This is a genomic window from Nonomuraea sp. NPDC050536, assembly GCF_044457685.1.
GTDB lineage: Bacteria > Actinomycetota > Actinomycetes > Streptosporangiales > Streptosporangiaceae > Nonomuraea.
In genome coordinates, this window is sequence record NZ_JBITHD010000022.1 from 54,102 (window position 1) to 107,735 (window position 53,634).

The window sequence follows — 53,634 nt, forward strand, 5'->3', positions numbered from 1 at the left end:
TCGTGGCGGCGGTCTCGCTGATCGGGTGCCTGACGCCGTCCGAGGCGGCACGCGCCCTGCGGACCAGGGCGGCCACGATCCAGGGCACGCTGGCGGGCATCGACGCGCACATCCGCGCCGTGGCCGACAGCGGGCTTCCCGAGATCCTCATGCTCGAGACCGAGTACGAGCGCCGGCTGCACCAGGCCGACCTGGACTGGGCACGCGAGGTGATCGTGCGGATCGAGAAGGGTGAGCTCGACTGGTCCGGCACCGTCAAGGCCGACCTGCTCAGCTGAGAAAGGCCGCCGAGGTGCGCCAACACCCCGGCGGCCGGAAATCCGAACAAGGCGCCTGCCCTGTACAGGACTCGCAGTCTCAGGATAGGCGCCGCGACAACAGGAGCTGTGCCATGTCCGAAGAGATCGTCAAACTGCTCGTACGGCTGGGCGAGACATGAAGAAGCTGCTGGCCGAGGTGTCAGGCGTGATCGAGGCGTCCGTCGACAAGGTGTGGCCCGAGGTGCTGGCCGACGTGGGCAGCGCCTGGGCGGCACACCCGTCGCCCAAGCGGGAGGACGGCCACCACTCGGTCGCCTTCCAGGGCGGCTGGTGGTACCGCGGCGAGTGGTCGGCGACCGCCCACCCGCGCGGCACGCTGGTCGTCCACCGGGTCTACAACGTCGCCGAGCAACTGCGCTGGGGAGTCCCGCTGGCCAACCGCTTCTTCGTGGGCCTGGAGGCCAAGACACGGGACGGGTTCAAGGCGGGGATCACCCGCATTGGGGCGAAATTGGGGTGTTCCGCGAGGCTCGCCTAGGCTTGCGAGCCGTGAGCCTGCAGTGGGGAACGCTGACCAAGGACGATGCCGTACCGCTGGCCGAGCTCTGGGCCGCCATGGAGGCCGAAGACGGCTCCGGCGAGCGGTACGGAGTCGAGGACGTCGCGCAGCAGCTGGCCAACCCGCTGCTCGACCTGCCTGGCGGAACCCTTGCGGCCAGGCAGGGCGGGAGCCTGGTGGCCTTCGCCATGCTGCCGAGCAGGCGCGAGTACATCCAGCTCTGGGGCGGCGTCCACCCCGCACACCGCGGCCAGGGGTACGGCAGGCGGCTGCTGGACTGGGGCTACCGGACGGCCCGCGCGATGGGCGTGGCCGAGGAGCTGCACCTGTCGATCGGCGAGGCGAACCAGGCGGCCAGGAAGACTGGCCGACGGCCGTCCCGTCGGGGTCGTGATGACCCACGAGCGCGAGGGCCAGGCCTGGATCCAGATCGTCGGCACGCTCGCCGACTGGCGCGGCAAGGGCGTGGCGGGCGGCCTGCTCGCACACGCCATGTCCGCCTTCAAGGCCCAGGGGTACGGCACGGCGGGGCTGGGCGTGGACACGCACAACCCCACCGGAGCCCTGAGCGTCTATCGCCGAGCCGGCTTCGAGGTCGTCAGACGGCGCGCGACATACGCGCGGGAGCTCACGCCAGCCTGATGTTCCCCTTGGAGATCTTGATCCGCCGGACGGCGAGCGCCCGCTGGGCCGGGCCGCGGACCACGTGACCCGTCACGGCGCTGTACTGGCTACCGTGGCACGGGCAGGTGATCGTGTTGTGGCTGATGGTCGCGACCGTGCATCCCTGATGGGTGCACTTGGAGCTGAAACACTTGAAGACACCCTTCTTCGGGTGTGTGATCACGACGCTGCCGACGACCTTCCCGCCGCCGACGCGGATGTCCTTGGTCCTGGCGAGCACCGGCTTGGCGGATTCCGCTTCCGCCTCGGCCGGCTTGGGCCACAGGAAAACGGCTCCTGCGCCCAGTAATCCGCCTCGGCTGATCAGTGCACGGCGTGTGAGCATGATTGCCTCCTTCAACCATCGAGACGGATCGCACCCGCCACTTGGTTCACGGGAAATCGCGCGATCAACCCGCCGTCCTGGGCCACCAGCGTGCCGCCGTGGAGCACCGCGATGTCCCGCGCGATGGCCAACCCGAGTCCCACGCCGCCGCCGTCCCTGGCCCGCGCCTCGTCCAGCCTGGTGAACCGGTCGAAGACCGCCTCTCTGTGCTCCGGCGGGATCCCCGGACCGTCGTCCAGCACCTCCAGCACCGCCTGGTCGCCCTTGCGCGCGACGCGGACCACGACGGTCCCGGCGGCATGCCGTACGGCGTTGTCCACGAGGTTGGTCACCAGCCTGGCCAGGTGGCCGCGCGAGCCCTGGATGACCACGTCGGGCTGGACGTCGAGCTCGAGCCGCACCTTGGAGGTGGTGTGGCGCAGCGACTCCTCGGCGGCCACCTGGCCCACGTCCAGCTCGTCGGTCAGCATCGGCTCCCCGGCGTCCAGGCGGGCGAGCATCAGCAGGTCGGCGGCCAGTGTCTGCAGGCGCTCGATGTCGCGCAGCGCCTCGCGGGTCAGCTCGCTTGGGTCGGCCAGCTCCAGCCTGGCCCGCAGCGTGGCGATCGGGCTGCGCAGCTCGTGGGCGGCGTCGGCGACGAAGCGCTTGTGCGTCTCGACGGCCGTCTCCAACCGGTCCAGGGTGCCGTTGACGGTCCCTGCCAGCGCCGCGACCTCGTCCTTGGACTCGGGGACCGGCACGCGCTGGTGCAGGTCCCTGGCGGTGATGTGGGCGAGCTTGGTCCTGATCGAGGCCACCGGCGCCAGCGTGCGGCCCACCGAGAACCACGTCATCCCCGCCACCACCAGCAGCAGGGCGGGGATGCCCGGCAGCAGCGCGCGGTTGAGCGTGTCCAGCGCCTCCTGGGCGGGCGCCAGCGAGGCCCGGGCGTAGACCGTGGCAGGACCGGCCTCGGTGCTGATGGTCATGCTGGCCACCGCGAAGTCGCCCGGCTGTGCCCAGGTCGTCACGGAGGCGTCGTCCGCCGGCAGCGCGGTGGTGACCGAGCCGTTCTTGCCCACGATCACATCGGGATCCGGCGCCTTCTCCAGTCCCACCGCCGGCTTGCTCTTGGCCCTGTACCCCTGGAGCACCAGCGGCGCCGCCAAAACCGCGCGCCTGGCCGCCTCGGCGTCGGCGCTGTCCTTCAGGCTGGCGCGCAGCGCCGTGACCAGCACCGCCGCGGCGATGCCCAGCGCCACGGCGACGACCAGGGTGGCCGCCAGCGTCGCGCGGACCCGCACCGATCTCATTGCGCCTCCAGCCGGTACCCGGCTCCGCGCACGGTCACCAGGCTCGACCTGCCGAACGGCTGGTCGATCTTGCGGCGCAGCGCGCTGATGTAGACCTCGACGATGTTCGGGTCGCCGTCGTAGGAGAAGTCCCAGGCCTGGGCGAGCAGCTCGCTCTTGGAGACCACCTGGCCGGCGCGCCTCGCCAGCCCGTGCAGCACGGCGAACTCCTTCGGCGTCAGCGCGATCTCCGTCTCGCCCCTGCGGCACCGCAGCCCGGCCGGGTCGATCACCAGATCGCCGACCGTGATGGAGACCGGCCGCTCCCGGCCGCCCCGCCGTACCAGGGCCCTGAGTCTGGCCAGCAGCACCACGTAGGAGAAGGGCTTGGCCAGGTAGTCGTCGGCGCCGGTGTCGAGGGCCTCGGCCTCGTCGTGGACCCCGTCCTTGGCGGTGAGCATCATGATCGGCGTCCAGTTGCCCTGCTCGCGCAGCCGCGAGCAGATCGCGTACCCGTTCAGCCTGGGCAGCATCACGTCCAGGACGATCACGTCGTAGGGGTTCTCGCTCGCCATCCACAGGCCGTCGCGCCCGTCGTGGGCCACGTCGACGGCGAATCCCTCGCCCGTCAGTCCGCCCTTGACCAGATCGGCCAGCCGCTGCTCGTCCTCCACCAATAGCACTCGCACGCCACCCAGGGTCCTACACGGCACCTAAAGCCAACCTGAAGATCATTTAGGCCGTCTTCAGGATCACTTCAGGTACGGCGGGCCACTCTGTGGGCGTTCACCGAGAGAAACAGGAGATTCCATGTTCAAGCGACGCATCGTGATCCTCGGGGCGGCCGGCTTCCTGGCCCTGGCCGGTCTGGGCGGATCGGCGCTGGCCGCCGCCAACGACGACGACCCCGGCAAGACCGACGGCGCGGTGACCTGCACGACCAGCGACGGTCAGACGCTCCACCTGCAGGCAACCGCCCCCGTCATGATCGACAAGGACGGCAAGATCAAGCAGGGCGACCCGTCGGACCTGCCGCCCGGCGCCGTCAAGGCCTCCCCGGCCACCCCGCTTCCCTCGCTTCCCTCCGGCGCGCCCGCGCCCAACACCGGTGCGGACGACCAGACGTTCACCGAGGCCGCGCCGGTCACGCCGGCCACGCCGGCGAAGCCGGGCGAGAAGGTCGAGGGCGGCTTCATGATGAAGCAGGAGGGCGGCAAGGCGACGACGCAGAGCCTCGACTCCGCCGGTATCCCGCCGAAGGACGGTAAGGCCATGGCCTTCACCGTGAAGTGCGTCAAGGACCAGTAGCCCCGTCGAAGGAGGGGTGCGGTCCGAGCGCCCAGTACTCGAACAGCCCGTGTCCCACCCGACCGTCGTACTCGAAGCGGCCGACGGCGTCGACCATGCCCCACATCCGGGCGGCGTCGTCGGGCAGCCTGTAGGTGACGCCCTGCACCACCGGTCCCACGCCCTGGTACATCCCGTGCTTCCAGTCGGGCTCCAGGCCGTATCCCGTGCCCACCATCAGGTGCACGGGCAGCAGCGGCGTGCAGGTCACTTCCAGCTTGCCGAAGGTGATGGTCGCTTCGACGACGTCGCGGGTGCCGGGGGCGTACACGGGATGGTATTCGGGGCGGCCCAGGTACTCCTCGCGCCCGTCGGCCCAGACCCTGGTGGCCTCTTCCAGGACCCTGCGGCCCTGCTCGTCCTCCTGGACGATGCAGAGGATCGCGTGGTCGTCGAACTGCATGGGGGCGTACAGCCAGTAGAACGTGCCGGGGTTCTTGACCTGGATGCCGGGCGGTTCAGGCTCGCCGACCGGCCTGATCCCCCAGGACCGGTCGCGGGTCCCCTGCCAGCGGTCCGGAGTGACCTGGATGTCCTCCGTACCGATCCTGATATTTCCGGACCAGCGGCCTGTCTGGGCCAGCCGTACCGAGTCGAACACGACCCTTTCCTGCCAGCGGATGAAGTGCCGTGGCTCCAGTGTCGCCGGGATCGTCCCCTCCCAGGTGAGGTCGAAGGACAGGCCATGCTCGCTGGGCTCCAGGATCACCCGGAGCCTCTTGAGTCCTTCGATGACCTCCACCCGGAAGGGGCCGATCCCGGTGTCCATCCGGTCGGCGCCCAGCTCGCGGGAGGCGCGCACGACTCGGTGCAGGTCGGGCGTGCGGATGCAGGCGAACGCGTCGGTGACGCCGAGGTTGGGGTACTGGCCGACCCCCACGATCAGCATGAGCCGACCATCGGCGTGCTTATGGTCGCGCCCGCTTCGCTGCTCGTTGGCATCGCGAGCTCGCTCTCTCCCAGCGAGCTCCTGCGCTCCGTTATGGCAGTTGAAGTAGTACCGGTCGTAGAAGTTGCGGTCGGAGGTGGCCACGTGCCGCATGACCTGGGGTGCCTGGTGGATGGGGTAGTCGTCGAGCGGTGACAGTGTCATGACGCTCGTTGTAGCAAGCGCTTGGTTTCAGGTCAACGAAAAAGTGCGCCCCTTCCTCCGAGGGAAAGGGCGCACTTTCTCGCGATAAATCGCTACATCTGGTCGTCGATCTTGCCCGCGACCTTGTCCGCCGACTGGGCGGTCTTGTCCGCCTTGTCGCTGACCCACTGAGAGGCATCCGAGGCGGAGTCCTTCATGTGCTCGGTCCACTGCTGGGCGTTGCGGCGGTAGAACAGGTATCCCATTCCGCCGACCGCCGCGCCGGTCATCAGCATGATCATCGGCCAGCGCCGCGATTTGGGCGGCGACGGGTCGATCTTCTTGGCGGCCTTGGTCATCATGTGGCTGACCTTCGGCGCGATCTCGTCCTCGACCCGGTGGGCGGCCTCTTCCAGCCGTGGTGCGGCCCAGTAGCGGGCGTCCTCGATACGCTGGGCGGTGGCCACCTTGGCCTGGCCCGCCATCGGACCGATTCGTTGGCCGGCTCTTGCGGCCTGGGCCTTCATTCGGCCCATCCACGTGGTTGGAGTTACCTTGACCACGCGGCGTCTTCTTAGTGTCAGGGACACGACAACCTCCCCTGTCGTTGGGGCCCCGGAGCGTGACCTTCCCGGTACAAGGCGGCTCAATCATGGCGGCCCGTGGGAGGATGGCCCGAAGGGCCCAACGGCCGTAGTCATCAAGACACCACAGAACCAACCCTGTGCATAGAGGGGGGCAGCTGTCTCGTGGCTGAGAAGCTGATCGCTAATCTGAAGACCAACCACGGCAATATCAAGGTAGAGCTCTTCCCGAACCGGGCTCCGAAGACGGTTCGCAACTTCGTCGAGCTCGCCGAGGGCACCCGCGACTGGACCCACCCGGGCACCGGCGAGAAGAGCTCCGACCGTTACTACGACGGCACGATCTTCCACCGGGTCATCTCCGGCTTCATGATCCAGGGCGGCGACCCGCTCGGCCAGGGCATCGGCGGCCCCGGCTACGAGTTCGACGACGAGATCCACCCGGAGCTCTTCTTCAACCGCCCGTACCTGCTGGCCATGGCCAACGCCGGAAAGCGCTTCGGTAAGGGCACCAACGGCTCGCAGTTCTTCATCACGGTGGGCCCGCAGCCCCACCTGAACGGCAAGCACACGATCTTCGGTGAGGTCGTCGAGGGTCAGGACGTGGTCGACGCCATCGCCAAGACCCGGACCGACGGCCGCGACCGTCCCGTCGAGGACGTCGTCCTCGAGTCGGTCACCTTCGACCGCGTGCAGGGCTGAGCCGGCGGCGCATGGCCTGGCGGAACGCGGCACGCGCTGCCAGGCCATAGGCTGCGGTCATGACCAGCCAGCCGCCGAGCCCGACCCCGCAGCCATCGGAGCAGGTTCCGACGTGCTACCGGCATCCCGACAGGGAGACCTGGGTCCGCTGCCAGCGCTGCGACCGGCCCATCTGCCCTGACTGCATGCGCGACGCCTCGGTCGGCTTCCAGTGCCCCGAATGCGTCGCCCAAGGCAACAGGGGAGTACGGCAGGCCAAATCGACCTTCGGCGGCACCGTCGTACGGACCGCGGTCGTCACCTGGACACTCCTGGCACTCAACGTGGTGGCCTACGGCGTGGAGACGCTGGCCCCCGACTTCGTCCTCGGCCGGTTCGCCATGTGGTCGCAGGGCGTGAACCAGGGCGAGTGGTGGCGGCTGATCACCGGCACGTTCCTGCACAGCCCGCTCACCTTGGGAGGGCTCGCGCTCACCCACATCCTGTTCAACATGTGGGCCCTGTACGCGATCGGTCCCGCCCTGGAGAGCCGCCTGGGTCACCTGCGCTTCCTGGCGGTCTACCTGCTGTCCGCGCTCGGCGGCTCGGTGGCGGTCTACCTGTTCGGCGTCTCGGCGGTCGGCGCGTCCGGGGCGATCTTCGGCCTGTTCGGCGCCCTGTTCGTGGTGAGCAGGAAGCTCGGCTACGACGCCCGCGGGGTGCTCTGGCTCATCGGCATCAACGTCGTGCTGACCTTCGTCGTCGCCGGGATCAGCTGGCAGGGACACCTGGGCGGCCTGGTCACCGGCACGGTAGTGGCGGCCGCCTTCGCCTACGCGCCCGCCAAGAATCGCAACGCGATCCAGCTGGCGGCCGCGATCGGCATTTTCGTGCTCCTGGCGCTCGTGCTCGTAGTCTTTCCGCCCCTGGCGGGCGCCTCCCTGACGGGGTGAGGATGCTCCTTCCCCAGGGTGTGGAAAAGACTGTGGAAAGAACTAACGCCAGCGGGTGGAAAGCACCACACCGAAGATGATGAATACGAACCCGATCAGCAGGTTCCACGTCTGGAGATCGCGGAGGAAGACGGTCTGCGGAGCCACGTAGTACACGGCGATCCACAGGATGCCGATGATCCATGCAGCCACCATGGTCGGCGCCAGCCACCGCGGGCTGACCTTGACCTGCTGGGACTTCTGCGGCGGGGTGTAGACCGCCTTCTTGCGGGCCTTGGACTTGGGCACTGGGTAACTCCTGCTGAGGGCCTGGGCTTCCGGATCGTCCACAGGCTCTTCGTTAAGCGTAGTTGAAGCGGGCCCCAGGATAGCCGCCACGCGCATGACATGGCGATCCCGGACGATCCGATCAAGTCCCCATACTCTGGCAGAGTGAGGGTTTTGCTACGGAGCGTAGGGGAGCTGAGCATCACGGGGGGCGTTGTCATGCTCCTCTTCTGCGGCTACCTGTTGTGGGGAACCGGTGCCTACACCGCGCGCATGCAGCTGGTCCTGGAGCAACAGCTGCTCGAGGACCGGCAGGACGACAAGCCGGTCGATCATGCGGCCGGCAAGCTGGACAAGATCGAGCTGGGACACGCGGTGGCCATGCTCCGCATCCCCAAGCTCGGCGCCGACTACCACTACGCCGTGGTCGAGGGCGTGGACGAGGAACACCTCAAGCAGGGGCCAGGCCACAAGCCCGGCTCGGCGATGCCCGGCAAGGTGGGCAACTTCGTCATCTCCGGACACCGCACCACCTACGGCGCGCCGTTCAACCAGATCGACAAGCTGAAACGCGACGACGAGATCATCGTCGACGCCCGCGAGGCCCGCTATACCTACCGGGTCACCTCGCAGGACATCGTCGACCCGTCGGACGTGGACGTGACCGCCCCCGTCCCCGGCAAGCCGGACATCCGCCCGATCCGGGCCTACATCACGCTCACCACGTGCCATCCCGAGTACTCCGCCGCCCAGCGACTGATCGTGTACGGCGTGCTGAAGACGACCGAGCCCAGGAAGGAATGAGCGATGTACGCGTGGCTGTGGCGGAAACTGCCCGGGAACCTGGGGATCAAGCTGCTGCTGACCGCGGTGCTCGTCGCCGTGGCGGTGGCCGTACTCTGGTATGCGGTCTTCCCGCTGCTGGAGCCAGCGGTGCCGCTCGATGAGGTGACCGTCAAGACATGACCCGCGTCCTGGTCGTGGACAACCACGACAGCTTCGTCCACACGATCGTGCAGTACCTGCGCGAGCTGGGCGCCACGTGCGACGTCCGGCCCCGAGACGGCGTCCAGGTGGACGACGCCGAGGGCTTCGACGGCGTGCTGGTGAGCCCGGGACCCGGCACGCCCGAGGCAGCCGGGGTGAGCGTGCCCCTGGTCCACTACTGCGCCGAGCGCGGCCTTCCGCTGCTCGGCGTCTGCCTGGGCCACCAGGCCATCGCGGTCGCCTACGGCGCCGTCGTGGCGCAGGCGCCCGAACTCGTGCACGGGCGCACCAGCCCGGTCGAGCACGACGGACGCGGCGTCTTCGAGCAGCTGCCCTCGCCGGTGCGGATGACCCGCTACCACTCGCTCGCCGTGCTGCCCGGCAGCGTCCCCGAGGAGCTCGAGGTGACCGCGAAGACCGCCGACGGCGTCATCATGGGCCTGCGCCACCGTACGGCGCCTGTGGAGGGCGTTCAGTTCCACCCCGAGTCCGTGCTGTCGGAGCACGGTCACCGGCTGCTGGCCAACTGGCTGAACGCCCTCGTGTAACGCGAAAGCGGCGGAGAACGACTCATCTAGTGAGCGTCCCCCGCCGTTGCCCCCGAGCGGCCGGGGGCGCTTTCGTTTTCAGCCCGTCAGCCCAGCGGGTTCCCGTCGCCCGTGTCGTCCTGCGTGGGATCGTCCGTGGGCAGCGTCGGCTGGTCCGTCGGCTGGTCCGTGGGTTGATCGGTCGGCTGGTCCGTCGGCTGCGCCTCCGGTCCGCTGGAGACCACGATCGTGATGGTCGTGCCGGGCGGCAGCTTGGTCTTCTCCGGCGGGTTCTGCTGGATGACCGTGCCCTTGGGCAGGTCGCTCGCCTGCGGGACCACCTTGACCTTGAACCCCGCGGACTTGAGCATGCTGGTCGCGTCCTGCTGGGTCAGGTTCGTCACCGGCGGGACCGCGGTCAGCTCCTTGGGCACGTACAGCGTGACCGTGCTGCCCTTGTCCAGGCTCTCGCCCGCCTTCGGGTCGGTGTCCATGACCTTGCCCTGCGCCTTGCCGGACAGCTTGAACTTGACCACGCCGGAGAGCTGGTTGTCCTCCAGCATCTTCTTGGCATCCTCGACCGACAGGCCGACCAGCCCGTCGGGCACCTTGACCTTCGCCACGCCCTTGGAGACCTTCAGCGTGACCGTCGCGCCCTTGGCCACGGCGGTGTCCGCGGGCGGGTCCGTGCTGATCACCGTGCCCTTGGCGGCCTCGTCGCTGTTCTCCTCGACCACCACGGGCTTGAGCCCCATGCTGGTCAGCTGCTGCTGGGCGTACTTGACGTCCTGCTGGGCCAGCTCGGGGACCTTGAGCGTCGCATCCGGCGTGCTCTTGGTGCCGAGGAAGGCGTAGCCGATGCCGATGAACGCGCCGATGACCAGCAGCGGGATGATGATCCACAGCGCGGTCTTGAGCGCCTTGTTGCCTCCAGAGGCGGCCCGCCTGCGGCCGCCGCGCCCGCCGCCTCCGCCGCCCTCGCCGTACTCGTACGGCGGGACCGCGGTCGTGCGCTGGGTGGCGGGCCCCGCGGCCGACTGGGTGGCCGTCATCATCCGGGTGCCCGCGCCCTGCTGGTTGGTCAGCGCCATCGTCGCGGCGTCCGTCGGCATGCCGGACATCGCCCGCTGGATGTCGGCGCGCATCTCGCCCGCGCTCTGGTAGCGGTGGGCCGGGTCCTTGGCCATCGCCTTGAGCACGATCGCGTCGGCCCACGCCGGGATCTCCGGATCGATCTGCGACGGCGGGATCGGCTCCTCGCGTACGTGCTGGTAGGCGATCGCGACGGGGGAGTCGCCGGTGAACGGCGGCTGGCCGGTCAGCAGCTCGTAGAGCACGCAACCGGTGGAGTAGATGTCGCTGCGCGCGTCGACCCGCTCACCGCGCGCCTGCTCCGGCGACAGGTACTGCGCTGTCCCTATCACCTGCGCCGTCTGCGTCATCGTGGCGGCCGAGTCGGCCATCGCCCGTGCGATGCCGAAGTCCATCACCTTAACGTCGCCGGCGCGGGTGATCATCACGTTGGCCGGCTTGATGTCGCGGTGCACGATCCCGCCGCGGTGGCTGTAGTCCAGCGCCCGCAGGATGCCGTCGACCAGCTCGACCGCGCGCTCGGGCAGCAGCCGCCGATCCTGGCGCAACAGGTCGCGCAGCGTCCGCCCGTCGACGTACTCCATCACGATGTAGGGCACAGGGGCGCCGTCGGTGGTGTCCTCGCCGGTGTCGTAGACCGCGACCACGGCCGGGTGGTTCAGCGACGCCGCGGATTGGGCTTCACGGCGGAAACGGGCCTGGAAGGTGTGGTCTCGCGCCAGGTCCGCCCGGAGGGTCTTGATCGCGACGATGCGGTCCAGCCGGATGTCTCGGGCACGATACACCTCGGCCATGCCGCCGCGCCCGACGACACCGTCGAGCTCGTAGCGACCTCCGAGTAGCCGAGGCTGAGTCATTTCCTGCACTGTCCCTTACCGTTCATCTTGGGTACCGGCCTGCTCGGGGGCCGCCGGTGTCCATCATCGACCCCGAGGCGCATCACGTCTTCTCCTTTGGCGGGTTTATGTCACCCGGGCCCGGCGTGGCCGTCGGTGTCGGAGTTGTCGGCGTCGTGGTGGGCGTGGGGGTTGGTGTCGGAGTCGGGGTCCTGATTGTCTTGGTCGGTGTAGGCGTCGGCTTCTGGGTCGGAGTTGCCGACTTGCTTACCGTAGCCGACCGTGAGGGTACCGGCCGCGTCGACTTGGCCGGAACCACAGTGGGTCGCCGAGTCGGGGATTTGACCCTCGACGGCTTCTGCACCGGGCTCTGGATCGCCGAATCCGACGGGTCGGCCACCTCCGGCGGCGCCTGCTGCGCGCTCTGCTGCGCTATCGAGATCACGCTCAGCCCCACCGCGGCCACTGCACCCGCGGTCGCGACCAGCGCGAACGCCCGCCTACCCCGCCTCCGCGGGGCTGCCCCGCCGGTCGCGGGCGCGGTCTGGACGTGCGTCGGGGCCTGTGCCGCGAACTCGGCGCCGCCGTACATCCCTGACTCGGTCGGCGTGGCAGGCCCGCCGTACGGGCTGGGGTCGGTCCGGGCGGACGGCCCGCCGTACGGGCGCAGCTCGGCGTCGCGATAGGCGTGCGTGTCCGCGCTCTCGGAGTACGGCGGGCGAGCACGGAACCCGGACGGGTCGGTCAGCATGCTGAGCTCGGCGCCGTCCTGATGGGCGGCGGACAGCGAGTCGCGCAGCACGAAGGCCCTGTCGGCCACCTCGCGTGCCGAGCCGGGCCGGCGCGCCGGGTCCTTGGACAGCAGCGCCATCACCAGCTCGCGCACCGGCGGCGGCACGTCCACGCCGAGCGGGGGCGGCGGCTCGCTCAGGTGCTGCAGCGCGATCGCCACCTGGCTGTCGGCTCGGAACGGCGTGCGTCCCGCCAGGCACTCGTAGGCCACCACGCCCAGCGAGTACAGGTCCGTGGCGGGTGTGAGCTGGATGCCCTGGGCCTGCTCGGGGCTGACGTACTGGGCGGTGCCGAGCACGGTGCCGGTCTGCGTGACCGGGGCCGCCTCCAGCGCCCTGGCGATGCCGAAGTCGGTGACCTTGATGACGCCGTCGCGGGTGACCAGCAGGTTGCCCGGCTTGACGTCGCGGTGGATGACCCCTGACGCGTGCGCGGTGTGCAGCGCCTTGGCCGTCTGGTGCACCACGTCGAGCGCCACGTCCGGGCCGAGCGAGCCGTTGCGCGCCAGGATCGCCGACAGCGGCTCACCCTGCACCAGCTCCATCACCAGATAGGCCAGATCCTGCTGCTCGCCGTAGTCGAAGACCTGGGCGATGCCGGGGTCGGACAGCCCCGCGGTGATCCGCGCCTCGTTGCGGAAACGGCCGAGGAAGGTGGGGTCGGCGGAGATGTGGCTGCGCAGCACCTTGACGGCGACCTCGCGGGCGAGCAACTCGTCGCGGGCACGCCAGACCTCCCCCATGCCGCCGGTGGCGATGCGGGAGACCAGGAGGTAGCGGTTACCCAGCCGCATGCGGCTCCGTCACTTGAGTACCGCCTCCATGATCGACTTGGCGATCGGCGCGGCCGTGTGGCCGCCCGTGGCCTCGGCGCCGACGTTCGCCGCGCCGGACTCGACGATGATCGCCAGCGCGATCTTCGGGTCGTCGGCTGGGGCGAAGGAGATGAACCAGGCGTGCGGGGGCTTGCCGTCGGCCGTCTCCGCGGTGCCGGTCTTACCCGCTACTTGGACGCCCGGGATCTGCGCGAGGTTGGCAGTGCCGTTGTTGACGACGCTGACCATCATCTCCTTGAGCTTGGCCGCGGTGTCGGTGCTGATCGCCTCCGACAGCTGCTCGGGCTTGGCCTCGTTGATCGTGTCGCCCTTGGGGTTAGTGATCTTGTTGACCAGGTACGGCTTCATGACCTTGCCGTCGTTGGCGATCCCGGCGGCGATCATGGCCATCTGCAGCGGCGTCATCTGGTTGCTTCGCTGGCCGATGGAGGTCATGGCCACGGCGGCCTTGTCCTCCTTGGGGCCCACAGAGCTCGTGGACACCGACATCGGGACGGCGATCTGCTCGCCCATGCCGAACTTGGCGGCCTGCTCGCGGATCTTGTCATAGCCGAGGTCCATGCCGATCTTGGCGAACGGCGTGTTGCAGGACTTCTCCAGCGCGTAGATCAGCGGCACCTGGCCCTGGCCGCACGCGGCGCCGCCGTAGTTGGGCAGGCTGATGTTGGTGTTGGGCAGCGGCAGCCGCTGCGGCGCCTCCAGCACGGTCTGCGGGGTGCGGCTGGAGTCGTCCTCGAGGAACGCGGCCGCGGTCACCACCTTGAACGTCGAGCCGGGCGGGTAGGTCTGCCTGATCGTGCGGTTGAGCAGCGGCTGACCCTTGTCCTTGTCCAGTTCGTTGTACCGGTCGAAGACCTTCTTCGTGTTGGTCCCCGACAGGTCCGCCGGATCGTAGGTCGGCAGCGACACCATGGCCAGGATGGCCCCGCTCTTCGGGTCGAGCGCCACCACCGCGCCGCGCTTGCCGCTCTGGCGCAGCGCGTCGTAGGCGGCCTTCTGCGCCTTCGGGTTGATCGTGAGATCGACGTTGGCGCCACGGTTCGGCTCGCCCGTGAACAGGTTGATCCCACGCTGGAGCAGCAGGTCGGGGCTGGTGCCGTCGAGCATCTTGTTCTCGGCCCCCTCGATCTGCGAGGCGCTCACCGGCGAGAAGAAGCCGGTGACGTGGGCGTAGAGCGGGCCTTCCGGATACTCCCTGACGAATCTGGTGTCGTTGCTCTTGGTGTCCCTGGACTGGGCCAGGATGACCTTGCCCTGCGCGGTGATGCGGCCGCGCTGGACCGAGTAGCGGTCGAAGAAGTTGCGGCTGTTGCGCGAGTCGTCGCGCAGTCCGTCGGCGCGGACCGCCTGCAGGACGTTCACATTGATCATGAGCAGCGCGAACATGGCAAGGCAGGCAACCGCCACGCGCTTGAGGGTGCCGTTCATCGCTGGAACACCTGGGTGAGTCCTTCGTTCTGGATCGCCTGGGGCGGAGGACGCCGCGCCGAATCCGACATGCGTACCAAGAGTGCGATAAGGATCCAGTTAGCCAGCAGGGCGGATCCGCCCTGTGACATGAACGGCGTGACCAGGCCGGTCAGCGGGATGAGGTTGGTCACCCCGCCGACGATGATGAACACCTGCCAGGCCAGGATGAACGACAGACCTCCCGCGAGGAGCTTGGAGTAGGGGTCGCGCGCGGCGAGCGCGGTACGCAGCCCGCGCTGCACGATCAGCGCGTAGATCATCAGGATCGCCATCAGGCCGGTCAGGCCCAGTTCCTCACCGGTGGCGGCGAAGATGAAGTCGGAGAAGGCCAGCGGGATCAGCCTGGGATGGCCCTGGCCGAGCCCGGTGCCGAGGATCCCGCCCGCGCCGAAGCCGAACAGGCCCTGCATCGTCTGGTAGCTCTTGCTGCACATCGCGTCGCCCGGCGGGGACTGCAGGCAGATCGGGGCGTTGCCGTAGTAGACCGGGTTGGTGGGGTCGAGCCAGACGTCGAAGCGGGCGCCCACATGGGAGAAGATCTGGCCGGCGATGTAGGCGCCGCCGACGAAGAGCAGGATGCCGATCAACACCCACGACGTGCGCTGCGTGGCGAGGTACAGCATGATCACGAACGCGCCGAACAGCAGCAGCGAGGAACCCAGGTCCTTCTGCATGACCAGCACGCCGATGCTGACGCCCCAGGTGATGAGCACAGGGCCCAGGTCACGGGCCCTGGGCAGGTCGATGAACAGCAGCCGCCGCCCCGCCAGCGCCAGCACGTCCCGCTTGGCGACCAGGTATCCGGCGAAGAAGATGACCAACGCGATCTTGGCGAACTCGGCCGGCTGGATGGAGAAACCGCCGACGCTGATCCAGATCCGCGCGCCGTTGATCTCCTTGCCCAGCACGGGGATCATCGGCGAGATGAGCAGCAGCAGCCCGATCAGGCCCGCGGTGTAGGTGAGGCGCTGCAGCGCGCGGTGGTCGCGCAGCACGATCAGCGTCACCGAGAAGAGGATCACACCGACGGCGGTCATGATCAGCTGGTTGGTGGCGGACGCGCCCGCCTGGCCGCCCTGCTCCAGGCGGTAGATCATCACCAGCCCGATCCCGTTGATCAGCGTCACGAGCGGCAGGATCAGGGGATCGGCCCACGGGGCGAACTTGGCGAGCACCAGGTAGGCGGCCAGCATCAGGCCACCCAGGCTCAAGCCGTAGGTCAGCGTGCCCGCGGGGATCTTGTCGTCCAGCGCCAGGCCCACGTTCGCGTAGGCCGCCATCACGATCACCACGGCGAAGGCGAGCATGAACAGCTGGGCCCCGCGCCGCTTGGCGGGCATCAGGGCGGGGGAAGCGGAGACTTCGCTCATCTATCGCGACTTCGTCCTCGTCGCGGCGGGCGTGGGAGTCGCGCTCGTCGTCGTCTGGGGCTTGTCATCGCTGGCGAACTTCAAGTCGTTGACCTTCGTGATGCCGTCGGCAAGGCTCGTGACCTCGATGCCGTCCTTTATCCGGGCCTGGTCGGGGGCGGAGAGATTGGAGACAGACTTGCCCGTGCTCTGCGCCACCGAGAACAGCTGGAACGGCCCGACCTCCTGCGGGATGCCGCGATACACGACCACCTCGTCGCCCCTGGCTCCGACGAAGTACTGGTCCTGGGTCCAGTTCCAGCCGAAGTAGCCGCCGATGCCGACCACGACGACCACGACGGCGAGCACGGTGACCAGCACGGGCCACGCCCGACGACGCTTGACAGGACGGCGGGAGGCTCGCGCCTCCGGCTCGTCGAAGTCGTCATCGGAGATCACCGGCTGGGGTGCGGTCACCGCGCTTCCTCGCCCCGGCGAGGTGTCCTGGGGGTTCGATCGCAGGCGGTTCATGCCCGCCGCGCCCACCACGGCCGCCTCGGCGGGCACCTGTTGACCGTCGGTGAGCTCGATCACGTCCGCCAGCACGCAGGTGATGTTGTCCGGCCCGCCGCCCCGGTTGGCCAGGTCGATGAGCTGGCGGACGACCTCTTCAGGGTCGTCGAGGTTGGTCAGCGTGGCGTGCAGCGTCTCGGCGCTCACCACGCCCGACAGGCCGTCGGAGCACAGCAGGTACCGGTCGCCCACCTGCGCCTCGCGCAGCGTCAGATCGGGATCGACCTCGCCGCTGCCGTCCAGCGCCCGCAGCAGTATCGAGCGCTGCGGATGGGTGGCCGCCTCCTCCGGGGTGATGCGCCCGTCGTCGACCAGCTGCTGTACCAGCGTGTGGTCGTGGGTGATCTGGTAGAGCTCCCCGCGTCTGAGCAGGTAGGCGCGCGAGTCGCCGACGTGCACCAGGGCGACCTGGGTGCCGTGCCAGAGCATGGCGGTGAGGGTGGTGCCCATCCCCTTGAGGCTGGGATCTCGTCCGACCATCTCGTGCAGCTTGCGGTTGGCGTCGCGCACCGCGGCCTCGATGGCGTTGAGCAGGTCACCCCCCTGCTGGGCCTCGTCGAGTGAGGCCATTGCGGCGATGGCGACTGAGCTCGCCACCTCGCCGTGTGCGTGCCCGCCCATGCCGTCAGCGACGGCGAGCAGGCGGCCGCTAGCGTACGCCGAGTCCTCGTTTCCTTCGCGGAGGAGGCCGACGTCCGAGCGGGCGGCGTAGCGGAGTGCGATGGTCATTTGCGCAATTCAATGACTGTTTTGCCGACGCGGATCGGAACACCGAGCGGCACCGGGGTCGGGCGGGTGACTTTTGAGCGGTCGAGGTACGTGCCGTTGGTCGAACCGAGATCTTCCACGATCCACTGACCGTCCTGAGGGAAGAGCCGGGCGTGCCGGCTGGATGCGTAGTCGTCGCTCACCACCAGCGTGGCATCGTTCGCCCTGCCGATGGTGATGGGCGTCTCCGTGAGGTTAATGGTGGTGCCCTGCAACGGGCCACCCGTCACGACGAGCTGGCGTGGCTCACCCTTCTTGCTCTTGGGCTTGGCCACCGGTTTGGCGGGTTTCGCGCCTTTCCGCGGACCGGCGGGAGCCGTACGTGATCCGAACAAATCTGTCCGGATCACGCCGACTGCGGCAATGACGAAGAACCACAGCACCGCCAGGAAGGCGAGCCGGATCAGCAGCAGCGTGAGCTCGGACATGGACCGTTTGTCTACCCCTAATCGCGCCGGAACACCAGGGTCGTGCGTCCCAACGTCACTCGCGTGCCGTTCTGGAGCTCGATCCTGCGTACCGGCTGGCCGTTGACGAATGTGCCGTTCGTCGATCCAAGATCGACGAGGACCACCTGGGGACCTTCGACGCGCAACTCCGCGTGATGGCGCGAGACGCCGGGGTCGACGAGTCGAAGATCGCAGTCGGTGCCCCTGCCGAGCAGAGTCACCGGAGTGGTCAACTCGTAGGAGCGGTCGCCCTGCGGGTCGTCCTGGGTGGACACCAGCAGCCTAGGCCGTCCGTTGAACGCATTCGGCCGTGCGGGAGGCAGGTCGCTCGCCGGCTGGCGAATCTCGTCCTGCTCGACCGTCGCGCCGCGGATGACCCCCGACCGGATACGGAACAGGCCAACAGCCAGGTCGGCAGCGGTCTCGAAACGAACCCGGACCGGTCCCACGAAGGAGTAGCCCTGCTCCTTGGCGTACTCCCTGGCGAGGTTGGCCAGCTCGTGGCTGATGCTGTCGGCGTAGACCTCAAGCCGTTCGCTGTCGGTCGTGGACAGCTCGACCACGAAATCATTGGGTACGAGCGTCCGACCCTGAGCGACGATCGCCGCGCGCTCATCCATCTCACGCTGAACCGCGCTGGCGACCTCGACCGGCTGAAGGTCAGATTTGAACGCCCGCGCAAAGGCCCCCTCAACCAAGCCTTCGAGCCTTCGCTCGAAGCGCTGAAGGACTCCCACCGGGTACCTCCCTTCCTCCGTGCATATGACCCACGTGACGGTGTTTCCCGGCGCACTTCAGCTGTCGCGCCCAGCTCCTCCGCTCCCGTGTCTTATGCGATCGTATCCGGGTTCAGTACCACCGGCTGTTCCGTGCTACTGTTTCTCCGCACCCAACAAAGGGCGGGTGGCGGAACGGCAGACGCGCACGGTTCAGGTCCGTGTGTCCGAAAGGACGTGAGGGTTCAAATCCCTCCTCGCCCACGAGCCGACTAGGCGATCATGGTCGCAGCCGAGAGGCTGCTCCCCGTGGTCGCCTCGTTGTTTACACCGGGGGGGCGACCCCCCGGACCCCCCGGCCGCTTGCGCGGTTTGGGATCGTGGTTCCACTTCTCCCGGTTGCTTGCGCGGTTGGGATGGTGGCTCCGCTTCTCCCGGTTGCTTGCGCGGTTGGGATGGTGGTTCTACTTCTCCCGGTTGCTTGCGCGGTTGGGATCGTGGTTCCGCTTCTCCCGGTTGCTTGCGCGGTTGGGATCGTGGTTCCACTTCTCTTGCTTGCTGGGGTGGTTGACCCACCATGGCGAACGTTAGCCCCGACCCGCAAGGGCCGGGGCTTTTTTGTTTTTCCCTTACGGTTCGCGGAGCGTAAGGCTTGGCGCTTGCAAGTCGCTTTCGGATGGCTTTCGCTCTGAGCGGATTATGCTGCCGTGGCTCGGGTGTCCAGGAGTTCGCCCAGGAGGTCCGTGAGGCTGACCATGCCGATGACGTTCTCTGTCTGGTCGATCACCAGGGCCAGGTGCGCTCTCGCGTCCTGGAGCGCCGCTACGGCTTCCGGGACCTGGGTCACGCACGCCAAACGCGGCATGGGCCGCGCGAGCTCGCCCGCGGTGCTCTCAGGCGTCAGCAGGGCGTCTCGGGCGTGGAGGACCCCTTCCACGTGGTCGTGGGTGCCTACCAGGAGCCTGAGGTGGCCGCTCGTTCTTGCCGATTCCCTGATGGTGTCTGTGGTGGCCGTGGGCGGGACCATGGTCGTGGCGGCGATGGGGACCATGAGGCGTTCGATGCCTTCGGCTTCGAGGCGGAGGGCGCGGGTGAGCAGGTCGTGCTCCTCCCTGTCCAGCAGGCCCATGCGGCCCGACTCGCCGACCAGCATGGCGAGCTGGCGCGGGGTCCTGGTGGTGGCCAGCTCGTCGCGGGGCTGGACGCCGAACAGGCGCAGGATGCCGTTCGTCAGGGCGTTGAGCACGCTGAGCAGCGGTCTCATCAGCCAGGTGAAGGCCCTGAACGGGAGGGTCAGCACCATCGCGGCGCGCTCGGGGTGGGTCAGCGCCCAGGACTTGGGCGCCATCTCGCCGATGACCATGTGCAGGAACGTGACCAGGGCCAGCGCGATGATCAGCGAGATCGCGATCCGCACGCCAGCGGGCACGCCGACGGCGCCGAAGACCGGCTCCAGCGCGTGTTCGATGGCGGGCTCGGTCACCTGGCCCAGGCCCAGCGTGCACAGCGTGATGCCGAGCTGGGCGCCGGCCAGCATCAGCGACAGCCGCCGCCCACCGCCCACCGCGGACTTGGCGGCGAGCCTGGTCAGGCGGTTGCCGCCGGCGGCCACCTCCTCCAGGCGGTGGCGCCGTGCCGAGACGAACGCGAACTCCGCGGCCACGAACAGCGCGTTGAACGCCAGCAACGCGAGGCTGATGAGCAGCATCGTCATCGGGCCACCTCCGCGGCCTGCTGGACCGGCGCGAGCCGCACCCACTCGGGCACGCGGCGGTTGAGCGACAGCACGGTCAGCTCGGCCTCCGCCTCCTGCGGCTCGTCGGCAAACGGGTCGCTGTCGGGGGTGAAGGCCACCATGACCGAGTCACCGGGGTCGGGCATGCGACCCAGCCTGGCCAGCACGAGCCCGGCCAGCGTGTCGTAGTCGTCGCTCTCGGGCAGCGCGATGCCGGTGGCCCGCTCGACCTCGTCGAGCCTGAGCCAGCCTGGCACGTCCCAGACGCCGTCCGATTGTTCGACCGCGCCGGCCGGCTCCGGGTCGTTCTCGTCCATCAGCTCGCCGACCAGCTCCTCGGCCAGGTCCTCGACCGTGATCACGCCGGCCAGGTCGCCGTACTCGTCGATGACGCAGGCGATGTCGTCCTTGCCCGACCGCATCCTGTCCAGTACGGCCGGCAGCGGCAGCGAGTCGGGCACCAGCAGCGCGGGCCTGGAGACGTCGCGCACGGTACCGTCCTCGAGCCCGGCGGCCAGCAGCTCGCGTACGCCGGTCACGCCGAGCACGTCGCCGTCCTCGCCGAGCACCGGGTAGCGGGAGTGCCCGTACCGGCGGATGGCCTCGAGCAGCTCGGCGAGCGGCTGCCCGCTCCTGAGCACGACCACGCGGGGCCGCGGCACCATGATCTCGTCGGCGGTCCTGTCGCCGAACTCCAGCGCCCGCTCAAGCAGCTCCGACAGGCGCGGCGGCAGCTCGCCGGCCTGGGTGGACTCGGCGATGATCCGGGAGAGCTCCTCCGGGGTCGCGCCGTGCTCCATCTCCTCGATCGGCTCGATGCCGACGCGGCGCAGCAGGCCGGTGGCCGCCGAGTCGAACAGCCGCACCACGGGCCCCACCACGGCCAGGTAGACCAGCGTGGAGGCGGCCAGGAACTTGGCCACGGGCTCGGGCCTGGCGATGCCCAGGTTCTTGGGAGCGAGCTCGCCCAGCACCATCTGGACGACGGTGGCGACGAACACCCCGATCGCCACGGACACGCCCGTCACCATGGCGCTCGGCAGCGCCGTGAGCCAGGGGCGGACCAGGGCGGCGATGGCGGGCTCGGCCAGGAAGCCGACGAGCAGCGCGGTGACGGTGATGCCCAGCTGCGCGCCGGAGAGCATGAAAGAAAGCCGTGAGGTCACCAGCAGGGCCTTTTCGGCTGCCTTGTCACCGGCGGCGGCCTGCTCGCGCAGGATGCCGCGGTCGGCGGCGACGAAGGCGAACTCCTGGGCGACGAAGTAGCCCGTCGCCGCGGTGAGCAGGAAGAGGGCGATAAGCCCGAGATAGGCGCTCACCGTAGTGAGCCTTCAGAGGAACCCGTGCACTCGCACGGGCGACTACTCCAAGGGTCCGGAGCGGACACGATCATCCTTTCGATAGACGCAGTCCGTAAACCGTAACGATCCTGGTGGCTCCAATGTTTCCAGGGTGACGATCCGCGAGTTTGTGCGTACTTTTCCGTTGCAAAACCTTGGCGAGATGTCTGCACTGGTTGGTGACCCGACGTAGCGTTTATGGCACCCGAAGGAAGAGGACACCAGTGCAAGAGGACGAGCGGACGCGAGCGATGCGCCAGCCGGGCGACGGCAGGCCGCTGCCGCGCCAGGAGCCGGACCGCCTACGCTCCGGCGGCGCGCCCGCGCACCAGATCCCGTCCGCCCCCTCCGGCGATGACGAACCTCGCGCCCGCTCCCGGGTGTACGGCAAGCAGCGTTCGGGCGGCAGCCCCGTCAAGCCGCTGAAATCCGGTGGCGAGCCCGCGGCCCCCAAGCCGCCACGCGGTCCCCGCAGGCGCTTCCCGTGGGGATGGGCCATCGGTGTGCTGGCCGGGCTCCTGGTGCTGCTGCTGGTGGCCGCGGTCGGCGGGTTCTTCTGGATCAACGGCCGCATCAAGGGCATCGACGGCGTCCTGGCCGACTATCCGGGCAGGGTGGCCGACACGCCGGGCACGAACTGGCTGCTGGTCGGCTCCGACAGCCGTAAGGGCCTGTCGGCCGCCGACCGCAGGAAGCTGGCCACCGGCCGCGCCGCCGGCCAGCGCACCGACTCGATGATGCTGCTGCACATCTCCGACAACGGCGACAAGCCCACACTGGTGAGCCTGCCGCGCGACTCGGCGGTGACGATCCCCGGCAAGGGCCGCAACAAGCTCAACGCCGCCTACGCCTTCGGCGGGCCCAAGCTGCTGGTCCAGACGGTGGAGACCGTCACCGGCGTGCACGTCGACCACTACATGGAGATCGGCTTCGCCGGCTTCGTGGGCATCGTCGACGCGGTCGGGGGCGTCGAGATCGACGTGCGCGCCGACGTCAACGACCCCAAGGCCGGGCTGAACCTGAAGAAGGGCAAGCAGATGCTCACCGGCGGGCAGGCGCTCGGCTACGTCCGCACCCGCAAGGGCGGCGCGCTGCCCGACTTCGAGCGGACCAAGCGGCAGCGTCAGTTCCTCGGGGCGGTGCTGAAGAAGGCGACCAGCCCGGGCGTGCTGATCAACCCGTTCACCTCGATCCCGCTGGCGATGGCCGCGACCGACTCGGTCACCGTCGACTCGGGCAGCGGTGCCTTCGACATGCTGTCGCTGGCCAGGGCGATGGGCGGCAGCCCGGTCACCACGGTCGTCCCCTTCGGCGGCAACACCAACGCCGGCGGCGGTTCGGCCGTCCAGTGGGACAGGACCAGGGCGCTGGCGCTGTTCAACGCGCTCAAGGACGACAAGCCGGTCCCCCAGGAGGTCCTGGACAAGGGCTAGCCCAGGGCTAGCCCCCGGTGCTGGTCGCGGTGGTGGTGGCGGCCACGGTCATCGCCACCATGATGGCGCTGTTGATCGCCGCGATCGTCTGCGCGACGGCGTCGGCCGCCCAGGCGCCCTCGGCGATCTGCTTGATCCGCTCCTTGCTGGCCCCGGGGAAGGCCTTGCGGTCGAGCTTGGCCGCGTGCACCAGCGCGATGAGCACGGCGGTGCGCGGCTCGGGGTCGCCGCCCGCGAGCGCGCTGGAGACCCGGTCGCGGACCTCCTGCTCGACGGAGGGGTCGGCCTCGGGCCAGCGGGTGGAGGGGAACATGCCGAGCACCTTGCGGTGCTCCTCGCTGAGGACGCCGCGCTCGGCCAGCCCGGTCAGCAGCCGGTTGCGAAGCTTGCCCGACTGGAGCTTCTGCACCCACCACGCCGGCTTGCGCTCCTTGCCGTCCTCGGACATGCGGGCCAGTGCGGCGTCGAGCTCGGCCTCGCCGAGCGGGGTGGCGTCCCTGACCGCGACCTTCTTCTTCGACAGCTCCACCCGCTCGGTCACCGCCAGCTCGGCCAGCAGGGCTCCCGCCAGCGCGGTGTCGAGCTGAACGCCGCTGATGACGGGCTTGCCCTCCTCCTCGGTGTAGGCGAGTAGGAGCAGTTCCTCCGCGATCGTCACAGTCATGCTCAAGACATTAACGTGCGGTTATGGCTATTTCAGCGGACCTGCACGCGCTCGGCACTCCTTTGTTGGACAAGCAGCTCGCGCACCCCACCGTCGCCGGGATCGGGCGCGGCGACCTGCCAGAGCCGGTGTTCCGGTCGTGGCTTGAGCAGGACTACCTGTTCCTGCTGGACTACGTGCGCGTGTTCTCCCGGCTGGCCTGGCAGGCGCCCGCCGGGCACCTGGGCGATCTGGTGGACCTGGCGCACACCACCTTCCACGATGAGCTGAACCTGCACAGGTCCATGTCGGCGGAGTTCGGCGCCGACCTCGACGGCGCGGTCAAGGGGCCCGCCTGCGCGGCCTACACCGCTTTCCTCCTCGACGCGGCGGCCGATTACGCCGAGGGCCTGGCCGCGCTCTACCCGTGCATGTGGGGCTACTCGATGCTCGGCAGGAAGCTGGCCGAGAACCCGCCGGCCGAGTCGCGCTACCGGGCCTGGGTGGACACCTACGCCGACCCGGGGTTCGCGACGCTGGCCGAGCGCATCGCCCAGATGATCGACGAGGCCGCCCCCGATCAGGGACGGGCCAGGGAGCTGTTCACCCAGGGCATGGCGCACGAGCTGGCGTTCTGGGACGTGCCCTAACCCGTCCACAGCCTGTGGACAGTGCCCTTACCCTGGTGGCATGCCGGAACTTCCCGAAGTGGCATCGCTCACCGACTTCCTGCGCGAGCGGGCCGTCGGCCACTCGATCCTCGGCGTCGACGTGGTGGCCTTCCAGGCGCTGAAGACCTTCGATCCGCCGGTCAGCGCGCTGAGCGGCCTGACGCTCACCGCCGTGTCCAGGCACGGCAAGTTCCTCGACCTGGACTGTGACGGGCTGCACCTGATCTTCCACCTGGCCAGGGCGGGCTGGCTGCGTTGGAGGGAGGATCTGTCCGGCGCCAAGCCGGTCCGCCCCGGCAAGGGTCCTCTCGCGGTCCGGGTACGGCTGTCGCCGAACGAGCTGGGCCTGGCGCCGGGGTTCGAGCTGACCGAGGCGGGCACGCAGAAACGGCTGGCCGTCTATGTCACCAAGGATCCGCATGAGGTGCCCGGCATCGCCACGCTCGGGCCCGACCCGCTGGGCGAGGCGTTCACGGTCGAGGTGCTCAAGGGGATCTTGGGCGGTAGCCGTACGCAGATCAAGGGGTTGCTGCGCGACCAGAAGGTGATCGCGGGGATCGGCAACGCCTACTCCGACGAGGTGCTGCACGCGGCGAAGATGTCGCCGTTCAAGATCGCGTCCTCGCTGACCGACGCACAGGTCGCCGACCTGCACGAGGCCATCGTGACCACGCTCAGGGACGCCGTCGAGCGGGCGCACGGGCTGGCGGCCAAGGACCTCAAGGCCGAGAAGAAGTCCGGGCTGCGCGTGCACAACAGGGCCGGGCAGCCGTGCGACGTGTGCGGCGACACGATCCGCGAGGTGTCGTTCGCCGACTCCTCGCTGCAGTACTGCCCGACCTGCCAGACCGGTGGGAAGCCGCTGGCCGACCGCCGCATGTCCAAGCTGCTGAAATGATGGAAGCATGACGGTTCCCGAGATCGAAGCCGGCGACTTCCCGGCCGACGGCTACCTACTCGACGTGCGCGAGCAGGAGGAATGGGTGGCGGGACACGCGCCCGAGGCCGTGCACATCCCGATGTCCGAGATCCAGGGCAGGGTGGACGAGGTCCCCGCCGACCGCACCGTTTACGTGGTGTGCCGGGTGGGCGGCCGCTCGTTCCAGGTCGCGGCGTGGCTGACCCAGCTCGGGCACGAGGCCGTCAACGTGGGCGGCGGCATGCAGTCCTGGGAGGCCTCCGGCAAGCAGATGGTCAGCGAGTCCGGTCAGCCGCCCTTCGTGGCCTAGCTCTCCCCGGGGGGTAGTTGCCCGAGGGGGAATGGTGCATCATAGGGGCGCACGCCAGGACAAACCGGCGGGCGATCACAGCTGAACCGCGGGAGCTTGGGGCAACCAGGCTGAGAGGGCAGATACCGCTGCTGCCGACCGCATGAACCTGTCCGGGTAATGCCGGCGTAGGGAGAGTGCGATGACGGACGTCGTCGATGATGCGAAGCATGCCGAAGTTCCGCTGACCCTCGAGGGCGCTCCGCCGCCCAAGACCCTCGGCGTGCTCGACCAGGGGGCGCTGTGGGCCAACCTCGGCGTCAGCCTCCTGGGCTTCTCAGGAGCGCTGCTGCTCCTCGAACCGATCAAGGGCCTGCGGCTCTCGGTGCCCGCTGCGCTGGTCGCGGCGGTCGTCGGGAGCCTGATCGGATCGGCCATGGTGGGCCTGTCCGCGATCCCCGGCACCCAGACGGGGCGGCCGGCGATGGTCCTGCTCCGCGGCCTGTTCGGAGCCAGGCTCTCCTACCTGCCCACGGCGCTGAACATCGTGCAGATGCTCGGCTGGGGCGCCTTCGAGCTCTGGGTGATCGCCACTTCCGCCCAGGCCGTGTTCGGGGCGGCCGTGCCGTACTGGCTGCTGGTGATCGCGGCGGGGGCGCTCACGACCGCGCTAACCATCTGGCCGCTGGGAGCGGTCAGGATCCTGCGGCGCTACGTCACTATCGGAGTGATCGTCTCGCTCGTCTGGTTCGCCGTGGCGTTCCTGCGGGAGGCCCCTCCGCAGAGCGGGGGATCCTGGACGGCGTTCGCGCCCGCCGTGGACTACGTGATCGCGCTGTCGGTGTCGTGGGTGCCGATGGCGGCCGACTTCGCCCGGCACTCGCGCTCCAGCGGAGCCGCCTTCACCGGCGTGGTCGGCGGTTACAGCATCGCCCAGGTCGCCTGCCTGGGGCTGGGGATCTACGCGGTGGCGATGGGCGAGGGGTTCACACCGTTCATCGCGGCGCCGCTGGGAGTGCTGTTCTTCTCGATCCTGATCCTGCGCGAGACCGACCAGTCCTTCGCCAACAACTACTCCACGACCATGTCGCTGCAGAACCTGCTGCCTCGGATCGACCGGCGCATTCTCTCCGGCACGATCGGCGTGATCACCGTCGGGATCGCCCTGCTGGTGGACGTGAACTCCTACGGCGCCTTCCTCGGCGTGATCGGGGCGGTGTTCGTGCCGATGTTCGCCGTGCTGGCCGTCGACTACTTCCTGCTCGGTGGGGCCAGGAACTGGGACACCTCCGAGGAGGCGCCCGCCCGCTGGTCCATGCTGATCCCCTGGGCGCTGGGGTTCGTCGCCTACTGGCTGACCACGTCCACGCCGACCGTCGAGGCATGGGACGCCTTCTGGCAGCCCATGCGCGATGCGATCAGGCAGCCGTGGATGAACGGCGCGCTCGGCGCGGCGCTGGTGGCAGCGCTGGTGACGCTGGCTATCGGCCTGCCAAGGCGCGGGCTTCGACGTTGAGCAGGTGGCGCTTGGCGGCCGCGCCCCCGGGGTAGTCGCCGAGCTCGCCGCCCTCACGCACGACGCGGTGCGACGGCACGATCACGCACACGGGGTTGGCGTTGACCGCGTTGCCGACCGCGCGCAGCGCGCGCGGCCGCCCGATGCGCTCGCCGATCTCCTCCAGGGCGATGGCCGTGCCGTACGGCACAGCCATCGTCTTCTGCAGCACCGTGCGCGCGAACGGCGTGGCCAGCGCCAGGTCCACCGGCGTGGCGAAGGTCCGCAGGCGCCCGGAGAAGTAAGCGTCAAGCTCCCTGCGCACCGGGTCGAGCCGCCCGGGGTTCGGCCCGATGAAGGTGCCCACGTGCCGGCTCAGCTGCTCGAACACGCTGTTCTCTGGCTCGAAGCTGCAGGCCACGATGCCCCTCGCGGTCATGGCCAGCACGAGCCTGCCGACCGCGCCGTCGTAGGTGCCGAAGGCGATGTCGGGCGGAGTTTCGCCCCGATACGTGCCCGATGTCACCCGCAACAGCGCATCGAGGTCGTCAGCCGACATACCCTCACCCCCTCGGGCAGCGTATCGGACGGATCCGCCGACGTCGGCGCGATGGCACGGGCACTATGGAGGTGTGGGGGACGACAGGGCCGGAGGTGACGACGAGCTGGCCCGTGCGGTGCTTGCCAGCTCGCCCAACGCCGTCGTCGCGCTCGACAGGGACCAGACGGTCCTGGTGTGGAATCCGGCCGCGGAACGCCTCTTCGGCTGGAGCGCCGAGGAGATGCTCGGCCGCAGGGCGCCGATCGTGCCGGAGGAGCTGACCGCCGAGCACAACGCGGTGCTCGAGCGCGTGCGCACGGGCGGTCAGGTCTCGCTGCGCACCAAGCGGTTCCGCAGCGACGGCGCGCTGCTCGACCTGCGCGTCGACACCAGCGCCCTGCGCCAGGGCAACTCGGTCGTGGGCTACGTGTGCGTGCACCACCTGACCGAGGTGGACGAGAGCGCCAAGCACCGGATGGCGCGCCGGGCCAGGCTCGTGCGCCGGCTCACCGACGTGGTCGGCGACATCAACGCCGAGCTGGAGCTGCCCGCCGTACTCGACCGGATCTCCGCCAGTCTCACCGAGCTGACCGGCGCCGATGCCGGCGGGTTCGTGCTCATCGAGGGTGAACGGCTGCGCCTGGTCAGCACCTACCAGCTGCCGGGCTCCATCCGCGACACCACCACCGACCTGCGCAGCAGCCTCGTCGGCAAGCTGTTACGCGCCGGCAAGACCGTGATGCTGGAATCGCAGGGGCTCGACGACCTGGTCTGGGCCGAGCTGGACGGCCTGCACACGATCGCGCTCGGCCTGGCCGCCGTGGGTGGCCGCCCCTATGGAGCGCTCTACGCCCTGTTCGCCGGCGACAAGCCGGGACACGTCGAGCTCGAACTGCTCGAACTGCTGGCCGGCCATGCGGGCATCGCCGTCGGAAACGCGGTGGCCTACCAGGACGCGGTACGGCAGCGCGCGCACGAGCGGGCCGTCTTCGACGCCAGCGCCGACGGCATCGCCGTGCTCGACGGGAAAGGCAGGGTGATCCAGTGGAACCCGGCCGCCGCCGAGCTCACCGCCTTCACCGCCGACGCCGTGCTGGGCGGGCCGCCGCCCTTCCCGCTGCCCGAGCCCGGGGAGAAGCTCACCTTCCAGCTGGAGACCGGCCGCTGGCTCGACGTCGTCAGCGCCAGGATCGAGGAGACCGGCGAGGTGGTCGTCGACTTCCGCGACGTGACCAGGGCCAAGGAGCTGGAGGAGGCCAAGGACCTGTTCCTGGCCACGACCAGCCACGAACTGCGCACCCCGATCACGATCGTGCGCGGGTTCGCCAGCACGCTCGACTCCCGCTGGGACAAGCTGACCGACCTGGAGCGCCGCTCCGCCGTGCACACCATCGCCGAGCGGGCCAAATCCCTCGGGCACCTGATGGACCACCTGCTGCTCGGCTCCAGGGCCGGGGCCGACGAGCTGGCCGTCCGCATCGAGACCTTCGACCTGGGCGAGCGCATCCACGCCGCCACGCTCGGGCTGCCGGTGCTGTCCGACCGGCATCGGGTCGAGGTGGTCATCCCGGACGGCCTGCCGTACGTCAGCGGGGACGCGCTGGCCACGGACATCATCCTGGGGCAACTGCTGGAGAACGCCTTCAAGTACTCGCCGCAGGGCGGGCTGATCAGCGTCGAGGCGTGGCCGGAGGACGAGCACGTGGTGGTCGTGGTGGACGACGAGGGCCTCGGCATCGCGCCCAACGACCGAGAGCGGGTCTTCGAGCGGTTCGTCCAGGTCGACAGCGGCGACAGGCGCCGCTTCGGCGGAGTCGGGCTCGGGCTCTACATCGTGCGCAGCCTGGCCAGGGCCCAGGGCGGGGACGTGACGGCCCATCCGCGGCCCGGCGGAGGGACACGGATGCGAGTTGTTCTGCATACCGGATCCGACACACCGAAGCGGTAACGAGGTGGTCACGGATCCGCTGATCTATCGTCCAATGTGTACAAGCTGTGATCGAGATGCGGTTTCTGGGAATGGGGAACGGGGCATTTCGGTCGTACCGGGGAGTGTGCCCGCGGGGGGCACTGGGAGCGGGGAGGTGAGCGTGTCCAGCGTGGTGCTGTTGCCATACGCACCGTCGAGCGTCGCCGTCGCCCGCCAGCGTCTCTGCAACGATCTCGAGGACAGCGGGGTCTCCACCGGCGCCATCGACGATGCCGTGCTCGTGGTGAGCGAACTGCTCAGCAACGCTCTGCGGCACGCGCATCCACTGCCTTCCGGGATGGTCCGGGTGGCCTGGCTGTGGAGCGACGACCACGTCGAGGTCGCCGTCAGCGACGGGGGAGCCGCCACCGAGCCGCGCGCCGGCCGGCCGACCCTGTCTTCGCTGGGTGGCCGGGGGCTCGGCATCGTGGAGTACGTGGCAGAGAGCTGGGGGGTTCGCCACGACGGCGACACCACGACGGTCTGGGCGGTGCTGCCCGCACCGAACGGATCGGTGAACGGGCGCGCACCCGCGCTCAAAGAGGCCGGGTAGCCAGCACTGCCCGCTCGGTCGTGGCCCACGTCGTCGAGACCAGCAGGTAGAGCCCGGCAGCCAGCGGCAGCCAGAGCGCGGCCAGCACCGAGGTGAACGGCAGCAGCGGCAGCAGCCTGCGCATCCAGGCCGGCTGGTCCTGCGTCACCGTGATCCGCCGCGACGACCACCAGGCCACCAGCGCCGTCGCCACGATCAGCAGTACGAAGACCATAATTGGCCAACTGAGTAGACCGTAACTCGCCACCACGCCCGCGATCGGCTGCCCGAGCGGCGCGCCGAACAGGTAGTGGCCGGCCAGCGCGGTCGGATGCGTGGCGACCCGGAACATCACCCACATGAACGGCAACTGCGCCAGCCCCGGCAGGATCCCGGCGAACGGTGAGCTGCCCTCCTTGGCGTAGAGCGCGGTCAGTTCCTTGCTCAGCCGCTCCGGGTTGCGCCCGTGCCGCTTCTGCAGCTCGCGCAGCTTCGGCGCCAGGCGTTCCTTCAGCTTGGCGCCGCGGGCCTGCTTGACGCTCAGCGGCAGGATGGCTAGCCGTACGGCCAGCGTGAACACGACGATGGCGAGGGCGGCGTTGCCACCGGCCAGGCCGACGATGAACGTGACAAGAGAATCGATCATGAGCCCTTGGTTTCATGAGAGGTTGACGGGCTCGATCGACGAGCCCCGCTGGAATCAGAGAGCGGGGCTGGGTGATGGCGCTCGTGGACGCGGTCTGCCCGCCGCGTCTGGATCACGCTGGCGCTGGAACGCCGTGCGCCGCGCGTAGCTCAGCGGGAACGCGGTCGATCGCCCGGCGCCGAGCGGCAGCAATCTGGCGGCCCACTCCACCAGGAGCAGGACCGCCAGCATGGTGACCCCGATGATCCAGGGGTCAAGGAGGAACAGCGTCACCGCGACGAGGAGGATCCCGAGCTGCTCATCACCTTTACGGCGATGAAGACGATCACTCCGATGACGGCCACCAGCAGTGCCAGCTTCAGCAGGCCCATGATCAGCGGCAGGATGAAGGTGAACAGCACGAAAAGGGCGGCCGCTGCGCCGATGACGAGCATGATGACTCGACTCATGTGCCTACCGTACGTCCTTCCGCGATGATCCGCGACGCTTACGAACCAATGACGTGCATATGGGAACCGGGCCCGCACGCCGTACCGTGAGGGTGTGGACACCCGCATCCTGGTCGTCGACGACGACCCCACGGTCGCCGAGGTCGTGGCGCGCTATCTGGAGCGCGACGGGCACCGCGTCGAGTGCGTGGGCGACGGCGCCGAGGCGCTGCGCAGGGCGCTGGCCAGCCCGCCGGATCTGATGGTGCTCGACCTCATGCTGCCCAAGGTCGACGGGCTGCAGGTGTGCAAGAAGCTGCGCGAGCGCTGGCCGGTCCCGGTGATCATGTTGACCGCGCTCGGCGAGGAGATCGACAGGGTCGTCGGCCTGGAGACCGGCGCCGACGACTACGTGACCAAGCCGTTCAGCCCGCGGGAACTGGCGCTGCGCGTGCAGTCGGTGCTGCGCCGCGCCAGGGGCGCCGCGGTCACCGGCGGCACCGGCGTGCTGCGCGACGCCGACCTGGTCGTGGACGTCGGCGCGCACGAGGTACGGCTGGACGGCTCGGAGATCATGTTGACCGCCAGGGAGTTCGACCTGCTGGCGTACCTGATGCGCAACCCGCGGCAGGCCTTCAGCCGCTCGGCGCTGCTCGACCAGGTCTGGGGCTGGTCCTTCGGCGACACCTCCACGGTGACCGTGCACGTCAGACGGCTGCGCGAGAAGATCGAGGCGGACCCCACCGAGCCGCGGCGGATCGTCACGGTGTGGGGCGTCGGATACAGGTACGAGCCAGTGCCATGATCGTCCTTCCCGCCCTGCTGTCCGGGCTCGTGGTGGCGTTCATCGGCCTGCTGGCGATGTGGCTGCTGCGCACCCGGTCGATCGGGGTCATGCTGGCGCTGGCCGTGGTGGTGGCCGTGGCGGCGACGCTGGCGGGCGTGATCGTGATCATCCTGAAGATGATCATCGGGGGTGAGGCGCAGGACGTCGTCCTGATGGTCGTGGCCGTGGGCGGGCTCGTCGGCCTCGGGGTGGCCTTCGTACTGGCCCGCCGGGTGCTCATGGAGAGCAGGCGCTTCGTGGACGCGATCCGCTCGATGCCGTTCACCGCTCCGCACGGGCTGCCCGCCGAGCTGCAGACCATCGCCAACGCCCTGGAGGAGTCCTACGCCCGCGAGCAGGCGCTGGAAGGGGCGCGGCGGGAGCTGGTGGCCTGGGTCAGCCACGACCTCCGCACGCCGCTGGCGGGCATGCGGGCCATGGTCGAGGCGCTGCAGGACGGGGTGGTGTCCGATCGTGCGACCGTCGGCCGCTACCACGCCCAGATCAAGCTGGAGGTGGAGCGGCTGTCGGGCATGGTCGACGACCTCTTCGAGCTGTCCCGGATCCACGCCGGCGCGCTGCGCCTGTCCACGGCCAGGGTCGGGCTGGCCGACCTGGTCGCCGACACGCTGGCCGGAGCCGAGCCGCTGGCCAGGGCCAAAGGGGTACGGCTGGCCTTCGAACCCGGCGAGGTCGTGCCCGTCGAGGCCGACCCGGGGGCGCTCGGACGGGCGCTGGGCAACCTCGTGGTGAACGCCATCCGGCACACGCCCTCCGACCACACGGTGGTGCTGCGGGCGGCGGTGACGGACGGGATGGCATGCCTGTCGGTGGCCGACGCCTGCGGAGGGATCCCGGCGGATGACCTGTCGCGGGTGTTCGACGTGGCCTTCCGCGGTGAGGCCGCGCGCACGCCCATCGCCGGGGGCGGGGCGGGGCTCGGGCTCGCCATCGCCCAGGGGATCGTCGAGGCGCACGACGGGGTGATCGACGTGGTCAATGACGGGCCAGGCTGCCGGTTCGAGATCCGGCTTCCGCTGGGGCACTAGGCGGACTCCGGCATGGGGGAGACCGCGTCGGGTGTCGTGCGGGGCGCGCTCAGCGGGCTCACCGCGGCGACGTCCGTCTCCTCGTACGCCGTGCCCGGCATGTCGCGCGCACCGGTCTGGGCGAGGGCGACGCTCGGCGCGCTCGCGGCCAGGGCCGCGTTCGTCGCCGGGGGTGTGATGGTCAGGTGGGCGGGTTCGCTCGCCGTACTCGCCGCCGAGGAGCCGAAGGCTTCGGACATCGCGCGGAACGTCGGGCAGGGCCAGCGCCACATGCAGCTGCGGCAGCGCAGGATCGGGTGCGCCGCGTCGCTGGTGATGCCGCCCGCGTCGCGCGGCTGGTGCAGGTCGAGCAGCCGCAACCCGAGCTCGGCGAAGGTCAGCAGCTCGTCGCGGGCGCCGGCGAGGAAGTCGAGATCCTCCACGGTCAGACGGATGCGCACCGGCACGTATCCCTCGTGGTTCACCAGGCCACGCAGGCGTCCCGCCTCGTCGTGCCACGAGGACGCCTTCTCTGTGCGGATCTGAATCTCCTCCAGCCGCTCGCGCACCCGCGCGCGCTGGGGGTCATCCGGTTGGTCTGTTTTCATCGATGCTTGAGCCCGTATTCCCTTTTGGCCACGTTGTGACCGGAGTCGGGCTACTCCCCTTTCCGGCCGTGCCGGTATCACAGTGTCAAGCTTCGCGTACTCTCAGTTTTCATGGAGGCCAAACGGGGGACAAAAACCGGTCGTTCCCCTATCGGCGTGAGAACGTGACCCAGAGCGCTCGCGCCGCTAGCCTGCCCATGTGGAGCTCAAGGTCTCGACTCGATCACATGCCGGCCATGCCCTGGTGGCCATCGCCGGAGAAATAGACCTCTATACGGCACCCCACCTGCAGTCGGAGTTCACCCGGCTCTTGCAGGAGGGGCCAAGCCGCGTGGTCATCGACATGTCCGCCGTCGACTTCTGTGACTCGACGGGGATGAACGTGCTGCTATCGGCACTCAAACGGATCAAGGAGCAGGGAGGCGCGCTGGACGTGGCCGCCCCGCGGCCGGCCGTACGCAAGATCCTTCAGGTGACAGGGCTCGACTCGGTGTTCACCGTGCATGATGAGGTGCCCGAGGAGTTCCTGATCGCCGAGGGGTCATGACGGCCGACACCGCGGTGGTCATCCCGGCCAAGAACGAGGCCGGGCGGATCGGACCGACCGTCAAGGCGGCGCTCGCGCTGCCCGGCGTCGACCTCGTCGTGGTCGTCGACGACGGCTCGGCCGACCGGACGGGCAAGGTCGCGCGGGAGGCGGGCGCCCGGGTGGTCCGCCACAGCCGCAACAGGGGCAAGGCCGCGGCGATGGAGAGCGGCGCGGAAGCCGTCCGCCTGCTCGACGGTCAGACGCCGCGGCACCTGTTGTTCCTCGACGCCGACCTGGGCGAGACCGCCGCGGCCGCCGCGGCGCTCGTCGAGCCGGTGCGCGCGGGCAAGGCCGACCTGGCCATCGCGGTCTTCACCACCCTGGTGAGGCTCGGCGGTCACGGGATGGTCGTACGGCTGTCGCGCGAGGGCATCAAGCGGGCCACCGGGTTCGAGGCGACCCAGCCGCTCAACGGGCAGCGCTGCATCACCCGCGCGGCCTTCGAGGCGGCCAGACCGCTGGCGCACGGCTTCGGCGTGGAGACGGGCATGACCATCGACCTGCTGCGCAAGCGATATCGCGTGGTGGAGGTGGAGGTGGACATGGCGCACAGGGCCACGGGCACGGACTGGCGCGCCCAGCTCCACCGGGCCACGCAGCTGCGTGATGTCGCCCTGGCGCTGGTGGCTCGCGAGCCGATCATCCGCGACACGATCCTTCCCCGCCGACCCTAGCGGCCCTTTCCGCCGCGCGCCCTGCATGCCCTGTGCGTTGTCCACAGGGCAGGGTGGGGTGTGCGCGGTTGTCCACAGGCGGGCGACGAAGGCGTGGCGCGCGTGGCGGATGTGCTGGAATCTCTGCGTGACCTCGACGACGCAAGGACCCGCGACCCGCCGGCTGCCCATGGCCGCAGCCGCGGCGATCGGCGCGTCCATCGTCCTGACGATCACGATCTCCCTGCTCGGCCCGTCGGCGATGGTCCCCACGCTGGCGGGTCCCGCGTGGCAACCGCCGTTCTTCCTGAACCTGCACCCCGATCCTCACCTGGTCATCGCCATGGGCGCGGCGGCGATCGTCCTGGGTGGCCTGGGGCTGCTGCTCGGCCTGCGCGGCCTTCCCGGCAAGCCGGTGACCTGGGTCTTCATCGGCTGTGTCGCCGCCGGGCTGCTCGCCTTCCTGCCCCCTTCCGGCTCGGGTGACCACCTCAACTACGCCGCGTACGGCCGCATGGTCGTCCTGGGGGTCAGCCCGTACACCCACGGCGCGACGGACCTTCCCGGCGACCCGATCGCCGACGCCGTGGAGCGGCCATGGCGAGAGGAGCCGAGCGTCTACGGGCCCGTGGCCACGGCCGTCCAGGCGGCGGCCAGCTGGGTCGGCGGCGACTCCGTCCGGCTCACCATCTTCGTCCTGGCCCTGGTCAACGCCGCGGCCTTCATCACGACCGCGCTCCTGATCGACCGCTTCACCCGCGACGACCCTGCTGTGCGGCTGCGCGCCGCGCTCCTGTGGACGGCCAACCCGCTGCTGCTGTACCACCTGGTGGCGGGGATGCACATCGACACCCTGGCGATCGCCTGCATGGTCGCCGCCGTCCTGTCCCGCACCCGCCTGGTCCGTGCCGGTCTCCTGCTGGGCCTGGGCGTCGCGGTCAAGCTCAACGCCGGGCTCGTCGCGCTCGGTCCCGCCTGGGAGCTGCGTCGCCGCCCCGGCCGCCTGGTGGTCATGGCAGGCGCGGCGGTGGCCGTCGTCGCCCTCGGCTACGCCCTCACGGGTCCTGCCGCCCTGGCGCCGGTGAGCCGGACCAGTAAGGCGGTCTCCTTCGCCTCCTACTGGAAGCTTGTCCAGGGGTGGCTCCAGTCCCTGTTCGGCTCGGGCGCCTACCGTGCCGAACTCCAGATCGCCTCCGTCGCCGTCATAGCTCTCCTGGCCTACCTCCTCTTCCGCCTCGCGGCCGCCACCCGCCCCCTGCCCGTCACCGAATCCCCCGGATTCCTGGGGGTGGGGCCGGCAGGGGTGGGCGCGCCCGTGGTGGCGGTGGTGGTCGTCACGGCCTACGTGTTCGCCACGCCGTACCTCCTGCCCTGGTACGACGGGATGGCCTTCGGGCTGCTCGCGCTGGTGGCGGCCTCCACGCTCGACCAGTTCCTCGTGGTGCACCTGTTCGTGCTGTCCCTCGGCTACCTGCCGGCGCGGGTGGAGGGGCAGCCGGGGGACCTGGCCTGGCTCACGACCGTGGTTCGGTCTCGGATGGTGCCGTGGGCGTTGCTGGCGCTGACGGTCGCGCTGGGTTGGTGGGCTTGGCGAGCTGCAGCGCGCGCACGCAGGCCGCGAGCGTCAGCGGGACGGCCACGGTGAGCGCCATCGCCGGGATGGCGATCCCGGAGTCGTTGCTGAGGAAGCCGACGAAGGCGCAGGTCAGCGCGCCGAACAGGCCCGCACGGAGCGCCGGCGCCAGCCGGTACGCCTGGCCGAGCGCCGAGGCGCCCCACCGCGACGGCCGGTCGAGGACGAAGAACAGGAAGGCCAGCGCCACCACCGTGAGCAGCGTGAGCGACCAGTTCCCGACGGTCACGCCGACCATCGCGCTGAACTTGCGCCACACCACGGTCCCCGCCTGCCCGTCGATGACCTGCTGCACGAACGTGCCCAGGTGGGTGCGCTGCTCGGCCGGCCGTAGCCAGTCGAACACCGCGATCGCCGAGATCAGTGCGGCTCCCGCCACCGCGACCAGGATCAGCTTCACCACCGAGACCCGGCGGCCGGACAGCAGGATCAGCAGGACGGCGACGCCGATCACGAAGGCGGGCACGCCGCCGAAGTCGGCTCCCCACGACGGCCACCCGTCGGCGAAGACGGCCAGCCCGCCGTACGCGGCGCAGACCAGCACGACGAGTGGGCGGGCGAGGCCGCGCCCGCGCAGCCACTGCGCGACTCCGGCCAGGGCCAGGATGGTGCCGGTCGAGTACACGGCGAAGGCGATGTTACTGAAGCCGTAGAACCGCCCGCCGGTGACGGGCTCGTAGCCGGTGACGGCGTTGACCTGCAGCGTGGATCCGGTCATCACGTCGATCAGCAGCGCCACTGAGCTGATGCCCGCCACGACGGTCAGCGGGCCGAGCACGTGCGCCCGCCACGGTCCCGCGAAGGCCACGCCGGTGATCAGTACGGCGATGCCGAGGATCGTGCCGATCAACGCGACCATCGGAGCCCCGAGGCTCCACCACGGCACCAACTGCGCCAGGAACGTGGACACCGCGATGGCCCCGCTGACCACGGACACCAGCTGCACCGCCACCAGCAGCCGAGACGTGGCCGCATCGTCCCCGAGAGCCCTGTCGGCACGCGAGTCCTCGGCGGGGGACGTGCCCGCATCGGGGGACGTGGAGGTGCCGGCGGAGCGGCGGCGGCGCAGGGCCAGGGCGGCGAAGGCGTAGAAGAGGAGCTGGACGGTGACGAACACCGCGAAGAAGGGGCCGCGGACGTCGCGCAGGACCTGGCTGGCCAGGTCGCTGTCGGCCAGTTGCGTGACGGTGTCGGCGACCGTGGCGGCGGCCTCGCCGTCGTTGTCCCAGGTACGGCCCACCACGGCGCGCGGCTCGGGGAGGCCGAGCAGGTGGATGGCCGTGGCCGTCAGATCGGTGATGGTGACCAGGCCGTCCTGGCGCGTGGAGGTCGCCGTGAGCAGGCCCCGGCGGTACGGCGCGCCGCTCGGCGACGGGCCGGTGGCGATGGCGACGTGCAGGTGGGCGTTGGGCGTGACGTCGGAGACTCCGGCCACCAGGACGGTCGTATCCGCGGGGAGCTTGCCGAGCAGCGTGCCGATGCTTGCGTCGGCTTCGGCGACGGCCGTCTGCCGGGCCGAGGGCGAGAGCGGGAGGGGCACGCCGAATTCGTCGAGTGGTTGCCGCAGCCACGCCTCGGACAGGGCGCCGGCTTCGAAGACGACCAGGTTGTACGGGGTGAGGTCGCCTGCCGATGCCGGGGAATCCGCGTATTTCGCGACCTTGCCGGTCTTGTCGGCGGCGCCGAGGGCGGCTCCCGGACCGATGGCCACGACCTTGCCGCCGGAATCCTTGACGAGCTGGCCGAGGGTGCCCAGCTCCGCGTCGTACCCGGTCGACGCCTGGTACTTCACCAGACCGGACCAGTCCGGCACGCTCGCGCCCTCGCCCTCCGCCTGGGGCGTTGGGGGGCTCGGGCATCCGCGGCCCGCCGTACCGGCCCGCTGGCCCGCTGAGACGGTCAGCCAACCGGCGGTGGGGCAGGTGATGCCGCGATCGGGCGGCGGCACGGCACGAGTCGACAGCGACGCGGCGCCGCCCTGGCCGACGAGCTTCCACAGGTTCGGAGTCCGAGCCTGGTCGAGGTCGCTCCACTCGAGCCCGGGCACGCCCACGACGGCCACCCGTCCCCGCGCCCGTTCGGCCGCTCCCGCTGTGCCAACTCCCAGCACCAACACCACAAGCCCCACCAACAGCGCCGCCACCCACCGCCCACCACCGCGGGCACCTGCGGGGCGCTTCGGCCCGGACGCATGAACTCCCGGGTCGTAGGCGGAACACGACTGAGGCAAGGCACAGGACGAGGAACGGCGGGGCGGGTGGGAGGTGGCGGCCGGCAGTGCGATGGGAGAGGAGGAGGTCGGAGACACGGGGGTGGCGTGTACGCGGGGCGCTACGGCGGGAGGAGTGGTCGTGGTGCGGAGGTGCTGGTCGGAGGGGGTGTGCGGAGGCAGGTTGGGAGGGGTGGGGAAGGGCGCGTCAGTGGGGGTGGTGGTGTGGTGCATGCGTGGGGACCCCCGGTGTCAGCGCGCTCGATCGACAACAGCCACGGTAACGTGCCACACCGTGACAGGTGGTGTGGCGACGACGATCAAGCGGCAGTGGTGGGCGTGGGCCGTCTCCCTGCTGCTCATCGTGGCGGCGGCGGCCCCGCTGGTGCTGCCGTGGCTGACCAACCCGGACGACCAGCGTCTCGTCGACCTGGACGTGTACCGCACCGGCGGGGAGATGCTCCTCGAGGGGCGGCCCCTGTACGAATTCTTCACCCCTGCCCCGCAGCTGCTGCCGTTCACCTACCCGCCGATCGCGGCGATGCTGGCCGTACCGCTGGCGGAGATGTCGTGGACCACGGCTCAGTGGGTGTGGACCGTGGGGATCTTCGTGTCGCTGGGGGTGACGGTCGGCTTCGCGTTCCGCCGGGTCCTGACGAAGCCTGCCGGCCAGGCGCTGACGAGCCGCGATGGCCGAGCGCCGGCGAGCAGCGACGGCCAGGTGCTTACCAAGCAGGGCAGGCCTGGCGGACCGACGGCGACCGAGCCGGCACCCTACGCGCCGTGGCTGTTCGCGCTGTTGATGATCGCGTGCACCTACCTGATGCCCATCCGCGACCAGGTCCGCTTCGGTCAGGTGGACATCCTGCTGGTGGCGCTGTGCGTGGCCGACTGCGTCGCCAGGCGGCCGTGGTGGCCGCGCGGCTTCCTGATCGGCCTTGCCACGGCCGTCAAGCTGACCCCGGGCGTCTTCCTGATCTATCTGCTGGTGACGCGGCAGTGGCGCACGTTCTGGATGGCCTCGTTCGTCACCGCGTTGCTGACGTTGATCCCGTTCGCGGTGATCCCCCGGGACGCGGCCGGCTTCTGGTTCAAGGCCCTGCTCGACCCGGAGCGCCTGGGCGCCAACAACGCCACCACGAACCAGTCGATCCGCGCCATGCTGGTCCGGCTATACCTGCCCAGCGACACGCTGACGACGGCGCTGTGGCTGGTGCTGGCGGCGGTCGTCGGCTGGTACGGCTTCCGCGCCGCCAAGCAGGCGCTCGAGGCCGGCGACGAGATCACCGCGGTGGCGCTGACCGGCCTGATGGCGGTGCTCCTGTCGCCGGTGGCGTGGATCCACCACCTGGCCTGGGTGGTCGTGGTGCTGGCCGCGATCGTCGGCGACGGGCGCGACAGGGTGCGGCTGTGGGTGGCGGCGGGTGTCTGGCTGTATTTCGTGGTGCCGGTGCCGTGGTGGGGCGTGTCGCTGAAGGTGGTCGGGTGGAACGTCGTCGGCAAGATCGTGCAGGACGGGTTCGGGCTGGGCGCGCTCTTCCTGGTGTGGCTGCTGGCGAGTTGGTTGCCCAAACGGCGCAGTATTCCTTGACCAACTGATTACCCTCTGTCGTGTGCTGGTTACCGTATGGGTCATCGTGGGCGTCGTCGCCGGGGTCAGCGGCGTCGTCATCGGATATGTCGCGCTGAAGCAGGCACGGGCCGCCGTGGACGACTGCCAGCAGATGCTCACCAGGCAGACGAGCGAGGGCAAGGGTGACCTGAAGGCCATCCGCGACGTGGCGGTCTGCCGCTACGACGCGCTCGAGGAGATGACGGGCAGGCTGTCGTTCTCGGTCGCGATGATCAACGGGCTGGGCGACGGGATCGTGCTCACCTCCATCAACGGCCGCTCCGAGACGCGCACGTACGTGCGTCCGGTGGTGGGTGGCAGGGGCACGCAGCCGCTGTCGCCGGAGGAGGAAGAGGCGGTCAGATCGGCCCGGCTGGGATTGGGTCCTGAGGTTGAGCGGCAAATGGCCAGGTGGTAAGGGCATAATCTGTTGCTATGGCAAGACTCGCCTATCTCGGTCCCGTAGGCACCTTCACCGAAGAGGCCCTGCGGCTCCTGGAGCCGGAGGCCGAACGCCTGCCGTGCGCGAACGTCAGCGCCGCGCTCAACGCGGTGCGCTCCGGTGAGGCCGACGGTGCCGTCGTCCCGCTGGAGAACTCGATCGAAGGCGCGATCACGACGACGCTGGACGAGTTCGCCTGGGGCGAGCCGCTCCTGATCACCGCCGAGCTGCTGCTGCCGGTGCAGTTCTCGCTGCTGGCGCGGCCCGACACCGAGCTCGTGCACATCAAGCGGGTTTACACCCATCCGGCGGCGATCACGCAGTGCCGCGGCTTCATCGCCAGGGAGCTGCCGGACGCCGTCGTGGTGGCCGCCCCGTCGACCGCCGCGGCCGCCCAGGAGGTGGCTCTGCCCGGCTCGCCGTACGACGCCGCGATCGCGGCACGGATCGCGGGCGAGCACTACGGGCTGGTGGAGCTGGCGGGCAACATCGGTGACCGCACCGACACCGTGACCCGCTTCGTCCGGGTGAGCCGCCCGGTCGCGCCGCCCGAGCCCACCGGCTCCGACCGCACGACGCTCGTGGTCTTCCTGGCCGACGACCACCCGGGTGCTCTGCTGGAGATGCTGACCGAGTTCTCGGTGCGCGGCGTCAACCTGACCCGCATCGAGTCGCGGCCCACCGGCGACGGCATCGGCCGCTACTTCTTCCACTTCGACTTCGAGGGCCACGTCGCCGACGCCCGCGTCGGCGAGGCCATCTCGGGCCTGCACCGCATCTGCGGCGAGGTGCGCTTCCTGGGCAGCTATCCGCGCGCGGACGGCATCACGCCCCAGATCAAGCGGGGTACGGCTGACGCCGAGTTCGCCGAGGCGGGCGAATGGCTGGCCAGGATCCGCGCGGGACAGGTGTGAGCACGGCAAATCCGGGAGCGCTCGGTCGCCGCGGGTAGGTAGCCTTTACCTCGTGATTGACCTGCGTACCATCCGTGAGGATCCCGACAGGCTGCGCGCGTCGCAGCATGCCCGCGGCGAGGCCGACTCGATCGTCGACACGCTGCTCGACCTGGACGAGCGTCGCCGTTCCGCGCTGACCTCGTTCGAGTCTCTGCGCGCCGAGCAGAAGAGTATGGGCAAGTCGGTCTCCAAGGCGCAGGGCGAGGAGAAGCAGGCGCTCCTCCAGCGGGCCAAGGAGCTGGCCGCCGAGGTCAAGAGCGCCGAGGCGGAGGCCGAGCGGCTGGCCGGCGAGCTCGACGAGGTCCTCCAGACGGTGCCCAACATCGTGGAGGAGCAGGCTCCGCACGGCGGCGAGGACGACTACGTCGTGCTCGAGACCGTCGGCAAGCCGCGCGAGTTCGACTTCGAGCCCAAGGACCACCTGGAGCTGGGCGAACTGCTCGGCGCGATCGACATGGAGCGCGGCGCCAAGGTGTCGGGCTCGCGCTTCTACTTCCTCAAGGGCGTCGGCGCCCGGCTGCAGCTCGGCATGCTCAACATGGCCATGCAGCACGCCATCGCCAACGGCTTCACCCCGATGATCACGCCGGTCCTGGTCAGGCCGGAGACCATGCAGGGCACGGGTTTCCACGTCGCCCACGACAAGGAGATCTACCGGCTGCCCGAGGACGATCTGTACCTGGTCGGCACCTCGGAGGTGGCGCTGGCCGGCTACCACGCCGACGAGATCATCCCCGCCGACCAGCTCCCGCTGCGCTACGCGGGCTGGTCGTCCTGCTTCCGCCGGGAGGCCGGCTCCTACGGCAAGGACACCCGCGGCATCATCAGGGTCCACCAGTTCGACAAGGTCGAGATGTTCTCCTACTGCCGTCCCGAGGACGCGCACGAGGAGCACCAGCGCCTGCTGGCCTGGGAGAAGGACATGCTCGCCAAGATCGAGGTCCCGTATCGGATCATCGACACGGCGGCGGGCGACCTGGGCATGTCGGCCGCCAGGAAATTCGACTGCGAGGCCTGGATCCCGACCCAGGGCCGCTACCGGGAGCTGAGCTCGACGTCCAACTGCACCGAGTTCCAGGCGCGCAGGCTCGCCGTACGCTTCCGCGACCAGGACGGCAAGCCGCGCCACCTGGCCACGCTCAACGGCACGCTGGCCACCACCCGGTGGATGGTGGCGATCCTGGAGAACCACCAGCAGGCCGACGGCTCGGTCGTGGTTCCCGAGGCGCTGCGGCCCTACGTGGGGCTCGACGTCCTCGAGCCGGTCAAGTAGGCGTCCCGCCTGATCCAGGCTATGGTCGCCGCCACCACGCCGCCCGTCAGCACGACGGCCAGCGTGAGGGCGGTGCCATAGCTCTGTGGCGAGCCCTGTGACCATCCGTGGAACGGCAGGTACACGGTCGCGAACACCAATGGCCCCGCCACCAGCGCCCCGAGCACTGTCCGTAGCCGGGCCCGCCCGGCGGCGGCCAGGCTGACGCAGGTGAGCGCACCGATGCCGATCAGCGCGCCGCCGAGGGCCAGCTTGAGCAGGTCGACCCCGACGACCGACCACTCGGTGGGCGCGGCGTTCACCAGGTACACGCCCACGCAGGTCAGCATCGCGAAGATCGAGTAAGGCGTGTAGAGCCTGCGCAGTCCCGCCCCGACGGTGCCCAGGAGCATGGCCACGGCCAGCCCCCACGCGGCGGTCCGCTCGGGAGCCAGAGGATCGGCGGCCGGGTCACCGTCGGGCGGACCTACCCGCCGCCAGGCTCCGCCCACGTCGCGGACCAGGATCCCGTCGACCCCGTTGGCCACGACCACGATGTGCCCGCCGGGCCTCTCCTGTACGGCCAGCGCCCGCGTCCACGCGCCGCTCCGCCCGCCGGACTCTCTGGCCAGCCAGTCCTTCCTGGACGGCGGCAGCGTCCACGAGTCGTGCCAGGTCCTGCCGTAGTCGTCCGACTCCACGACGGCGAGCTCGCCGGGGAGGATCCGGTAGCACAACCGCTGGGGCAGCCTGGGCACGCAGGCCGCCGAGGCCGGTGGCGGGCGCTGGGCGGTGTCGGAAACCGGCGTCCAGGTCGCGCCTCCGTCCCGGGAGACCAGATCGTCGGCGCCGCTGAGGTAGGCCCTGATCGACTGGCCCTGGATATCGATCGAGTCCACGCTCGGCCGCGGCGCGCCCGAGGTAGCCGTCACCGCCAGCACGGCGAGCGGCACGCCCACCACCGCCCGCCAGCGCGCCGGGACGCTCCTGCCGCGGATCCACCACGACAACCCCAGCGCCGGGAGCGCCAGGAGGTCCGTGGGATCCGCCAGGACGCGCGAGGGACCCGCGACCAGGGTCCACAGGTGGGAGGCGACCTCAGCGCCCGTCTGCGTCGATTTGACGAGCGTGAAGAGCACTCTGTTGAGCAGCAGGACGATCACCGCGACGAGGGTCGCAGGGTGACATAACCACGCATACCTCATATAGAGGTAGATGGAGGAGAAAGATCGCGGGTTCGGCGCGGGTGTGAGTCGACTCACATCTGTGATCCGGCCCCACGAAACGCGAAAGCCCAGAGGCCGCTGGAGGCGGACCCTGGGCTATCTCGCTAACTACAGGTCAGATGGCACGGACCTGGGAGGCCTGCGGCCCCTTCTGGCCCTGCGTGATCTCGAACTCGACCCGCTGGCCGTCTTCAAGGCTGCGGTAGCCGTTGCCGACGATCTCGGAGAAGTGCACGAACACGTCCGGCGCACCGCCGTCCGGGGCGATGAAGCCGAAGCCCTTCTCGGCGTTGAACCACTTGACGGTTCCCTGAGCCATAAAAGCTCTCCCTCAGGATGTGAATCTATGGGACCCACACCTCGTGGGTCCCGGTGTGTCGTACAGCAAGCACCCGGGGTGGCTCAGACAAAGTCATGCTGGTTTTCACTACGGGATCAGCTAATACAACGCCATCACATCTAACACCATTCTGGCGGGTCAGTGTTCCCGTCCATCCGAAGATTTCTTGCTGGCGGCATCACCGGGCAAACTGGAACCTGTTATGAGAAGCCAGCCAGCGCCGCGTCTAGTGGCCACCGACCTCGACGGGACCGCCCTGCGTGGCGACGGATCCGTCTCCCCGCGGACCGTGGCGGCGTTCGCGAAGGTCGAAGATTCCGGAGCTGTACTCGTCTTCGTCACCGGTCGTCCACCTCGCTGGATGAGCGGTGTGGCCGGGACCGTACGGCATCGCGGGCTGGCAATCTGCGCAAACGGCGCACTGGTCTACGATCTGCACACCGAACAGATAGTGGAATCACACCTCATCGCCGTCGAGGTGCTCGAACAGGTTGTCGCTCAGCTTCGAGCGAACATGCCCGGCCTCGCATTTTCGGTCGAGTATGAAGGTGGTTTTGCGCACGAGTCAGATTACCGGTTGAGCGGGTGGGACAGCCGGGCCGTGGGCGGCCTGCGTGTGGGTACGTCGACGCTGACTTCGCGTCCATGCGCCAAGCTGCTGGCCTTTCACCCGTCGATGGACCCGGACGCGCTGCAGACCGCCGTTTGCGACATGGTGGGACATCTGGTGACGCCCACGCATTCGAGCGGCAAAGGGCTCATTGAGATGAGCGCGCACGGCGTGACCAAGGCGACCGCCCTGACCGCGCTCGCCGACGAGCTCGGCATCGACCGCTCACAGGTCGTCGCGTTCGGCGACATGCCGAACGACCTGCCCATGCTGAGCTGGGCAGGTACCTCCTACGCGGTCGCCAACGCGCACCCCGCCGTACTGGCCGCCGTCGACCACGTCACCGCGGCCAACGACGACGACGGCGTCGCGCTGGTGCTCGAGGAGCTCTACAGGTAGGGCCCGGAACCGCCGTGCGGCGCGTCACCCTGCGGCACGCCGGGCAGCGCCCTGCGCATCTGCTCGAGCTGGGCCCGGGCAGCCATCTGCTGGGCGAAGAGCGTCGTCTGGATGCCGTGGAACAGCCCCTCAAGCCACCCGACCAGCTGGGCGTGCGCGATGCGCAGCTCCGCCTCGCTGGGCGGGGTGCCGTTGTCGTCGGTGAACGGCAGCGACAGCCGCTCCAGCTCGTCGACCAGCTCGGGCGCCAGGCCGTCCTCGAGCTCCTTGATGGAGGACTCGTGGATCTCCTTCAACCTCTTACGGCTGGCCTCATCCAGCGGCGCGGCGCGCACCTCCTCGAGGAGCTGCCGGATCATGCTGCCGATGCGCATCACCTTGGCGGGTTGCTCGACCAGGTTCGTGACCGATCGCTCGTCCTCGCCGCTATCGCCCTGATTTCCCTGGAAGTCCGGGCCGACCACCACGATGTGGGGGGTGTTGTTCTCCTCAGCATTCATAACACTCACCGTACTAGCAGGATCTTGCCGACGTGCTCCCCAGAATCGAGCATTCGATGCGCCTCGGACGCCTCGGACATCGGCACTTCCGCGTACACCACGGGACGCATGGCTCCCGCGCTGACCAGGGGAAGCACGTTCTCCGTCACGCCACGCACGATGACGCCCTTCTCGTCGACCGGGCGCGAGCGCAGCGTGCTGCCGTGCACGGAGGCGCGCTTGTACAGCAGCGCCCCGAGGTCGATCTCGGCCTTGCTCCCGCCCTGCAGCCCGATGAGCACCAGCCGCCCGCCGGTGCGCAGCACCTTGAGGTTGCCCGCCAGGTACGGCGCTCCGATGATGTCGAGGATCACATCGACGTCCTCGACCTGCTCGGCGAAGTCCTGCGTCCGGTAGTTGACCAGCTCGTCGGCGCCCAGCTCCTTCAGCCTGGCCAGCTTCTCGTCCGTGCCGGCGGTGGCGATCACCTGCGAGCCCAGCGCCTTGGCCAGCTGGATGGCCGTCGTGCCGATCCCGCTGGCGCCGCCGTGGACCAGCAGCCGCTCGCCCCTGCGCAGCCTGGCCTGCATGAACACCGTGCCCCAGACAGTGCACGCGGCCTCGGGAATAGCCGCGGCCTCCGTCAGTTCGATGCGCTCCGGCGCCGGCATGACCTGCTGCCACGGCACCGCGACCCTCTCGGCGTACCCGCCACCGCCCAGCAGTGCGCAGACGCGATCGCCGGCCTTGAACTGCTCGACGTCCGCGCCGACCTCGGCCACCACCCCCGAGCACTCCAGGCCCGGGTACGGCGGGGCGCCGGGCGGCGGGGGATAGAAACCTAGCCGTTGCAGAAGGTCGGCCCGGTTGACCGCGGAAGCGGTCACGTCGATGAGCACTTCGCCCCGGTCAGGACGCGGATCTGGTACCTCGCGCCACTCCAGGACCTCTGGTCCGCCAGACTCGGCGATCACGATTGCCCGCATGCCAACCACGCTAGCGGGGCAGTGAAGTTGCGGGTTGCCGACGTTCGGCAGAAGCTTGGGCGTTAACCTGCAAGGTATTTGCTACCCCTTTAGACCCACCAGAGGGGGAACACGGTGGCAAGACACGATCGTGAGGAATCTCTCGAGGAACAGCTCGCCTGGCTCGATGCGATCAAGGAGACGGAGGAGGCGCCTATCGCGGTGAGCGCGAAGACGGGCCCTGTCGTCACTGACGACTCCTCCTCTCCTTATCCCAAGGACCCATGGCAGTCCGTTCCGACTGAGCACGACACGCCGACGCCGCCGCTGTTCCGCGCGGCGGTCGATTCGGTGTACGGCACGGCCGCGGCGGAGGAGGTGCCGGAGTCCGAGGCGGAGGCCGGCGAGTGGCTGGACAAGGCCTCACCGCCGGCGAGCCTGGGCAAGGACGACGCCTTCCTGGCGCCGCTCAAGCCGCTGCCCAGGCCCGACGACACGGACTCCTACGTGCTGGGGAGGCTGGAGCCGGACAGTTCGGCGGAGACGCTCGAGAACGTGCCATGGCCCAAGCCGGCCGAGGCTTCGTCGTCCTCGCCGGCGGAGGAGAAGGCGTCGGACTGGCCGTCCCTGGAGTGGCGGGACCCCAAGCCTGAGCTTGACGCGGCGGCCACGACCGAGGAGGTCGCTGAGGAGGCCGTCGAGGACGTCGCCGAGGCGGAGCCGGAATCCGGGGATACCGAGCCCCGGCTGGCGGAGACGTGGTCGTCCGAGTCGTGGTCGTCGGAGTCGTTCTCCTGGACGTCGGATTCCGCCTCGGAGCCGGAATCGGGTCCGGCGCTCGCCGATGCTCCGTCGGAGCCTGAGGCTGCGCCGGAGCCGGCCGAGTCCTGGGCGGCTCCCGCGGTGGTCGAGCCGCCGCGGGTGGCCGAGCCCGAGCCTCCGGCGCCGCGGCGACGGCCCGCTCCCGTGCCCGTCTTCAGCGCGCCGCCGCGGCCGCCGGTGACCGGGCGGCCCACCGCCGACAGCCTCGATCCGGAATCGCTGCTGCGCGGGCGGCGCAACGCGCCCTCCAAGGGCTGGCGGCGCTTGGTCTACAAGGCCTCCGGTGGGTGGATCAAGCCGGGCGAGCCGCCTGAGGTGCGCCGCCGGCGGGAGCTGGTGTCGCGGGCGCGTACCCCGGTGTCCACGGGGCACCACCGCGTCGCCGTACTGAGCCTGAAGGGTGGTGTGGGCAAGACCACGACCACGGTCGGGCTCGGCGCGACGCTGGCGCAGATGCGCGGCGACCGGGTGATCGCGGTGGACGCCAACCCCGACCGCGGGACGCTGTCGGACAAGCTGGAGCTGGAGACCTCGGCCACCGTGCGCGACCTGCTCAACGAGCGCGAGCAGGTCAAGCGGTACGTCGACATCCGGGCCTTCACCTCGCAGGCGCCCTCGCGGCTGGAGGTGCTGGCCTCCGACAGGGACCCGTCGGTGTCCGAGGCGTTCAGTGGTGCCGACTACCAGGCGGTCTCGCAGGTCCTGGAGAACTTCTACTCGATCTGCATCACCGACTGCGGGACCGGGCTGCTGCACTCGGCCATGGGCGGGGTCCTCGGCCTGGCGGACCAGATCGTGCTGGTCAGCTCGGCTTCGGTGGACGGCGCCCGCGCCGCCTCGGCCACGCTCGACTGGCTGGAGGCCCACCACTACGGCGACCTCGTCCAGGACGCCACGGTCGTCCTGTGCAGCGTCAGGCCACGCTCGAAGTCGGCGGTCGACATCAAGAAGCTCGAAGCCCACTTCGCGGCCCGCTGCCGCGCGGTGATCCGCGTCCCCTACGACCCCCACCTGGAGGAAGGCGCCGAAATCGACCTCGACCGCCTCCAGGAAGCCACCAGGGACGCCTACCTCCAACTGGCCGCCTGCGTGGGCGACGCCTTCGCCGCCAACCCCACCTGACCCCCCACCTCACTCATAGCTGAAGTTCTGGAGGTCGGCGAGGACGATGACCTCGCCGGCCGTGGGGTCGTAGCCGAGGATGGGGTCCCTCGCCGAGCCTTCGAACGTCATGGTGACCGGCTTGTGCAAGTGGCGGCCGATCGTGTGGAGGAAGTCGACCAGGACGTTCAGGCGCTCCTGACCCTGGAGTTCGCGCAGGTCCACGTCGAAGTCGATCGCCTTGGCGCCGAAGGGGCGGAAGATCACCAGGACGCCGGGCACCGGCCAGACCCGCAGGTCGGCGTCATCGGCGCCCTTCGCGATCAGGTCGGCGGCCGTCGGGAGTCGCGTCGGGACGTCGTCGCAGAGGTAGGTGTGCTGCCACGGCTGTGACCGGATGAGGTCGAGAAGAGCCTGCCAGTCGGACACGTCCGTGTCCTCGACGATCACGTCTGGTAAGACGCCGTTGATCTCCACGTCGAAGAACGGTTTGACGTCCTCCCAGTGGATCATCGGAGGCAGGTTTCGAACATGGTGGTGAGGCGGTCGACGTCCGCCGGGGTGGCGGGTTCGGGGCCCAGGAGGCGTTTCATGGAGCCGACCCCGAGGAAGAGCGCGGTGGCCAGGCGGGCCCGGGCGTGGGCGTCGGGGGCGTCGATGAGGGCCGAGAGCGGCTTGATGACCGCGGTCTGGAGGCGGTCCCTGACCAGGGCCTGGATCTCCGGATCGCCGGCCGAGCGCTCCAGGGCCCGCAGGATCGGGCTCTCCGGATCCGCCTGCATGCGTTCCGCGGCGTACTCCGCCAGGCGCCGCGGCAGCCCGTCCGGGTCGCCGTCCAGGACGCGCCGGATCGTGGCCTCGCCCTCGAGGACCGCTCCGAACAGCCCGGCCTTCGAGCCGAAGTAGCGCCCGACCAATGCCAGGTTGGCGCCGGCCGCGGCGGCGATCTGGCGCACGGTGACCTGTTCGTAGCCGTACTCGGAGAACAGCGCGCGTGCCGCCTCGAGCAGCCGCTGCCGGGTGGCCTCGCGATCGCGCGGCCGCACCTCCGTCACCTGGGCCTCCATGCCCCGAACTCTAATCGACGAAATGCCTGTCAACCGCGTACGACAGACCACTTGCCGCGCGGCTAGTAAACGGGCGTATACTCAACGGGTAGTAAAGAATCAATTAAGGGGATGTGGTGTCTTGGTAGCCCAGACACATGCCGCAGCCCCCGCGAGGCGGCAGTACACCCACCGGGAAATCCTCGAGGTCATGTCCGGGCTGATGCTCGCCATGCTGACCTCGATGATCTCCACCTCGGTGGTCGGTACGGCGTTGCCGACGATCGTCGGGGAGCTAGGCGGCCAGGACCAGTACTCCTGGGTGGCGAGCGCGACCATGCTCACCATGACGGTCTCGACGCCGTTGTGGGGCAAGCTTTCTGACTTGTGGGGCAGGAAGCTGCTGTTCCAGTCCGCCCTGGGGTTGTTCGTGGCGGCTTCGCTCGTGGCCGGTCTGTCCCAGAACATGGGGCAGCTCATCGCCGCGCGAGCCGTACAGGGTCTGGGCGTGGGTGGTCTGTCGGCCCTTGCTCAGGTGATCCTCGGCGACATCGTGCCGCCGCGGGAGCGGGGCCGGTACTCCGGCTACATGGGTGCCGTGTTCGGCATCTCGACGGTGGCCGGGCCGCTGCTCGGCGGGTTCATCGTCGACACCGACTGGCTCGGCTGGCGCTGGTGCTTCTACGTGGTCGTGCCGTTCGCGGTGGTCGCGTTCGCGGTGATCCAGCGCGTGCTGCGGCTGCCGAAGGTCAAGCGCAACACCTCGATCGACATCTGGGGCGCGACCACGATCACGGCCAGCGCGAGCGCGCTGATGCTGCTGTTGACGCTCGGCGGCAACCAGTTCGAGTGGAACTCGTTCTGGACCTACTTCCTGGGCGCGGTCAGCCTGCTGATGCTGGCGCTGGCCGTACTGGCTGAGCGCACGGCGCGCAACCCCATCCTGCCGCCGAGGCTGTTCCGCAACCGGACGTTCGTGCTGACCAGCGTCGCCTCGCTGTTCGTCGGCATGGCGATGTTCGGCGCGATGATCTACCTGCCGCAGTACCTGCAGATCGTCAAGGGGCTCAGCCCGACCGAGTCCGGGTTGATGACCCTGCCGATGGTGGTCGCCCTGTTCCTCGCGGGCGTCATCTCAGGAAAGATCGTCACCCAGACGGGCAAGTGGAAGATCTTCCCGGTCGTCGGCCTGCTGATCGTGGCCGTCGGACTGTTCCTGCTGTCGCGGCTGCACGTCGACTCCAGCGAGTGGCTGATCGGCGCCGACGTGGCCGTGCTCGGCATCGGACTGGGCCTGTCCATGCAGATGCTCATCCTGGCCGCGCAGAACGGCTCCGAGATGCGTGACATGGCCTCGACCACGTCGGGCGTGTCGTTCTTCAGGTCGCTGGGCGGTGCGGTGGGTGTCGCCGCGTTCGGCGCCATCCTCACCAACCGGCTGAAGGACGAGATCACCGCCATGCTGGCGGCCGCTCACATCAAGGTGCCCGGCGGCGGATCGGTCAAGCTCGGCAGCCCGGACGCCATCCAGCACCTGCCGGGACCGATCAAGCACATCGTTCTCGAGGCGTTCACCCGGGGCCTCGAGACCGTCTTCCTGGTGGGCGTGCCGATCGCGCTGCTGGGCTTCGTGGCCACGCTCTTCCTCAAGGAACTCCCGCTGCGCACGAACCAGGCACCCGCGCCCGGTCCCAAGCCGCTCAGCAAGGACGACATGGTCCTGGCCGGGCTGCTGCTCGAGCTGATCTCTCAGCGCATCGAGCGGATGAACGGCAGGCCGTCCGCGCTGCTGTCGGCCGTGGCCGGAATGGCGCCCCCCGACGACCGCTCGGAGCGGGAACGCGCCAGGACCGTGGCGCAGACCGTGCTCAGGCCCACGTCACGCGCGCTGATCGCGCAGGCCACGCCACCACACAAAGACCTCGTCTCAGGAGGAGTCGCACAATGATTCGCAAGTTCGTGGGCGGTGTAGCGGCTGCCCTGGCGCTCATCGCCGGGCTGTGGCTGATGATCGCTCCGTTCGCGCTCGGGACGCAGCCCGAGAACGGCGACTGGATCGACATCACCAACTCCGAGTTCTGGACCGGGCTCGGCATCGCGGTGGTCGGCCTGATCGGGGTCGTCGCCTTCGTCTCGGCCATCTACGAGGACCTGCTCAACCGCGGCCTGGTGACCAGGCGTGAGCGCCCGGTCGAGCAGCCCGAGCCCGCCCCGGCAGCCGCTCCCGCCGGCGCGTCGTCGGCCGAGCTGGCCAGCCTGCTCGCCCCGCTGGTCGAGGCGCTGCGCGAGGACCTGAACAACGCCGGCCGCTCCGGCGAGCACCGCCAGAACGGCACGGCCCCCCTGGTGGGAGTGGAGGAGAACCGATGAAGGCCAAGCTGGGCGTATCCGCCCTCGTCCTGCTGTTCCTCGGCGGCCTGTGGATGATCGCCGCGCCGTTCGCCGTCGGCTACCAGCCGCGTGGCGCCGCCTACGTGGACGCGACGATCAACGACCTGTGGCTCGGTGGCATCCTCGCTGGCGTGTCCTTCGTGGCCCTGGTGGTCTACGCCGCCGACGCGCTGCGTGAGCTGGCCAACCGCGGCAAGCACGTCGCCGACGCCTGACCCTGCAAGGACATGCCGTGCACAGCGGTGGCACCAACTCTCAAGGGGAGCGGCTGCCCCTGCCCAGGGGGCAGTTCGAGATAGGCAAGGACGGCGCCGGCCTGCTCGTGGTCGGCTTCGACGGATCGGGCCCGAGCCGCAACGCCCTGGCGTACGCGGCCGGGCTCGCCCGGCGGGACAACGCGGAGCTGATGATCGCGTTCGTCGAGTCGATGACCAGCGCCACCCTCTGGTTCTTCGCCGGCTCTCCGATCATCCCCGACACGGCCGCGGACCTCACCGAGGATCTGCGGGACGAGCTGAGCGGCGTGGGCGTCCCGTGGCGGTTCGTCAGCGTTCGCGGCGACACGGCCAGGGAGCTCGAGACGCTGGCCAGCGCCTGCATGGCGGACGCCATCGTGGTCGGCAGGTCACGCTCGATGTGGCACAACCTCGGCGGCTCAGTGGCCGTCGGGCTGGCGAAACGCTCTCGCCGTACCGTGCACATCGTGCCGTGACCTAGGCTGGCCTGGTGAAACGTACTGCCGCCATGTCGTTCGTGCTGCTCGCGTCCGTTTCATGCGCCTCCGGCGGGGAGCCGCCCGCCCAGGGCCAGGCCGTGACGGCGCCGACCACCCCGCCGCCCCAGACGCACGCGAGCCCGGCACACCAGAGCCCGACGCCGTCCGCTCCGCCGGCGTTCACCGCGAAGGTCGCCAAGGTCTCCCGCGCCCACCTGCCGTACTCGTGGAAGCCCGGCTGCCCGGTCCACTACCAGGACCTGCGGCTGATCACGATGACCTACTGGGGCTTCGACGGCAAGGCGCACACCGGCGAGATGGTCGTGCGCAAGACCGTCACCGACGACATCGTGACGGTCTTCAAGAAGCTGTACGGCTGGCGCTGGCCGATCCGCCGGATGGAGCTGGTGGACGTCTACAAGGGCGACGACTTCGACTCGATCGAGGCGGACAACACCTCGGCCTTCAACTGCCGGTCCGCCACCGGGTCCACGCACTGGTCGAATCACGCCTATGGCGAAGCGGTCGACATCAACACGATTGAGAACCCGTACGTCACGGCGAGCGGCAGCACGGCCCACAAAGCCTCGAAGAAGTACACCGAGCGCCCCATGAAAGGCAAGGGTGTAATAAATCCGGACGACAAGGTGGTCCGCGCTTTCGCCGCCGTCGGCTGGGAATGGGGCGGCACCTG

General features: G+C 69.5%; 59 protein-coding genes, 1 tRNA gene, 2 pseudogenes and 1 riboswitch (2 of these 63 running past the window's edge). Of the genes and pseudogenes, 34 read left to right on the forward strand and 28 right to left on the reverse strand.

From position 1 onward, the window contains the following. From ACIBHX_RS42180 to ACIBHX_RS42195, 4 genes and pseudogenes are all read left to right on the forward strand, one after another. A protein-coding gene (locus tag ACIBHX_RS42180) for a PadR family transcriptional regulator (protein ID WP_397073333.1) crosses the window boundary here: on the forward strand, positions 1-278 show its 3' portion. It extends 307 nt beyond the left edge of the window; only the last 278 of its 585 coding nucleotides appear in the window; its start codon lies beyond the left edge, outside the window; its stop codon occupies positions 276-278. Positions 279-435: 157 nt separating this feature from the next. Continuing rightward, positions 436-798, forward strand: coding sequence for a hypothetical protein (locus ACIBHX_RS42185; RefSeq protein WP_397073334.1), 363 nt, complete (start codon positions 436-438; stop codon positions 796-798). A 77-nt stretch (positions 799-875) separates the two neighbouring features. Then, a pseudogene (locus tag ACIBHX_RS42190) lies at positions 876-1,121 on the forward strand (GNAT family N-acetyltransferase); the annotation flags it as partial. A 61-nt stretch (positions 1,122-1,182) separates the two neighbouring features. After that, complete coding sequence (locus ACIBHX_RS42195) at positions 1,183-1,461, forward strand: GNAT family N-acetyltransferase (RefSeq protein WP_397073496.1); 279 nt, start codon at positions 1,183-1,185, stop codon at positions 1,459-1,461. On the opposite strand, the gene ACIBHX_RS42200 is transcribed toward ACIBHX_RS42195, so the two are convergent. From ACIBHX_RS42200 to ACIBHX_RS42210, 3 genes are read right to left on the reverse strand one after another with little or no spacing between them, the layout of a single operon-like run. Next, positions 1,448-1,828, reverse strand: coding sequence for a Rieske (2Fe-2S) protein (locus tag ACIBHX_RS42200; RefSeq protein WP_397073335.1), 381 nt, complete (start codon positions 1,826-1,828; stop codon positions 1,448-1,450). The two genes, ACIBHX_RS42195 and ACIBHX_RS42200, sit on opposite strands and share 14 nt — an antisense overlap. 11 nt (positions 1,829-1,839) lie before the next feature. Beyond that, positions 1,840-3,120 carry a sensor histidine kinase gene (locus ACIBHX_RS42205; RefSeq protein WP_397073337.1) on the reverse strand — a complete coding sequence of 427 codons (1,281 nt, stop codon included), beginning with the start codon at positions 3,118-3,120 and terminating at the stop codon, positions 1,840-1,842. Then, positions 3,117-3,788: a response regulator transcription factor gene (locus ACIBHX_RS42210; protein ID WP_397073339.1), complete on the reverse strand. Its 672-nt coding sequence runs from the start codon at positions 3,786-3,788 to the stop codon at positions 3,117-3,119. Before ACIBHX_RS42210 ends, ACIBHX_RS42205 begins: the two co-directional genes overlap by 4 nt. A gap of 121 nt (positions 3,789-3,909) precedes the next feature. Here ACIBHX_RS42210 and ACIBHX_RS42215 point away from each other — a divergent pair, with 121 nt between their 5' ends. Next, entirely contained in the window at positions 3,910-4,407 is a 498-nt protein-coding gene (locus ACIBHX_RS42215; RefSeq protein WP_397073340.1) for a hypothetical protein, read from the forward strand. On the opposite strand, the gene ACIBHX_RS42220 is transcribed toward ACIBHX_RS42215, so the two are convergent. Next, entirely contained in the window at positions 4,394-5,539 is a 1,146-nt protein-coding gene (locus ACIBHX_RS42220; protein ID WP_397073341.1) for a hypothetical protein, read from the reverse strand. The genes ACIBHX_RS42215 and ACIBHX_RS42220 overlap by 14 nt on opposite strands. Positions 5,540-5,631: 92 nt before the next feature. Continuing rightward, a complete protein-coding gene (locus ACIBHX_RS42225; RefSeq protein WP_397073343.1) occupies positions 5,632-6,003 on the reverse strand; it encodes a hypothetical protein in 372 nt (123 codons plus the stop codon). 264 nt (positions 6,004-6,267) lie between these two features. Here ACIBHX_RS42225 and ACIBHX_RS42230 point away from each other — a divergent pair, with 264 nt between their 5' ends. Both ACIBHX_RS42230 and ACIBHX_RS42235 read left to right on the forward strand, forming a co-directional pair. Then, entirely contained in the window at positions 6,268-6,804 is a 537-nt protein-coding gene (locus ACIBHX_RS42230) for a peptidylprolyl isomerase (protein WP_397073345.1), read from the forward strand. A gap of 59 nt (positions 6,805-6,863) precedes the next feature. Beyond that, positions 6,864-7,736, forward strand: coding sequence for a rhomboid family intramembrane serine protease (locus ACIBHX_RS42235; RefSeq protein WP_397073346.1), 873 nt, complete (start codon positions 6,864-6,866; stop codon positions 7,734-7,736). 42 nt (positions 7,737-7,778) lie between these two features. Here ACIBHX_RS42235 and ACIBHX_RS42240 read toward each other — a convergent pair whose 3' ends face one another. Next, the gene (locus ACIBHX_RS42240) at positions 7,779-8,024 is read right to left on the reverse strand and encodes a cell division protein CrgA (RefSeq protein ID WP_397073348.1); all 246 of its coding nucleotides are present in this window, start codon (positions 8,022-8,024) and stop codon (positions 7,779-7,781) included. A 99-nt stretch (positions 8,025-8,123) separates the two neighbouring features. On the opposite strand from ACIBHX_RS42240, the gene ACIBHX_RS42245 reads away from it, so the two are divergent. The 3 genes from ACIBHX_RS42245 to ACIBHX_RS42255 are packed head-to-tail and all read left to right on the forward strand — an operon-like array spanning position 8,124 to position 9,538. Next, positions 8,124-8,807, forward strand: a complete 684-nt coding sequence (locus ACIBHX_RS42245) for a class E sortase (protein ID WP_397073350.1) — start codon at positions 8,124-8,126, stop codon at positions 8,805-8,807. 3 nt (positions 8,808-8,810) lie between these two features. Continuing rightward, positions 8,811-8,969: a hypothetical protein gene (locus tag ACIBHX_RS42250; protein WP_397073352.1), complete on the forward strand. Its 159-nt coding sequence runs from the start codon at positions 8,811-8,813 to the stop codon at positions 8,967-8,969. Beyond that, positions 8,966-9,538 carry an anthranilate synthase component II gene (locus ACIBHX_RS42255; protein ID WP_397073354.1) on the forward strand — a complete coding sequence of 191 codons (573 nt, stop codon included), beginning with the start codon at positions 8,966-8,968 and terminating at the stop codon, positions 9,536-9,538. The genes ACIBHX_RS42250 and ACIBHX_RS42255 overlap by 4 nt, the downstream gene beginning before the upstream one ends. 86 nt (positions 9,539-9,624) lie before the next feature. Here ACIBHX_RS42255 and pknB read toward each other — a convergent pair whose 3' ends face one another. The 7 genes from pknB to ACIBHX_RS42290 all read right to left on the reverse strand — a co-directional run bounded on the left by pknB (position 9,625) and on the right by ACIBHX_RS42290 (position 18,418). Next, a complete protein-coding gene (gene pknB, locus ACIBHX_RS42260; RefSeq protein ID WP_397073356.1) occupies positions 9,625-11,466 on the reverse strand; it encodes a Stk1 family PASTA domain-containing Ser/Thr kinase in 1,842 nt (613 codons plus the stop codon). A gap of 82 nt (positions 11,467-11,548) precedes the next feature. Then, complete coding sequence (locus ACIBHX_RS42265) at positions 11,549-13,030, reverse strand: serine/threonine-protein kinase (RefSeq protein ID WP_397073358.1); 1,482 nt, start codon at positions 13,028-13,030, stop codon at positions 11,549-11,551. Positions 13,031-13,039: 9 nt separating this feature from the next. After that, positions 13,040-14,500: a peptidoglycan D,D-transpeptidase FtsI family protein gene (locus ACIBHX_RS42270; protein WP_397073360.1), complete on the reverse strand. Its 1,461-nt coding sequence runs from the start codon at positions 14,498-14,500 to the stop codon at positions 13,040-13,042. Further along, the gene (locus tag ACIBHX_RS42275) at positions 14,497-15,912 is read right to left on the reverse strand and encodes an FtsW/RodA/SpoVE family cell cycle protein (RefSeq protein ID WP_397073362.1); all 1,416 of its coding nucleotides are present in this window, start codon (positions 15,910-15,912) and stop codon (positions 14,497-14,499) included. The genes ACIBHX_RS42270 and ACIBHX_RS42275 overlap by 4 nt, the downstream gene beginning before the upstream one ends. Beyond that, positions 15,913-17,193 (reverse strand): Stp1/IreP family PP2C-type Ser/Thr phosphatase, encoded by a 1,281-nt coding sequence (locus tag ACIBHX_RS42280; RefSeq protein ID WP_397073364.1) that lies wholly within the window; start codon positions 17,191-17,193, stop codon positions 15,913-15,915. Beyond that, a complete protein-coding gene (locus tag ACIBHX_RS42285; RefSeq protein WP_132505881.1) occupies positions 17,190-17,660 on the reverse strand; it encodes an FHA domain-containing protein in 471 nt (156 codons plus the stop codon). Before ACIBHX_RS42285 ends, ACIBHX_RS42280 begins: the two co-directional genes overlap by 4 nt. A gap of 17 nt (positions 17,661-17,677) precedes the next feature. Beyond that, positions 17,678-18,418, reverse strand: a complete 741-nt coding sequence (locus tag ACIBHX_RS42290; protein ID WP_397073366.1) for an FhaA domain-containing protein — start codon at positions 18,416-18,418, stop codon at positions 17,678-17,680. Between the two features lie 160 nt (positions 18,419-18,578). Between ACIBHX_RS42290 and ACIBHX_RS42295 the strand changes: the two genes are divergently transcribed. Beyond that, positions 18,579-18,661: transfer RNA gene (locus ACIBHX_RS42295), tRNA-Leu, on the forward strand. 433 nt (positions 18,662-19,094) lie between these two features. Here ACIBHX_RS42295 and ACIBHX_RS42300 read toward each other — a convergent pair. Both ACIBHX_RS42300 and ACIBHX_RS42305 read right to left on the reverse strand, forming a co-directional pair. After that, complete coding sequence (locus tag ACIBHX_RS42300; RefSeq protein WP_397073368.1) at positions 19,095-20,111, reverse strand: hemolysin family protein; 1,017 nt, start codon at positions 20,109-20,111, stop codon at positions 19,095-19,097. After that, entirely contained in the window at positions 20,108-21,451 is a 1,344-nt protein-coding gene (locus tag ACIBHX_RS42305) for a hemolysin family protein (RefSeq protein ID WP_397073370.1), read from the reverse strand. The genes ACIBHX_RS42300 and ACIBHX_RS42305 overlap by 4 nt, the downstream gene beginning before the upstream one ends. Positions 21,452-21,696: 245 nt before the next feature. Here ACIBHX_RS42305 and ACIBHX_RS42310 point away from each other — a divergent pair, with 245 nt between their 5' ends. Beyond that, entirely contained in the window at positions 21,697-22,905 is a 1,209-nt protein-coding gene (locus ACIBHX_RS42310) for an LCP family protein (protein ID WP_397073372.1), read from the forward strand. A 7-nt stretch (positions 22,906-22,912) separates the two neighbouring features. Here the strand turns inward: ACIBHX_RS42310 and ACIBHX_RS42315 are convergent, their stop codons facing one another. Beyond that, positions 22,913-23,569, reverse strand: coding sequence for a GPP34 family phosphoprotein (locus tag ACIBHX_RS42315; RefSeq protein WP_397073374.1), 657 nt, complete (start codon positions 23,567-23,569; stop codon positions 22,913-22,915). A gap of 23 nt (positions 23,570-23,592) precedes the next feature. On the opposite strand from ACIBHX_RS42315, the gene ACIBHX_RS42320 reads away from it, so the two are divergent. The 4 genes from ACIBHX_RS42320 (at position 23,593) to ACIBHX_RS42335 (ending at position 26,943) form a co-directional block, all read left to right on the forward strand. Continuing rightward, positions 23,593-24,198: a TenA family protein gene (locus ACIBHX_RS42320; protein ID WP_397073376.1), complete on the forward strand. Its 606-nt coding sequence runs from the start codon at positions 23,593-23,595 to the stop codon at positions 24,196-24,198. A gap of 40 nt (positions 24,199-24,238) precedes the next feature. Then, entirely contained in the window at positions 24,239-25,117 is an 879-nt protein-coding gene (locus tag ACIBHX_RS42325) for an Fpg/Nei family DNA glycosylase (protein WP_397073378.1), read from the forward strand. Positions 25,118-25,124: 7 nt separating this feature from the next. Continuing rightward, positions 25,125-25,448 (forward strand): rhodanese-like domain-containing protein, encoded by a 324-nt coding sequence (locus tag ACIBHX_RS42330; protein WP_397073380.1) that lies wholly within the window; start codon positions 25,125-25,127, stop codon positions 25,446-25,448. 78 nt (positions 25,449-25,526) lie between these two features. Beyond that, positions 25,527-25,640, forward strand: a riboswitch (TPP riboswitch). Beyond that, positions 25,630-26,943, forward strand: a complete 1,314-nt coding sequence (locus ACIBHX_RS42335; RefSeq protein WP_397073382.1) for a purine-cytosine permease family protein — start codon at positions 25,630-25,632, stop codon at positions 26,941-26,943. It overlaps the preceding riboswitch by 11 nt. Here the strand turns inward: ACIBHX_RS42335 and ACIBHX_RS42340 are convergent. Then, positions 26,909-27,481 (reverse strand): methylated-DNA--[protein]-cysteine S-methyltransferase, encoded by a 573-nt coding sequence (locus ACIBHX_RS42340; protein WP_397073384.1) that lies wholly within the window; start codon positions 27,479-27,481, stop codon positions 26,909-26,911. The two genes, ACIBHX_RS42335 and ACIBHX_RS42340, sit on opposite strands and share 35 nt — an antisense overlap. Before the next feature lie 73 nt (positions 27,482-27,554). On the opposite strand from ACIBHX_RS42340, the gene ACIBHX_RS42345 reads away from it, so the two are divergent. Together ACIBHX_RS42345 and ACIBHX_RS42350 are read left to right on the forward strand one after the other, a co-directional pair. Continuing rightward, positions 27,555-29,411 carry a PAS domain S-box protein gene (locus ACIBHX_RS42345; RefSeq protein WP_397073386.1) on the forward strand — a complete coding sequence of 619 codons (1,857 nt, stop codon included), beginning with the start codon at positions 27,555-27,557 and terminating at the stop codon, positions 29,409-29,411. A 142-nt stretch (positions 29,412-29,553) separates the two neighbouring features. Beyond that, positions 29,554-29,985 carry an ATP-binding protein gene (locus ACIBHX_RS42350; protein ID WP_397073388.1) on the forward strand — a complete coding sequence of 144 codons (432 nt, stop codon included), beginning with the start codon at positions 29,554-29,556 and terminating at the stop codon, positions 29,983-29,985. On the opposite strand, the gene ACIBHX_RS42355 is transcribed toward ACIBHX_RS42350, so the two are convergent. Genes ACIBHX_RS42355 through ACIBHX_RS42365 form a run of 3 tightly spaced genes read right to left on the reverse strand, consistent with a single transcriptional unit; the run spans position 29,969 to position 31,059 of the window. Beyond that, on the reverse strand, positions 29,969-30,610 hold the full coding sequence (locus tag ACIBHX_RS42355) for a YidC/Oxa1 family membrane protein insertase (protein ID WP_397073389.1): 642 nt from the start codon (positions 30,608-30,610) through the stop codon (positions 29,969-29,971). The genes ACIBHX_RS42350 and ACIBHX_RS42355 overlap by 17 nt on opposite strands. 54 nt (positions 30,611-30,664) lie before the next feature. Then, the gene (locus tag ACIBHX_RS42360; protein ID WP_397073391.1) at positions 30,665-30,883 is read right to left on the reverse strand and encodes a DUF6412 domain-containing protein; all 219 of its coding nucleotides are present in this window, start codon (positions 30,881-30,883) and stop codon (positions 30,665-30,667) included. Continuing rightward, the gene (locus ACIBHX_RS42365) at positions 30,880-31,059 is read right to left on the reverse strand and encodes a hypothetical protein (protein ID WP_397073393.1); all 180 of its coding nucleotides are present in this window, start codon (positions 31,057-31,059) and stop codon (positions 30,880-30,882) included. The genes ACIBHX_RS42360 and ACIBHX_RS42365 overlap by 4 nt, the downstream gene beginning before the upstream one ends. A gap of 94 nt (positions 31,060-31,153) precedes the next feature. On the opposite strand from ACIBHX_RS42365, the gene ACIBHX_RS42370 reads away from it, so the two are divergent. Both ACIBHX_RS42370 and ACIBHX_RS42375 read left to right on the forward strand, forming a co-directional pair. Continuing rightward, positions 31,154-31,843 (forward strand): response regulator transcription factor, encoded by a 690-nt coding sequence (locus tag ACIBHX_RS42370; RefSeq protein WP_397073395.1) that lies wholly within the window; start codon positions 31,154-31,156, stop codon positions 31,841-31,843. Then, positions 31,840-32,913 carry a sensor histidine kinase gene (locus tag ACIBHX_RS42375; protein WP_397073396.1) on the forward strand — a complete coding sequence of 358 codons (1,074 nt, stop codon included), beginning with the start codon at positions 31,840-31,842 and terminating at the stop codon, positions 32,911-32,913. Before ACIBHX_RS42370 ends, ACIBHX_RS42375 begins: the two co-directional genes overlap by 4 nt. On the opposite strand, the gene ACIBHX_RS42380 is transcribed toward ACIBHX_RS42375, so the two are convergent. After that, positions 32,910-33,500, reverse strand: coding sequence for a hypothetical protein (locus ACIBHX_RS42380; RefSeq protein WP_397073398.1), 591 nt, complete (start codon positions 33,498-33,500; stop codon positions 32,910-32,912). The two genes, ACIBHX_RS42375 and ACIBHX_RS42380, sit on opposite strands and share 4 nt — an antisense overlap. Positions 33,501-33,699: 199 nt before the next feature. On the opposite strand from ACIBHX_RS42380, the gene ACIBHX_RS42385 reads away from it, so the two are divergent. The 3 genes and pseudogenes from ACIBHX_RS42385 to mptB all read left to right on the forward strand — a co-directional run. Then, positions 33,700-34,047 (forward strand): STAS domain-containing protein, encoded by a 348-nt coding sequence (locus ACIBHX_RS42385; protein WP_214319322.1) that lies wholly within the window; start codon positions 33,700-33,702, stop codon positions 34,045-34,047. After that, entirely contained in the window at positions 34,044-34,763 is a 720-nt protein-coding gene (locus tag ACIBHX_RS42390) for a glycosyltransferase family 2 protein (protein ID WP_397073400.1), read from the forward strand. The genes ACIBHX_RS42385 and ACIBHX_RS42390 overlap by 4 nt, the downstream gene beginning before the upstream one ends. 322 nt (positions 34,764-35,085) lie before the next feature. Then, a pseudogene (gene mptB, locus ACIBHX_RS42395) lies at positions 35,086-35,982 on the forward strand (polyprenol phosphomannose-dependent alpha 1,6 mannosyltransferase MptB); the annotation flags it as partial. Between the two features lie 274 nt (positions 35,983-36,256). Here mptB and ACIBHX_RS42400 read toward each other — a convergent pair. Further along, positions 36,257-38,518 (reverse strand): hypothetical protein, encoded by a 2,262-nt coding sequence (locus ACIBHX_RS42400; protein ID WP_397073402.1) that lies wholly within the window; start codon positions 38,516-38,518, stop codon positions 36,257-36,259. Positions 38,519-38,879: 361 nt separating this feature from the next. Between ACIBHX_RS42400 and ACIBHX_RS42405 the strand changes: the two genes are divergently transcribed. From ACIBHX_RS42405 to serS, 4 genes are read left to right on the forward strand one after another with little or no spacing between them, the layout of a single operon-like run. After that, positions 38,880-40,175: a glycosyltransferase 87 family protein gene (locus ACIBHX_RS42405; RefSeq protein ID WP_397073403.1), complete on the forward strand. Its 1,296-nt coding sequence runs from the start codon at positions 38,880-38,882 to the stop codon at positions 40,173-40,175. Between the two features lie 22 nt (positions 40,176-40,197). Next, complete coding sequence (locus tag ACIBHX_RS42410; RefSeq protein ID WP_397073404.1) at positions 40,198-40,614, forward strand: DUF4446 family protein; 417 nt, start codon at positions 40,198-40,200, stop codon at positions 40,612-40,614. Positions 40,615-40,631: 17 nt separating this feature from the next. After that, positions 40,632-41,552: a prephenate dehydratase gene (gene pheA, locus ACIBHX_RS42415; RefSeq protein ID WP_397073406.1), complete on the forward strand. Its 921-nt coding sequence runs from the start codon at positions 40,632-40,634 to the stop codon at positions 41,550-41,552. Positions 41,553-41,604: 52 nt separating this feature from the next. Continuing rightward, positions 41,605-42,867: a serine--tRNA ligase gene (gene serS, locus ACIBHX_RS42420; protein ID WP_397073407.1), complete on the forward strand. Its 1,263-nt coding sequence runs from the start codon at positions 41,605-41,607 to the stop codon at positions 42,865-42,867. On the opposite strand, the gene ACIBHX_RS42425 is transcribed toward serS, so the two are convergent. Next, positions 42,831-44,009: a sialidase family protein gene (locus tag ACIBHX_RS42425; protein ID WP_397073408.1), complete on the reverse strand. Its 1,179-nt coding sequence runs from the start codon at positions 44,007-44,009 to the stop codon at positions 42,831-42,833. The two genes, serS and ACIBHX_RS42425, sit on opposite strands and share 37 nt — an antisense overlap. 178 nt (positions 44,010-44,187) lie before the next feature. Beyond that, a complete protein-coding gene (locus ACIBHX_RS42430; protein ID WP_043619750.1) occupies positions 44,188-44,391 on the reverse strand; it encodes a cold-shock protein in 204 nt (67 codons plus the stop codon). 250 nt (positions 44,392-44,641) lie between these two features. Here ACIBHX_RS42430 and ACIBHX_RS42435 point away from each other — a divergent pair, with 250 nt between their 5' ends. Then, positions 44,642-45,421 (forward strand): HAD family hydrolase, encoded by a 780-nt coding sequence (locus ACIBHX_RS42435; protein WP_397073410.1) that lies wholly within the window; start codon positions 44,642-44,644, stop codon positions 45,419-45,421. On the opposite strand, the gene ACIBHX_RS42440 is transcribed toward ACIBHX_RS42435, so the two are convergent. Continuing rightward, positions 45,412-45,921 carry a bacterial proteasome activator family protein gene (locus tag ACIBHX_RS42440; RefSeq protein WP_397073412.1) on the reverse strand — a complete coding sequence of 170 codons (510 nt, stop codon included), beginning with the start codon at positions 45,919-45,921 and terminating at the stop codon, positions 45,412-45,414. The two genes, ACIBHX_RS42435 and ACIBHX_RS42440, sit on opposite strands and share 10 nt — an antisense overlap. 5 nt (positions 45,922-45,926) lie before the next feature. Continuing rightward, a complete protein-coding gene (locus ACIBHX_RS42445; RefSeq protein ID WP_397073414.1) occupies positions 45,927-46,886 on the reverse strand; it encodes an NAD(P)H-quinone oxidoreductase in 960 nt (319 codons plus the stop codon). 114 nt (positions 46,887-47,000) lie between these two features. On the opposite strand from ACIBHX_RS42445, the gene ACIBHX_RS42450 reads away from it, so the two are divergent. After that, complete coding sequence (locus tag ACIBHX_RS42450) at positions 47,001-48,809, forward strand: AAA family ATPase (protein WP_397073415.1); 1,809 nt, start codon at positions 47,001-47,003, stop codon at positions 48,807-48,809. A 9-nt stretch (positions 48,810-48,818) separates the two neighbouring features. On the opposite strand, the gene ACIBHX_RS42455 is transcribed toward ACIBHX_RS42450, so the two are convergent. After that, positions 48,819-49,301 (reverse strand): hypothetical protein, encoded by a 483-nt coding sequence (locus ACIBHX_RS42455; protein ID WP_397073416.1) that lies wholly within the window; start codon positions 49,299-49,301, stop codon positions 48,819-48,821. Then, positions 49,298-49,855, reverse strand: coding sequence for a TetR family transcriptional regulator (locus ACIBHX_RS42460; protein WP_397073418.1), 558 nt, complete (start codon positions 49,853-49,855; stop codon positions 49,298-49,300). Before ACIBHX_RS42460 ends, ACIBHX_RS42455 begins: the two co-directional genes overlap by 4 nt. A gap of 121 nt (positions 49,856-49,976) precedes the next feature. On the opposite strand from ACIBHX_RS42460, the gene ACIBHX_RS42465 reads away from it, so the two are divergent. The 5 genes in view from ACIBHX_RS42465 to ACIBHX_RS42485 are tightly spaced (at most 17 nt apart) and all read left to right on the forward strand, a layout consistent with a single transcriptional unit that may run on beyond the window. Then, positions 49,977-51,782 (forward strand): MDR family MFS transporter, encoded by a 1,806-nt coding sequence (locus tag ACIBHX_RS42465; protein WP_397073419.1) that lies wholly within the window; start codon positions 49,977-49,979, stop codon positions 51,780-51,782. Beyond that, the gene (locus tag ACIBHX_RS42470) at positions 51,779-52,204 is read left to right on the forward strand and encodes a hypothetical protein (protein ID WP_397073421.1); all 426 of its coding nucleotides are present in this window, start codon (positions 51,779-51,781) and stop codon (positions 52,202-52,204) included. Before ACIBHX_RS42465 ends, ACIBHX_RS42470 begins: the two co-directional genes overlap by 4 nt. Further along, positions 52,201-52,440 (forward strand): hypothetical protein, encoded by a 240-nt coding sequence (locus ACIBHX_RS42475; RefSeq protein ID WP_397073422.1) that lies wholly within the window; start codon positions 52,201-52,203, stop codon positions 52,438-52,440. The genes ACIBHX_RS42470 and ACIBHX_RS42475 overlap by 4 nt, the downstream gene beginning before the upstream one ends. 17 nt (positions 52,441-52,457) lie before the next feature. Further along, on the forward strand, positions 52,458-52,937 hold the full coding sequence (locus ACIBHX_RS42480; RefSeq protein ID WP_397073423.1) for a universal stress protein: 480 nt from the start codon (positions 52,458-52,460) through the stop codon (positions 52,935-52,937). 14 nt (positions 52,938-52,951) lie between these two features. Beyond that, positions 52,952-53,634: the 5' portion of a M15 family metallopeptidase gene (locus ACIBHX_RS42485; RefSeq protein ID WP_397073425.1), read on the forward strand. It continues 46 nt past the right edge of the window; 683 of the gene's 729 nt are visible here — the first part of the coding sequence; the start codon lies at positions 52,952-52,954; its stop codon lies beyond the right edge, outside the window.

Excerpts from the sequence above, each read along its gene's own strand:
- ACIBHX_RS42185 (WP_397073334.1), top strand. The coding sequence starts at position 436 with ATGAAGAAGCTGCTGGCCGAGGTGTCAGGCGTGATCGAGGCGTCCGTC.
- ACIBHX_RS42200 (WP_397073335.1), bottom strand. The coding sequence starts at position 1,828 with ATGCTCACACGCCGTGCACTGATCAGCCGAGGCGGATTACTGGGCGCA.
- ACIBHX_RS42205 (WP_397073337.1), bottom strand. The coding sequence starts at position 3,120 with ATGAGATCGGTGCGGGTCCGCGCGACGCTGGCGGCCACCCTGGTCGTC.
- ACIBHX_RS42215 (WP_397073340.1), top strand. The coding sequence starts at position 3,910 with ATGTTCAAGCGACGCATCGTGATCCTCGGGGCGGCCGGCTTCCTGGCC.
- ACIBHX_RS42220 (WP_397073341.1), bottom strand. The coding sequence starts at position 5,539 with ATGACACTGTCACCGCTCGACGACTACCCCATCCACCAGGCACCCCAG.
- ACIBHX_RS42225 (WP_397073343.1), bottom strand. The coding sequence starts at position 6,003 with ATGGCGGGCCAGGCCAAGGTGGCCACCGCCCAGCGTATCGAGGACGCC.
- ACIBHX_RS42235 (WP_397073346.1), top strand. The coding sequence starts at position 6,864 with ATGACCAGCCAGCCGCCGAGCCCGACCCCGCAGCCATCGGAGCAGGTT.
- ACIBHX_RS42245 (WP_397073350.1), top strand. The coding sequence starts at position 8,124 with ATGGCGATCCCGGACGATCCGATCAAGTCCCCATACTCTGGCAGAGTG.
- ACIBHX_RS42250 (WP_397073352.1), top strand. The coding sequence starts at position 8,811 with ATGTACGCGTGGCTGTGGCGGAAACTGCCCGGGAACCTGGGGATCAAG.
- ACIBHX_RS42255 (WP_397073354.1), top strand. The coding sequence starts at position 8,966 with ATGACCCGCGTCCTGGTCGTGGACAACCACGACAGCTTCGTCCACACG.
- pknB (WP_397073356.1), bottom strand. The coding sequence starts at position 11,466 with ATGACTCAGCCTCGGCTACTCGGAGGTCGCTACGAGCTCGACGGTGTC.
- ACIBHX_RS42265 (WP_397073358.1), bottom strand. The coding sequence starts at position 13,030 with ATGCGGCTGGGTAACCGCTACCTCCTGGTCTCCCGCATCGCCACCGGC.
- ACIBHX_RS42270 (WP_397073360.1), bottom strand. The coding sequence starts at position 14,500 with ATGAACGGCACCCTCAAGCGCGTGGCGGTTGCCTGCCTTGCCATGTTC.
- ACIBHX_RS42275 (WP_397073362.1), bottom strand. The coding sequence starts at position 15,912 with ATGAGCGAAGTCTCCGCTTCCCCCGCCCTGATGCCCGCCAAGCGGCGC.
- ACIBHX_RS42280 (WP_397073364.1), bottom strand. The coding sequence starts at position 17,193 with ATGACCATCGCACTCCGCTACGCCGCCCGCTCGGACGTCGGCCTCCTC.
- ACIBHX_RS42285 (WP_132505881.1), bottom strand. The coding sequence starts at position 17,660 with ATGTCCGAGCTCACGCTGCTGCTGATCCGGCTCGCCTTCCTGGCGGTG.
- ACIBHX_RS42300 (WP_397073368.1), bottom strand. The coding sequence starts at position 20,111 with ATGACGATGCTGCTCATCAGCCTCGCGTTGCTGGCGTTCAACGCGCTG.
- ACIBHX_RS42315 (WP_397073374.1), bottom strand. The coding sequence starts at position 23,569 with ATGACTGTGACGATCGCGGAGGAACTGCTCCTACTCGCCTACACCGAG.
- ACIBHX_RS42320 (WP_397073376.1), top strand. The coding sequence starts at position 23,593 with ATGGCTATTTCAGCGGACCTGCACGCGCTCGGCACTCCTTTGTTGGAC.
- ACIBHX_RS42325 (WP_397073378.1), top strand. The coding sequence starts at position 24,239 with ATGCCGGAACTTCCCGAAGTGGCATCGCTCACCGACTTCCTGCGCGAG.
- ACIBHX_RS42330 (WP_397073380.1), top strand. The coding sequence starts at position 25,125 with ATGACGGTTCCCGAGATCGAAGCCGGCGACTTCCCGGCCGACGGCTAC.
- ACIBHX_RS42335 (WP_397073382.1), top strand. The coding sequence starts at position 25,630 with ATGACGGACGTCGTCGATGATGCGAAGCATGCCGAAGTTCCGCTGACC.
- ACIBHX_RS42340 (WP_397073384.1), bottom strand. The coding sequence starts at position 27,481 with ATGTCGGCTGACGACCTCGATGCGCTGTTGCGGGTGACATCGGGCACG.
- ACIBHX_RS42355 (WP_397073389.1), bottom strand. The coding sequence starts at position 30,610 with ATGATCGATTCTCTTGTCACGTTCATCGTCGGCCTGGCCGGTGGCAAC.
- ACIBHX_RS42365 (WP_397073393.1), bottom strand. The coding sequence starts at position 31,059 with ATGAGTCGAGTCATCATGCTCGTCATCGGCGCAGCGGCCGCCCTTTTC.
- ACIBHX_RS42375 (WP_397073396.1), top strand. The coding sequence starts at position 31,840 with ATGATCGTCCTTCCCGCCCTGCTGTCCGGGCTCGTGGTGGCGTTCATC.
- ACIBHX_RS42380 (WP_397073398.1), bottom strand. The coding sequence starts at position 33,500 with ATGAAAACAGACCAACCGGATGACCCCCAGCGCGCGCGGGTGCGCGAG.
- ACIBHX_RS42390 (WP_397073400.1), top strand. The coding sequence starts at position 34,044 with ATGACGGCCGACACCGCGGTGGTCATCCCGGCCAAGAACGAGGCCGGG.
- pheA (WP_397073406.1), top strand. The coding sequence starts at position 40,632 with ATGGCAAGACTCGCCTATCTCGGTCCCGTAGGCACCTTCACCGAAGAG.
- ACIBHX_RS42430 (WP_043619750.1), bottom strand. The coding sequence starts at position 44,391 with ATGGCTCAGGGAACCGTCAAGTGGTTCAACGCCGAGAAGGGCTTCGGC.
- ACIBHX_RS42440 (WP_397073412.1), bottom strand. The coding sequence starts at position 45,921 with ATGAATGCTGAGGAGAACAACACCCCCCACATCGTGGTGGTCGGCCCG.
- ACIBHX_RS42445 (WP_397073414.1), bottom strand. The coding sequence starts at position 46,886 with ATGCGGGCAATCGTGATCGCCGAGTCTGGCGGACCAGAGGTCCTGGAG.
- ACIBHX_RS42455 (WP_397073416.1), bottom strand. The coding sequence starts at position 49,301 with ATGATCCACTGGGAGGACGTCAAACCGTTCTTCGACGTGGAGATCAAC.
- ACIBHX_RS42460 (WP_397073418.1), bottom strand. The coding sequence starts at position 49,855 with ATGGAGGCCCAGGTGACGGAGGTGCGGCCGCGCGATCGCGAGGCCACC.
- ACIBHX_RS42470 (WP_397073421.1), top strand. The coding sequence starts at position 51,779 with ATGATTCGCAAGTTCGTGGGCGGTGTAGCGGCTGCCCTGGCGCTCATC.
- ACIBHX_RS42475 (WP_397073422.1), top strand. The coding sequence starts at position 52,201 with ATGAAGGCCAAGCTGGGCGTATCCGCCCTCGTCCTGCTGTTCCTCGGC.